A 57,671-nucleotide genomic window follows, 5' to 3' on the forward strand; every position below is an offset into this window, starting at 1 on the left:
TCACCCTGGCGCAACAATGGCAGGCAGGCGACAGCATCTGGTCACGTCCGGCCATCCGTGTGTTCGCAACCTATGCGAACTGGGATGAAAAATGGGGCTACGACACCGACAGCGGCACAAGCAATGGCTTAGCGATGAATGACACCAGCACAAGAACATTCAGCCGTGGTAATGACGACGAAGTGACCTTCGGCGCACAAATGGAAATCTGGTGGTAATTTTTTCCTTCCTCCTTCGCGCTGCCGATGCGTTGGCTGCGCGTCCTCGCCCCGGTCACGTAGTTGTCTGCGCTCCCGGGGACTTGGACGCTTGCCGCCTTCCGGCAACCCGAAAGAGTTTGGAAAAATGGCAATGTAAGCTTTAAAAAAACGCAGTAAAGAAGATGTGCTGGCTGGCGGATTATCGCTGATGACCGCCAGCCTTCATGGTGATTTCAAAGGAACCAATAATGAAAAAGAATCTGCTGTCACTGTGTCTGTCGCTGAGCCTGCTGGCTGCTGTCCCTGCGGGAGTGAATGCTGCGCAAAATGATGCGAATACGGCACCGGCTATTTCCAGCCAGACCTTACGCAACCTTTCATGGACGCCGCTGGTTCCGCCAGTGACGCAGGATGTGACGCTGGGGACTTCCGGCTCTCAAATTAATCAGGGTGAGATCCAGGGGGCTGTTGGCGCATTCGCGTTGCCCGCCGATCGTGGCTCGCTTGAAATTACACTGACCAGTATCGCGACCGGTAAAACCGTGTATGCGCCAAATGTTCTGGTGCTGGATGAGCAGATGCGTCCGGCAGCGTTTTATCCTTCCAGCTATTTCCCGTATCAGAAACCGGGCATCGTCTCGAGTGACCGTCTGGAAGGCACACTGAAACTGACGCCAGCGCTGGGTCAGAAACAAATTTATCTGCTGGTGTACACCACCCGTCAGGATCTGGCCGCTACCACACAAATGGTCAACCCGGCGAAAGCCTTCGCCGCTGGCGTGGGTAATGCGGTGCCGGATATCCCGGATCCGATTGCCCGTCATACCCCGACCGGTACGCTGAGCCTGAAAGTCACCGCCGAGCAGAAAACCGGTAACGTGATGATTGGTCAGATCTTCCCGTCTTCCGCCCCAGCCGCCGCTACACCGGTCGTCGTCGGCAGCACACAAGCGCCTGCGCCTGCCGCAGCACCGGCAAAACCGAGCGAGCCAATGCTCAGCGATTCAGAAACCTACTTCAATGACGCGATTAAGAAAGCAGTGAAAGCCGGGGACGTCGATAAAGCCCTGAAACTGCTGGACGAAGCCGAACGTCTGGGTTCCAAAACCGCCCGTAAAACCTTTATCGAAAGCGTGAAGCACTAAGTTTTCTTAGCGCCTCCCCCTGCAAGTGCAGGAGAGAAAGCAGACGGTTTTTAGCTCCTCCCCCTGCAAGTGCAGGAGAGAAAGCAGACGGTTCTTAGCTCCTCCCCCTGCGAAGGGGGAGGTTGGGAGGGGGTTTTAAGGGCTAACACCTTGTTTAAAAAAACTTTAACTTTTTGATTTTGACCTTAATACCCCACCCCAGCCCTCCCCTTCGCAGGGGAGGGAGCCGCCCGAGTTTTATTTTCCCCGTATCCTGATTTTTCGCTCAATAAACGTCATCGTTTCCTGATCAAAATACCGGCTCGGCCAGATAAGCGAAGGTTGTACACCAATGGCCTGAGCAATCAGCATTTCGCCTTTTGGCCATGGGCGGGAAAGGGCATTCGAAAGCGTCGATGAACTCAGACCAGCCGCACGTGAGACGGCTGCCAGCGTGGTGCCCTTCTTGCGCAATGCAGCAATAATGTCGGCCGGATGCCAGTCGTGACTAGTCATAATTGAATGCTCGTGATAAAGACTGAACAGGAACGAGATAGGGCAGGAAAGTAGGGTTGTGTGGCAGTTTCATTGATACATCTCCTTGTAGTCGTGACGACTATCACCGGAGGTGCAAATCTCATGGTGATAGCTCAGACAGGGTTTGCACTACCGGCCTACAAGGACACCGGCCTGACCGAAGTCAGCCCTGCCTGAGCCACCATTGATATTGTGAGTACAGTATTTATACTGCGCAAACAATAGGTGTGCACAAGCATTGACACTCAATGCATATCATCAAGTGCGCCCTTATAGTTTCCGGGGTGCAAATCCCGGCCACGGATTTTTCCACAGCGGCGCGACTATAGCGTAAATAGGCGTCTTAAACCAACCGGTTAAGTGGCGTATTGGGGGTTGCTTTCCAGAGAAATTTTAGTTGTTGCAGGGAGTTGCAGTGTATCTCTCTCCCTTTCGCAGGGGAGGGAGCCGCCCGAGCCTGGTCATCCCGAAACCCGTTTGTCTTCATTTCTTTTTCCTCCGCCTATTTGTTACCCTGTTGTTAATTCATTCAGCGGGGGATGTATGGCGTCTGCAAACTGGGTCGACTTATCGAAAGATAAAGACAGCGGGATCGAAACGATCCACGCCCATTTCGAAGGCCATGCGTACGATCCTCACTGGCATGACAGCTATCTGGTCGGCGTTACCCAGTACGGTTTGCAGCAGTTCAGCTGTCGCCGCCAGAAACATCAGAGCCTGCCGGGTAAAGTTTTTATGCTCGAACCGGGCGAAATTCATGACGGCGATGCCGTGCAGCCCGGCGGTTTCACCTATCACATGTTATATCTCGATCCGCAATGGCTGAGCCGTGAACTGGCGGCGCGGCGTGATTCGCTCTCTTCTGCTGGTGATCCGAGTTTTGAAAATACCTTAGCGCAGGATCCGCAACTGGCGCAGGCGACCTCGCGGGCGTTTCAGGCGCTGCATGGCAGGGATCTGCGCATTGTGCGCCAGACTGCGCTTGATAGCCTGCTCGGTGCGCTGGGCGGCCATCTCACCTGGCAACCGCCGCGAATTCAGGGCGAAGCGCCGTGGTCACGGTTGGCGCATCAGGCGCGGGAATATCTGCATGCCCATCTGCATGAAGATGTCGGCCTCGAACAACTGGCGGCGGCAACCGGTGAAAGCCGTTTTGTGGTCAGCCGTGCGTTTAAAGCTGAATTCGGATTGCCGCCGCATGCCTATCTTATTCAGCTGAAACTGACCCGCGCCCGTGAAGGACTGGCGCTCGGGCGTACACCGGCAGCGGTGGCCGCCGATTTAGGGTTTGCCGATCAGAGCCATCTCGGGCGCTGGTTCCGCCGTGCATATCAGCTCACGCCAGCGCATTACCGGCGTCTGTGCACAAATCTTCCAGATTGAGAAAAAGTGACAGGTTAAGCTCTGATTTCAACTGAACCGGAGCCTGTCATCATGAATACCACCGCAACAACTCTGCCCTCGTCCCCTGAACGCTGCGTGATTGTCATCAATCAGCAACTTGCCGCAGGACATGCCGCCAATGCCGCCGCGGTCCTGGCGCTGACGCTCGGACAACGCCATCCGGCGCTGGTGGGCGCACCGCTGATTGATGCCGATAACCGCGAACATCCGGGGCTGATCCCGATTGGTATCAGCGTGTTAGTCGCTGATGCTCAACAACTCACACAACTTCATCAGCATCTGCTAAATGACGATGAAATGGACGGCATTATTTTCCCGGTCGAAGGACAGCAAACCACCGATTACGCCGCCTTTCGCGAAGCGGTATCGGTTGTGCCGACCAACAACCTGCAACTGCTCGGCATCGCGCTGGCGGGGAATAAAAAAGTGGTGCGTAAGCTGACCGGCAAACTGGGATTACTGGGCTGATGCCTGTCATTTAAGCGTCACATTTCTTCTCTATTCTCCTGATATTCAAACTAATATCAGGAGTTTCACCGTGCGTAAGTCCCTCGTCGCTCTGCTGCTTTTCACTCTGGGTTCCACCTTTGCTGTTCAGGCTACTGAAGAAGCCAAACCCTTTATCACCAGTCAGGAACTGGATCTGACCCAATATCTGCCAGCGCCACCGGCGGATGATTCGGCGCAGACCCAAGCGGAGCTGAAAGAATTGCTCCAAATTCAGGCCACCCGCACGCCGGAGCAGGAAAAAGCGGCGATTGCTGATGCGCAAGAAAACGTCTGGCGTTTTGCCGATGTGATGGGGCCGGGCTTTGATGCCGAGAAACTGCCGAAAACCGCCGCGCTGTTTGAGCGTATTGTGGCGACAGAAGACGTGGTGGACGATCACGCCAAGAAAGCGTTTAACCGTCCGCGTCCTTATATGCTGGATGAACAAATTCATCCGCTGCTGAAAAAGTCTAAATCCGGTTCATGGCCTTCCGGTCATTCCACCATCGGTTATCTGATGGCGACGGTGCTGGGCGAAATGGTGCCGGAAAAACGCAATGCGCTGTTTGCCCGTGCATCCGGTTATGCCGAAAACCGTCTGGTGGCTGGTTTCCATTACCGTTCTGATACCGTCATGAGCCGCACCGGTGCCGCGCTGATTGCTCAGAAAATGGAAGAACAGCCAGATTTCAAAACCGAATTCGACGCGGCGAAAGCGGAACTTCGCGCCCAATCTGGCCTGAAATAATTTTCGTCAGTTTCTGCCTTTCCGGTAAAGTATGGAACGTAAAACTTGCAGAGGAAGGGACTGATGGAATACAGATTCAAGCGGATGGCATCACCGGTCGGGTTACTCACACTGGCGGCGAAAGGCGACAAGCTGACCGCCATTTTGTGGGAATGTGAAATCGACGGGCGCGTGCCTTTGGGTGAAATGCTGGAAGACCCGGCGTTTCCGATTTTGCTGAAAACCGAACAACAGCTGAACGAGTATTTCGCGGGTAAACGCACGTGCTTTGAGCTGGACCTTGATTTCACCGGCACCGCATTCCAGAAGGAAGTCTGGGCGGCGTTGCTGGAAATTCCGTTTGGTGAGACGCGCAGCTACGGCGACATCGCCCGCCGCATCGGCCGCCCGAAAGCGGTTCGCGCCGTGGGCGCTGCCAATGGTCGTAATCCGATTTCTATCGTAGCACCCTGTCACCGGGTGATCGGTTCTTCCGGCAAATTAACCGGCTTTGCCGGCGGACTGGAGAACAAGTTGTTATTACTGAGGCTGGAAGGCCGTAAATCGTAAGGTTTTTTATGGGGGAATAAATTGCTTGATGTCCGGTTGTCAGTCGATGCATAGTCAAAAAATAAGCAGTAAATAAAAAAGACAACATCACTTACAGACGGAGTTTTACCTTAATGGATCAGATTCAATCCCTCGAACAGTTCTTATCCTCAGTTCAGCAACGCGACCCGCATCAGGTCGAATTCTCCCAGGCCGTACGTGAAGTCATGACCACGCTATGGCCTTTCCTCGAACAACATCCGCAATACCGCCGTTCCGCATTGCTGGAGCGTCTGGTTGAGCCGGAACGTGTCATTCAGTTTCGTATCGCGTGGGTGGATGACACAAATCAGGTGCAGGTTAACCGTGGCTGGCGAGTACAGTTCAGTTCAGCCATCGGCCCCTATAAAGGCGGGATGCGCTTCCACCCGTCGGTCAATTTATCGATTCTCAAATTCCTTGGCTTCGAACAAACTTTCAAAAATGCGCTGACCACATTGCCGATGGGCGGCGGCAAGGGCGGCAGCGATTTCAACCCGAAAGGCAAAAGCGAAGGCGAGATCATGCGTTTCTGTCAGGCACTGATGCTGGAACTTTACCGTCATCTCGGGCCGGATACTGATGTGCCTGCGGGTGATATCGGCGTTGGCGGGCGTGAAGTCGGGTATATGGCGGGGATGATGAAAAAGCTCTCCAACAATACCGCCAGTGTGTTCACCGGCAAAGGGTTGTCGTTCGGCGGCAGTCTGATCCGCCCGGAAGCCACCGGTTATGGCCTGATCTATTTCACTGAATCGATGCTTAAACGTCATGGCCTGGATTTTGAAGGCATGCGTGTGGCGGTGTCCGGTTCCGGCAACGTCGCGCAATATGCCATTGAAAAAGCCATGTCACTGGGTGCGCGCGTGATCACCGCATCCGATTCCAGCGGCACCGTGGTTGACGAAGCCGGTTTTACGACAGAAAAACTGGCGCTGCTGACGGAAATCAAAGCCAGCCGCGACGGCCGCGTGGCCGATTACGCGCAAAAACTCGGGCTGACGTATCTTGAAGGCCAGCAACCGTGGAATGTGCCAGTGGATATCGCGCTGCCTTGCGCCACGCAAAATGAGCTGGATGCGTCAGCGGCGCGTGTGCTGATCGCCAACGGCGTGAAAGCGGTAGCCGAAGGCGCGAATATGCCGACAACGATTGAAGCGACTGATCTGTTCACCGATGCAGGCGTGTTGTTCGCGCCGGGCAAAGCGGCGAATGCGGGTGGCGTGGCGACATCAGGGCTGGAGATGGCGCAGAACGCCGCGCGTCTGAGCTGGAAAGCCGACGAAGTCGATGCGCGTTTGCGTCACATCATGCTGGATATTCACCAGTCGTGCGTCGAGTACGGCGGCGAAAGCCAGCAGACGCAGTATGTGCGCGGGGCGAATATTGCGGGTTTTGTGAAAGTGGCCGATGCCATGCTGGCGCAGGGCGTGCTGTAAGCCCGAATTGAGGTTTCAGAAACAACAAAGCCACCTGATAAACCGTCCAACTTTAAGGGGGCAGTTCGTACAGGTGGCTTTTTTATGCGAGCTATAATGCAGACAGAGACGTTAAGCAGACTCATGTTGTTCTGCGAAGGTACTTGCCGCCCAGACAAGGTCACAGATTTCATCTTTAGGAATAAACAGCAAAGGAAGTTCCATCAGCAATTCTCGAATTTTTTCATGCTGAAAGAGATGACAGGCCTCATCAAGCTCACGTAATTTGCCTTCAAGCAATGGCCATGGCATATCCAGTTCCATGGCTTTAAGAATGCGCGGATGCGGAGTGTCACTGACATTTCCTCCGATCAACAATTCTTCATAGAGCTTTTCACCAGGACGCAGACCTGTCACTTTTATTTCAATATCCCCATCAGGGTGCTCGCTGTCTTTCACTGTGAGACCGCTCAAACGAATCATTCGTTTGGCAAGATCCATGATTTTCACCGGGTTCCCCATATCCAGTACAAAGACATCTCCGCCTTCTCCCATAGCCCCTGCCTGAATTACTAACTGTGCTGCTTCGGGAATGGTCATGAAATAGCGAATAATATCCTCATGGGTAACGGTTACCGGTCCCCCACGGCTAATTTGTTCCCTGAATAACGGGACGACAGAACCGGAGGATCCTAATACGTTTCCGAAGCGGACCATACAAAATTTGGTGTGATGGTTTTCCTTTGCTAGCGCCTGTAATACTAATTCTGCCAGTCGCTTGGAGGCACCCATGGTGTTTGTCGGACGCACAGATTTATCTGTAGAAATCAATACAAAATTATTTACGCCAGCCTCAAGTGCCGCTTGTGCGCAATACCATGTGCCAAATACATTGTTTCTTATACCTTCGACAACATTGTATTCAACAAGAGGGACATGCTTATAAGCTGCAGCATGGTAAACAGTGTCAACGGCAAACCGTTTCATGACAGTGACCAGCCTGCGTTTACGTTGTACAGAACCCAGAAGGGGAATGACCTCTACTTCACTATCAAGTTCAGTCAATGCTGCATGGATGGTATATAGGCCATACTCAGAAAGTTCAAAAAGCACCAGTCGGGAAGGGCGACAGGCAATGATCTGGCGACATAATTCGGAGCCAATGGAACCCCCGGCCCCTGTAACCATAACGCATTTTCCATGAATATTGGCATTCATCAGTTCATCAAAAGGCTCTACGGGAACACGTCCAAGGAGATCCTCAATGGAGACGTACCTCAATTCACTGATGGTGGCTACGCCATTGACGAGATCAGACATTCCAGGTATTGAGAGAATTTCACAGGGATATGTCTCCAGAGACTGTAAAACATTCTGGCGTCTCGAACGGGAAATACTGGGCATTGCTAGTAAAATTTTCTCAGCATGATGGCGAGTCAGCAAAGCAGGAATTTGTGAAGGGGGGTGGACTGAAGCCCCCTGAAGTTGGTAGCCATGCGTTGCCGTGTCATCATCAACAAAGGCGACAGGATAAAATTCATTCCCCTGAAGTAACGCCATTTGTAACTGGCGGCCTGCTGCACCTGCGCCGTAGATAATCACAGGTGTCCGTACCACTCTGGTAATGTTCAGCAGGGCACGGAAAAAAAGACGAACGCCACCCACAAACAACACCATAAAGGCGAAATAGATAATAGTTACCGTTCGGGGAAGAAAGACACTGAAATAGAAGGAACTCATTACGAGAAATAGCGTTGATGCCCCAGTGCCCAACGCAATGGTCCAGAGTACGCGAAAACTGACGAAGCGTAACACCGCCCGATAGAGCCCAAGCCGCGCAAAAACAAACACGCTAAACACGCTTAAAGCCAACAGTAACACCCAGTGCTTAATACTGGTAATGGGGAATGCATCATCTAACCTGACCCAGTAGCCGCCCCAGAAGGCCAGTGAGATCATCAGAATGTCAGCGATTACCGAAATAAAGCGCTTACCGAAACGGGACATCGAGCCGAGGAGTTCTAACAGATGAAAACACATAAGCGCGGGCACTGATTTTTTGTTCATCACTTTCTTCCTGCGTTCAATCGTTTCGCCAGAACACATAAAGGTGCATATGCTATCACTACAGCTACGAGACCATAGCATCTGCCAGAGAATACTAACCACGCGATAGGCATGAGCCATACTATAGTGATACAAGCACTGCTGGCCGTGACGGCACTATGCCCCCATCGTTGAGCCGCGTGTTGAAAAGCATGGGATCTGTGTGCTTCACTCAGCCGATCACCCTGCCGCCATCTCGTCAGCAAAGTCCAGCTTGCATCGACAACAAAAATACCCAGCAATATCAGCCATGCCCATAACCGCTCCGGATCCTTTAATGCATCTATCAGCATCAGCGCGCCAAGAGCCAGCCCCAGAAAACCACTGCAACCATCGCCCATAAAAATCTTAGCAGGAGGCCGGTTCCAGTAGAAAAATCCTGAGCAAGTTGCTGCTAATAGTAAGGCGATATAGGTGACTGCGTCGGTGTCTCCTTCTGTCCAGTGTAGCGCTGCGATGCCAAGGCAAACTGTGATCGCCTCTCCTGAGGCCAGACCATCGATGCCATCCATAAAGTTGTATAAATTGATAAGCCATACCAGTCCAAATGCAAATATTCCCCAGAGCCACCAGTCAGGAGTGATTATCCATTTCGCCAGTGATAAGGCCGGAATGTGGCCTATACCGAACAGGATCAGAGCGGCTGCGAAGAACTGGACGATAAGACGGAATTTGGGGGACAGCGAATGGTGATCATCGATAAAGCCAATGGCGGCAATCAGCAGAAGCGGCAGCATTATCCACAGCCACAGGGATGAAAAGATAGGGTTGGTTCCGACAAACAACAGTAAAACAAGTGAAAAGGATATCACTATAGCCATACCGCCGCCGCGGGGCGTCGGGACGTTATGTGAACTGCGGGCATTGGGAATATCCATCACCTGATGGCGAATCGCATATCGACGAAACACAGCAGTTAATAACCAGGAGATCAACACACTCATCAACAAAATAGAAAGGAACATACGGCAGCATTATCCATTATTAAATATTTTTTTAAGTGCTTCATCAGTTTTAAAAGGGGGATGCCATCCCAGCAAAACCTGAGTTTTGCCGGTATCCAGTTCCAGTGAACCAACCAAACGAGCCACCGCCTTTCTCTTGCCTGTGATCGTCGCCAATACTTTTAACAAAGTAATTGGAAAGGGGAAAAGCAGGGCAGGCTTTCCCTTCGCTCGGGCAATCATCTTAATTAATGTCGATGTTGATACCGCAGGTTCATCAGCTATCAGAAAAACTTCACCTGCAGCAGCAGGATGATTTATGACGTGGAGGATGAAGTGGCAAAGGTTATCTAATGCCAATAAGCTACGCCGATTATCAATGCTAGCAAATGGCAACGGGATGCCAAGTGAGATAATTTTTATGAGTAGCGCAAAGTTGGCCTTCACATCAGGACCATAGACGAGTGGCAAACGGATGATGACAACTTCCATTCCGGTCGATGCTGAAATATCGAGCAAACCTGTTTCAGCTTCATATTTTGACAGGCCATAAGGATCTTGCGGTGGTCTTGGAACTGCTTCGCGAAAGGGGCTTCCTTTGACCGTCTCTTCACCATTAACTTTGCAAGAACTTAAAAAAATAAACCGGGAAACGCTGGCAGCCGCAGCCTGTTTTGCCAGGGTCAGCGTTCCGCTGGTGTTCACTTTCCTGAACTCAGCCAATGCGTCTGACGTCTGTTCCTGCATTTGGTGTACACGGGCAGAACAGTGGATCACGCAATCAATGCCAGACAATCCTTCGGACCAGTCAGCAAATTCATCAAGATCGGGACTGTGCCAGGCGGTAGGCTCATGATAATTGCGTCGTACTGCGCGTCGGACTGTCATGCCTGCTGTTTCAATACTCTTCGCAATGGCGCGTCCAATAAAACCATTTGCGCCTGTCACTAATACCGACTTAGTTTCCAGATTTTTGCTCATTTCTGCGGATGCTCCGCGATCACTTTTTTGTAAAGCGACATATAGCTTTCGACCATTCGTTCAGCGGTAAACATATGATCGAACCTGGCTTTCGCATTCTGCCCCATCTGCGATGTTGCGCAAGGGTTTTCCCAAAGTTCGACAAGTGCGGCGCGCAAGGAAACAGGGTCTGTAGGTTTAACGACAAGCCCTGTTTCCTTATGCAGATTGATAAAGGTGGTGCCTGTACCAATCTCGCAAGAAATCATAGGCTTCCCGTACATTGCCGCTTCAAGCAGGGTCATCCCGAATGCTTCCGAACGTAAATGAGAGGGAAATACTACGGAGTAACAAAGTTCAAGCAAAGCGCATTTATCTTCGTCAGAGACGGCACCGACGAAATGAATATTTTTTAATTTTAACCGCTCAGCTTGTTCTTTCAGTTCCTGCTCGCACGGGCCTTCTCCGATGATCACCAGCGGATAATCCAGACCGGCAATTGCATCAAGAAGATAAGAAAGGCCTTTGTAGTAACGCAGGAAACCAATAAAAAGAAAAAACCGCCCCCGGAGTAATGCCTGCCATTTTTCTGTCACCGATACCGGAGCCTTTGGATAAGATGAATCATCCAGACCAAAAGGTATGACATCTACAGGGCGCTTCAGCGACTGTAAAACGGGGCTGGTTTGCACATAGTTTGGCGAGGAGGCGACAACAGCATCAACGTCATTTAAAAAACGGCGCATCAAAGGTTGATACAGACGTAACAAATTCTTCTGTTTTACAATGTCCGAATGATAGGTCACCACCGTCGGCTTATCAGGGCGCACCATAAAATGCACCAGATCCATATAGGGCCAGGGAAAGTGGTAGTGGATCACGTCGGCTTGCTCAGCCAGCCGGCGGAAATCTTTGAATGCAGACAAAGAAAATCCTGTCGAGGCGATATACAGGTCCTGTTTAGAAGTATGGACGTTATGGTAGCCTATTTTTCCAACATGAGCTGTTTTCTCTTCTGTGAGAGAAAGTACATCTACCTCGGCTCCATTGCGACAAGCGCCCTCGGCCAACTGGTAAATAACCTGCTGAACACCGCCAAACGCAACAGGGTAGTAGGTTTTAAAAAAATGAAGAATACGCATTCGTAACCTGTGTTCCCTTATGAGGTTGAAACAATTGATCCTCGCTCTGCTGCAAAATCTGACATTCCCGGAGGGAAGCCCGGATTTTCAGGTCAGGGGGTAACCATTTGATTTTTAAGGTGGTTGTCGAGGTTGGCAGTTGACAGAGATGATAAAACCATCTCTGTCTTGTCACTCATATCGAATACATCCACCGGAGTGTTTCTTCCAGTGTGATAGGTTTCCAGTCAGGAATGACTGAATTCAGGCGTTCAGCACTTCCAGTCAATACTTTGACTTCATTGGCTCTGACGAATGCAGGATTAACGTTTAATTCAATCTGATACCCAGCCAAAGTTTCCAAAGCCGAAACAACTTCTCTCAGTGACGTCCCCACCCCAGAGCAAACATTGAAAGTTTGTCCAACCGGGCGCATTTTTATAAGGTTTGCATAAGCATTACAGACGGAGCGAACATTACTAAAATCACGCCATACATCAAGGTTTCCTAACTCAATGCGTTGTTCCTTTCGACGAAAATGCGAGACTATTTTCGGGATCAGGAAGTTTTCACTTTGGCCTACACCCGTATAGTTGAATGGCCGCGCAATTACGATGGGCAGTTTATCCATCCACAACTTCGCCATGTATTCCATCGCCAATTTGCTGACAGCATAATCATTAGCCGGGTCTGGTAAACTTTCCTCAGTGAGGATCCCCCCGGTACGATTGCCATAAACATTGGCGCTGCTGGCGAGCAGTACGCAATCAATCCCCTCTGCCACTTCAGATAGTGCCGCTAAGAGATTGCGGGTCCCCATGAGATTGACGCGATAAAAATCATCTGCATTACCATGCGCCACGAATGCGATCGCTGCCAGGTGTACAACGATATTAGGTTTTATCGCGCGGATAGCCTGACGAACGGCTTCTGGATCGCAGAGATCAACTTGACGATTCCCGGCAGCTGTAGCTGCCAGGTTTTCAAGACCATGTACTTCATAACCGGCGTCTGCCAGTTCCCTGGCCATATATTGGCCGGTAAAACCGTTTAAGCCAGTGATCAGCGCACGTTGAGTCATATTAGAATGAGAATCCTGCTTCGTTGCGACGCATGTCTTCTTCAACCATCATTTGGCACAGTTGTTCCAATGTGGTTTTTGGTTCCCAGCCTAACTTTTCCTTCGCTTTTGCAGGATCGCCGATCAGAAGTTCAACCTCAGCAGGACGATAGAATTTAGGACTTATGGAAACGACGGTTTTACCCGTGGCGACATCAACGGCAATCTCTTTTTCTGCATGGCCACTGAATTGAACATTAATCCCTGCGGCTTTAAAGGACATGAGCACAAAATCACGTACAGTTTCAGTACGATTCGTGGCCAGTACATAGGAATCTGGTTCATCAGCTTGCAGCATACGCCACATGCCTTCTACGTATTCTTTAGCAAAGCCCCAGTCGCGTTTGGCGTCGAGATTACCCAACTCTAGTACATCGAGTTTGCCGAGTTTAATTTTGGCAACAGAGTCAGTGATCTTACGTGTGACGAACTCACGACCGCGGAGAGGGGACTCATGGTTGAACAGTATCCCGCTACAGGCAAAAATGTCGTAGCTTTCACGGTAGTTAATGGTCATCCAATGTGCGTACAGTTTTGCTACGCCATACGGGCTGCGTGGGTAAAAAGGTGTTGATTCAGACTGTGGAATCGCTTGCACTTTACCGAACATTTCAGAGGTAGAGGCTTGATAAAAGCGAATTTTAGGATTCACTATGCGAATAGCTTCGAGCAGATTCAGAGCGCCGATGCCTGTAATCTCAGCGGTTGTAACGGGTTGTTCGAATGACACACCGACAAAGCTCTGAGCTGCCAGATTGTAGACTTCCATTGCTCCGCTATTTTGCAGCAGACGGATACTGGAAGAAAGATCAGTCAGATCATATTCTACCAAATGCAGATTGGAATGATTCTGGATGCCTAATTCTTCGATACGCCAGAAGTTAACAGAACTGGTACGGCGGTATGTACCATAAACTGTATATCCTTTGCTCAGTAAAAGCTCTGCCAAATAGGCACCATCTTGACCAGTAATTCCTGTAATTACAGCGATATTGTTCACTTTGTATACTCTTCAAAAATCACATCTTTAATTGTAGCGGCCGTATTGCACCATTCTGTAGGCACATACTCGCGTAAAACCTTCTCAGTCTGCTTATCAAGCATTCCGGGTTTAAAGAGAAGGCATTCTATCTGATCAACCCAACTCTCTACAGAGTAAGGTGATGCAAAAATAGTGAGCTCTGGGGCAATTTCAACCATGCTGGAAGTATTTGAACTTATACAGGGCTTCCCATGCCATAAGCTCTCAGATACTGGTAGTCCCCATCCTTCATAAAGTGCTGGAAATAGTGTAAACAAGCAGTTTGAGTACAGCCAGCTCAATTCGTTGTCACTGGCATCTGTAATCACATCGACTAAGCCATTCAAAGCTCTGTCATTTTCAACCTGGAAATCGATCTCACTGTCGATCCATCCCTTACGCCCGACAAGAACGAGTTTCGGTAGAAGTCCAGGATAACGCTTATCTAGTATGCGATAAGCATGCAGAAGTGCTACCTGATTCTTCCTAATTTCCAGCGTACCAACGCAAAGTATGAACTTTTCTCCGTCAGTATAACGACTACTGTACTGGGTATCATCTGAAGGGCTTGCTACAAAATCATCCCCAAGTCTGATCACTTTCATATCAGACATATCAATACCTAGTTTATTGCTTCGAAGAACGATATCTTTCTTCGTACATTCTGAAATTGAAAAAGATTGGTCACAGAGAGCAACGGTTTCATCGACCCAGCGACCTATATAATCTCCAAAGCCAATTCCATCTTTATAAAAATACGGGAATAAATCGGGGATTATGTCATAAAAAAGTTGTATATATTTTACACCCAACTCTTTCATTCGCCGAATTTCTTCGTTGTAACAGGCAAAAGCCCAGTTAGCTCCAGCTGAGAAAAAAATGTCCCCCTCGCAAAAATCTACTTTCTTGCTGACTGTCGCAACTTGTCCGTTAACGTCAACAGTATGGAATGATTTAAGATCATCATCAATGGCAACTAGCTTAAAATCACTAATCTGAGATGAGAGTTCTTGTGCAAGATAATAGACTGTTCGTGGAATCCCAGTAGGAGTCCCCTGCCAACCCACCATCGTCGAATAATCGAAATAAAAACTCATTCGGCAATCTCCATTATTTCTGGGTAATTGGCAAATAATCCTTCACACATTTGAAGAGCAGTGTCTTTCCAGCTAGACAATTTGTAACCTGTTCTCACACGCTCGCATTCATTTTGTAACTCTTCCGGATTATCAACGAGCAGGCGGATTTGTTCGACCCATTCATTAAGAAGTAGCGGATGCGCATGTCGCACAAGACCAGGTGCAATTTCCACCATAGAAGAGGAGCGCGAAGCAATACAAGGTTTACCAAAGCACAAACTTTCCGCGATAGGCAATCCCCAACCTTCATAAAAAGAAGGATAAAGGGTAAACATGCTATTCTCATAAAGAACTCGTAGGTCTATGTCCTGTAGCCCTTTAAGAACTTCGATGCGCCCTTTTAAACGTAAGTCATTAGCAATTTGATATTCTATATCATTATCCAACCACCCCTGTTTACCAACAATATAAAGTTTGGGTGGTATATAGTTTTGCTCCTCTATCATGTATCTCCATGCATTGAGAAGCATTATATGGTTTTTACGGTATTCGATGGATCCTACTGTGAGCAAATAAGGTTCACTTATTTTTTGAACAATATCCGCACTAGGATCTCCTTCAGTAGTGGGTACTTCATCGCCGAGGCGTACCACCGTGACAGGAGGAAGTTCAAGACCATGCTCAGTAGAAAAATGCTTCAAATCGCGTTTAGTATTTTCTGAAATAGCAAAAGCTAAGTCACAGGCATTTATTGTTTCAATTAGCCATTCTTTATAGATTTCAGGGAAGCCTGGTCCGTAAGTAAATGGTAATATGCATGGAATAGCATCATAAAAGAGAATGCCTAATTTTATTCCCTGTTGCCGTAATTTCATTAGAACTTTATGATGTTCTATATAATCCCAATTAGAACCTGCTGTGATAATAATGTCACCGGCATTTAGCTCAATATTTTCCGTTGTTTTTCGAAGCTGAATGTCATACTCCAAACAAGTGCTATCAGCTTGAAATAACCCCAAGCGAATATTTGGCAGGCAGCCCAATAATTCGTTGCCAATTTCGGAAACTACCCGCTGAATACCCGTAGGGTGTCCGATCCAATTAGTTAAAGATGTGCAATCAAAAATTACTTTCATGAAAGATGTTCTTCCTTACCAGAATCAATTATTTTAAGTACGAAGTCAGGCAAACTCTGAAGAACCCGTTCCCATTCTAAAGCATAGACTTCTTCGCTTCGTGCGTAATGTCTTTCTGGTCGGGTTTCAGTGACCAAATTAGCAAGGCTATCGGCATCTTTAACTAAAAATACTCCTGGTTCGGAGGTGACATGTTCGAAAGCTCTAAATGAAAATTCCGCACCGAGAATGCATTTTGTCGACAATAATGCCTGCGCTGTTTTGAGATTTGAACCCCCTCCTTCCCAAATCGGCAATACAATGCCACTTGAGCATAAAATAGCCGAATCGATATCTTCCGCACTTACCAGGCCCGTAATATGCAACCATGGATAATCTTTGGCATCAAAACCAGGGGTGGTAGCAACTAAACCGTTTCCAACACTACCTAACGCCCATAGTGCAAAATTCTTCTCGCCTTTTTTCTGAGCCAGCGCCATTACAAGATCGCGTAATCCATTTATATTCGGTGGATGCCAGCTACCGACGAATACCCAGTTGGCATCTCTGTTTTCAAAACGAGATTGCCATTTTTTATCCTCTGGACCATTTTTCGGTTTGGAATGTCCATTGAAGTAAATTTTCACTGGTGCATCGGGGTTGAGTCGAGTGATGTAAGCGGCATCAATCTCAGAAACTGCAATTGCACCTGAGCATGCTTTAATTACGCCTTTCTCGATATTATCTACATAGTCAGTATATTTTTTTGCTATTTCAGGTGAAAAAAGATCTTGATAGATCTGGCGTTTCATTATCACTTCGATATTATGCGAGCTATAAATAACCCTAACATTACGTGCAAGAGTACCATCATCAAAAAAACGTTCTACTAATGGCCATAGAAATGGTTGTTCAAGAAGAATGATATCGGGATCAAAATTATGAACATTTCTGCAGACCTGTTCATAACACTTTTCATCTTTCTCCAGGAAATTGCAAATTCCCCAATCAGAAAGCATTCCACTAATACCAAATTCGGTCCAGCGATTTTGATCCAATCTTACTGATAGAGAAGAGGCATCTACTTTCTCATCCCATTCAAACGACAACGTTTCAACATTGAATTGAGTACGTAAACTTCGCCGAATATGATGACTGCGTAGTTTTCCCCCGTGATCTGGTCGCTCAACGTCATAAGTTGCCATCTGTAATATTTTCACGTAAATCCCTCCGGGATACTGATTCTTGAATATTAACAAAAAATTTCTACTGAATGTTTGACTTTGTAAGTTTCAACTTTGTTAAAAACTCACCGTTTGTTCCTGCACTTTCAAACCATGCGTTTAACTCATCTGGTTTTGGATCCAGTTCACCCAAATATGCAACAAACGCCCAACGTACAAAAAGCTTAGATAGTGGAGCTTCTGGTCTGAAATGTTCTTCCAGAATTTTATGGCGTAAACCAGAAATTGATTTGGATTGGCTACGCCAGTACGAAATCTCTTCATCATCAACGGAATCTCTTTCGTTAATAATTAATTGAATCCATCGAATTGCATCTTTACTTAATGTTGACGTGAGATTCATGTTTTCGTATTTCACTGCTTCAATCATGTCCTGAATTTTTCCAAATTCAAGCCAATATTCCATTTCTTGATTATCAACTGAGTCTCTTCCGTTAATAATTAATTGAATCCAACGAATAGCTTCTTTGCTTACCGGCGATGTAAGGTTTCTGCTTTCAAATCGTAATGCTTCAAACATGTCTTGGATATTTTCAAATTTGAGCCAGTTTGAGGTCTCCTCTGGGGAACACTTGCGATCAAAAAGCAACCAATATGCCCAACGGATGGCCTCTTCTGAATTCTTTCTCAATTCTATGGCTTTATGACGGCCATGAGATTTTGAAATGCTAACTAATTCTGAGGCCAGTACTGTAGCGGTATTTTTCCAGGTCCCCATATCAGACAATTTGTCTTGCCGTTTTAAATGAGGAGTATCTGTTAAGAGGCGAGCGAGATCACCTGACCTTTCAATTTCAAAATAGTATGGGCTTGAGCCCGCAAATTCTCCAAAAACAGGCAAACGGTTAGCTAATACCAAACCGTTATAAGCAAGACCTTCAGATACGGACATGCCATAACCCTCACTTTTGGAAGGGCATATTACTGCCACGGCATGCTGATAAGCTGCCATAAGTTCCGCGTCACTGGCGTCGGTAAGCCATATAACTTTATTACCGGCATGACTAATAAACTCAGTGACCTCTTCAGATGCACCGCCTTCCTTGCCGATAATTAATAGGGAAGAGTTACCACCTGAAGCTAAATATGTTTGATATTCAGAAATAGCCTCAATATAACCTCTCCGAGGTTCGACAGTGCCCACCATCAAGAAAAATAGTCCATCAGGTAAACGTTCTGAATCAATGTCGCTTCTGGCAGCTTGAAGCGCCGGCGCAAGCGGGATGACTTGACAGCGTTCACTGTCGAAAATTTCGCCTTTTGAACTACAGTATTCGATGAGATCTTTACGGGTTGATTGAGATATAGTGAATAAGAGATCTGATTTTCTCACAACATCTACAAGCGCCGATTCAAATTCATGTCTTGCAGTTGGGTCACTAAATTCAGGGTTAACAATAGGAATAAGATCATAAACTACTGTTGCTATGCTAACGCCATGATCCCTGAAATAATCATACCAAGATGTCATTCCATAACTCCAGAATGCATCCGGGCATAGATAAATGTCTCTAAAATTAAATTCCAGTGCCACAAAATCAGAAACAGTATCAAGGGTTATTTTTTGAGCATCTTCTAGTGTATAAAAACCATTGAATTGATAGCAAATAGGAATACAGTCGAGCTGAGTAATTTCAGAAAAAGTCTTCGCCTCACCAATTAAAGCTCTTACTACTCGTTGGACACCAGTATTAAGCCCACTACGAAATGTTGAGGTACAATCGATATAAAGCTTAGGATCTCTCTCTTTCATACTATTTCCCATTTTAAGATAATAATTCTCTATATATTTTTTCAAGATCTAGAATAACATTTTCCCAGGTGAAGTTGTCGTGTGTTCTTTGTCTTAAGCATTGCTTAGGCATCGTTAATACTTGGCCAATACCATGACTCATTGAAGCATTTGAGTTCGGGTCGATATATATAGCATTATCACCGAAATATTCTTTCGTCGAACCTACTTCTGTCACGAGAATCCTGCATCCTGATGCGGCCGCTTCCAGAGCAGCAATACTCGGTGTTTCAAGCGTGCTTGGCATCACAAATGCTTCTGCACCAGCCATGGAAGAACGTAATAATTCTGAGCCATATTCAAGCGGGCCGAGATAAACAAATTGTTCTTTGCCCACTTGCTTACATTCTTCGAGATACGCACTATCTCGGGCATGGCCAACCACGACTAACGTGAGTTCAGGATGATCTTTGAGAGCCTGCAGAAAACGTAACTGGTTTTTGCGGGGCTCAACATTAGCTACGTTGAGCAAATAGCGCTTGTCCATTAATTTGCTATAAGAATGGAACAAATCTGGAGTCGCTATATTAAAGAAACTTTTTTCTACACCATTATAAACTACTCGAAAACGCTCTATCTCAATGTCATATACTTCACTTAAAGCTTTCGCCTCTAGAGAGGAGTTTACGACTATTCTATCCGCTATAGAAATCAAGCGTTGTATATCATCATGAGGGTAATCCCATTTTGTCTCAGGAGTAACCCATAAATTTGGTGTTATAACGAGAGCGTAGCCTTTCTTCTTTATATACTCACATAATTGGAATGAACCTGGCATAACAGAAAAAAAATGAAATATTTTAAACTCTTCAGGAACAGGTTTCCAGGGATCATAAAGCGTGACATTATGCCCACGCAATTCTAAATGATATTTCCACGCCATTAACTGACGCTCTCCTCCCCCAGGACAATCAAAAGCCCAAGGGTAAACCCCAAAAACTACATTAACTTTTTTGGTTTCGCTGTTTTTCATTTAAAAGAGTACCCCCAGCAATTACTTTAATTTATAAGTATGTGACTAAATTTCATTAATGAATCACGCAACAAAGATGCCGTATCATCCCAACTGGTCTTGTGATATTGAGCATTAACTTGTTTTCTTACTTTTGCTAGTTCATCCGGTTTTTCTATCCACAATCGCATAATATCCACCCATTCATTGGTCATAAGGGGATTTGCAAAAGGAGTAAGCTCAGGTGCTATTTCCAGCATGCTTGAACTTTTAGAAGTGATACAAGGAACGCCATAACAAAGACTTTCTGCTACTGGTAGACCCCATCCCTCGTAGATAGAAGGATACACTGTAAACATAGCGGAACCGTACAAAGCTCCTAAATCTGAATCATCTAACCCAGAGAGAATTTCTACTTTGCCTTTTAATAAAGGGTCACCTTCAACCTGAATATGAACGTTAGCATCATACAATCCTTGGCGACCTGCAATATATAATTTTGGAACGTCCATTCCAAGAACATCAATCATATAACGATAAGCATTAAGTAAAATTATATGATTTTTTCGATATTCAATTGTTCCTACTGATAAAATATAACTTCCTTTTATATTTTCTGAAATTTGCTCTGAAACTTGATTTTTTACTACCGGAAGATTATCACCGATGCGTAAGATATCAATATTGGGAATTCGAAGGTTTGATTTTTTAGCATACTCCAGTAAGTCAGAACGGGTACTGGCAGAAATGGTGAAGCATAGACTTGCCAGACTAAGCGCCCGGTTAAGCCAAAACTCAAAACGAGCAACGAATTCTGAGGAATAGGTAAAGGGAAATTTCAATGGAATAATGTCATAAAAAAGTACAGCAAGCTTCACATCATTTTCAGCATAATGGCAAAGATGTTTGAAATGCTCTGGGTAGTCCCAATCATGGCCAGATGCAAAAATCATATCTCCTTTGTCTATTTTAATTTCGTTACCTATTTCTTTCGACTCCGGAGAATAAGAATAACACTTTCCATCACTATCAAAAATGACAGTAAAAGTCTCTGGCATGGCCCGTGCCAGAGAAATCCCTAACTCACTTATAACTCTTTGAATTCCAGTCGGTTTTCCTATCCATTTTGTAAGAGCAGTACAGTCAAAAATGACCTTCATTTAATAAGACACCTAAATTATATTGACTGGAGATAATTCACTAAAGGGGCTATGGCATCGACCATATCCGGGAATATATTAGCAGATGAAGAGAGAGGATTATGAGGTTCTTTTAATAGTTGTAGAACAGCCTGGCGGATCTCATTTTCATTTCTGGGATCAACCTGAGTGCAATACGGACCAAGCATTTCCTCCGTCCATTCTGAACGAGAAAGTAATAGTCTGGAGCCCATTGCTGCTGCCTCTATGGCTGATGTACCGGGAAAATCGAAAGGAAGTTCTACTACCATTTGGCTATGGCTTAATGCAGATAAATGTTGTTCAGAACCGAAAGGTATTGTAGATATAAATTTTATATTAGGACCTGCCAGTCGCTTACATTCATCTGCGTACTTTTTATCGCGAATGCCTCCTGAAATGACCAAATCCAAATCGAGATCATTAAAAGCCCGGACAGCCGCCAGTTGGTTTTTTTGCGGTTCAATGATACCTGTCCATATAGCATATGATTTCAGTCCATAAGACTCTCTAAAAACATCAGTGATATTCTTGCGAAGGAATTTTGGCGAAATAAGCGGGGAGATGTGTATTACATCTTTATTTTCAATATTAAGATAGTGACTAAAATGTCTTTCTTCTGCCTGAGAGCGGAAGACGACAGCATCAAAGGACTTAAGAAAAGCTGCCAGATGTACCGAATTATCTTCTGATGGCGGTTCAACAAACCAAAGATTAGGCCAAAGAATTACTGGAATATCAACATTAGAAATAGCCCCAATGATATGTTCGCTCCCACCATTCATCGATAAATGAATTACAGCATCGTAATTCGACAAAGGTCTGGAAGTAGGGCCATAAATTTCAGAAATAATACCTGAGGAATTTAAAGCTTCGTTCAAGAGAAGGATCTCTCTTTCACCGCCTCCCTGATAGAGGAAGGCTTCTGGATATGTTGTTAACAATACTCTTTTCATTAAAAGATCTCCACCGGATGGAGTGGAAAGAATTGATAGCGAATTTGTCGATCTTCATTAATCGTGATTCTTATGTATTCACAGTTACCGATGGTGAATGTTGGATAATGATCGATCTGCAGTTTGAGCAATCGATGCAATATCCCACATACCGTCCCTTCGTGGCCCGCAATAAGTATGGTGTCGGAAGAATTCCACTCAATGAATCTTTTTTCGAACCAGTTTCCTACCCTTAACAACATATCATTAAGGCATTCACCTTCAGGGTATTTAAAATCTGGATCAAGCCCTTGATAACGATAACGTGGTTCCGTTTCCCACAGTTCATCTACCGTAATGTGACTCACCAAACCAGTATTCAGTTCGACCAGTTCTTCTTCAATAATAGCATTTGATGAACACGTTAGGTTTGCAATTGTTTCCCGCGCACGCGAAAGGGGGGAAGTATAAACATGTGTAAAAGGTATATTATTAAGAGTCTGACATACCTGATATGCCTGCGCTTTTCCCTTTTCAGAAAGAGGATAATCAGCAGCACCACATACAATGCGTTTTTCATTGGATGTACTTGCGCCGTGTCGCAGAAGATATATTTCCATTTTAGAATCCATAGGTATCGAAAATGCCGACTTCGCGCGTGAGTTCGCGATCATTCATATCACTCGAGAAAGAAAAATTACGACCAATCAGGTCGACACGTTCTTTCATCATGCTTGCAATACTTTGTTTTGAAAAATGTTCAGCCAATCTGTCTCTTGCCCGGTTTGCGCGTATTATCCATTTCGGATGTTCACTGACGAGCTCCCGAAATGCACTTATCGTATCATTCATATCTGGCTCAGCCCAGACGTCGGTACTTCTATATCTTAATCTTTCATGGCCTACTGTCCGCAGCTGGTAGCCTACCAGACGTGTATCATAGGCATCACAAAATTCCATATTCCCGGAGTATCCTGTCGTAATAACGGGTATTCCTCTCGCCATAGCATCAGAAATAGTTAGCCCAAATCCTTCTGCACGGTGAAGTGATACATAAGCATCAGCACGGCCATATAGCTCATGAACTACGCTATCTTCAACATAACCTTCGATCACCTCGATGTTCGAGAATGATTTTCGGATAGAAGCCAGTTTTTCGGAAAGAATTTTGTCATGTTCCAGATTACTGACTTTAACGATAATACGCACTGCTGGATTGTTTCCATGTGCCTCAATAAATGCTCTGAGAGTAAACAGAGCATTTTTTCTTTCAGCATCACTATAAGTATTAAAAATAGTCAAAAAAGTGAAAGGGTCATTGCAAAGTCCCGCCTGACGAGATTGTATGCGAAGGCTTTTGGGTTGAGGATCAATCATCAAAGGGATTTTAATCACTGGTATATCGGCAGATCTGGCAATTGTGGATTGGCAGAATGATGATGCGGTCCATATTTCGTCGAAAAACTCTAACTGACGTGCCCATTCGTCAGGAATTTTTTGCATTTCGCAAAACCAATAACCGATGTTATAAAATCCATCCAGCGCGCCTTCACTCAGATATGAGAAATAATGTGGGACCCACCTGGCGCTGAATTGAAAAATATTGACTTTATATTGTAACTTTGACACAAGTGCGTCATCAATAACCGTATTACGGCCACTTTGTAAAGCTACAGGACGAGATAATACGAACGTTTCCAGAGGAAGTCTGGAAGCTTCAAGGCACTGAATATTTAAAGCTGCAGCCCGGCCAATCCCATCAGAAGTTTCTGAGGAGCCAAAAAAATTTACACCATTTCGATTCATAGTCGGATACCGTGCAGTGCTGAGACCATTTTGAGAGTACGTCCTTGCCAGGTATTGCTATTCACCAGAGCTCCAGCTTGTTCTTTGGAGAACTTTCCTCTATTTATCTGTATCGAAATAGCATTGATAAATTCCACCGTTCCTTCGGCAATTTCTATTGCCTCTAACTGAGATTCAGTAAACGCAATTCGTGTGCTAGTCACCGGAATACCTGCCGCCAAATATTCATAATACTTCATCGGAAACATTGAACGTGTATAGTCATTAATCAGGGAAGGTAATAAGCCAACCTGTATTCCCCTGAGATAGTCAGGGAGAACCTGATATGCACGATAGCCTAAAAAATGTACATTAGGAAGTTCCGCTAATTCTGTAATCAAAGGACTTTTTTGTCCTTCCCGCTCAGCACCAATGAAAACCCACTGCCAGTCAGGTCTCATTCGTGCAGATTCCAGCAATAACCGGAAGTCGATTTTAAAATCTGATAAAACGCCGTGATAACCTAATCTTGGTTCTGGAATACACGCTAGATCATCCGGTAAATCCTTTTTATCTAATGCTTTCCCAAAGTGTTCAGCGTCAACTACATTGGGAAGAAAATGGGTGTTGTTATTAAACTGGCTGCATCGCTCAGCAAGCGCAGGTGCGGTAGCAAACACAACATCGGCCTGCTTAAGTAATCTTTCCTCCGCTTCACGAAAGGCGTTTGCATCCACGCCAGGCACCGCAGCAAGATCATCAACACAGTGGTACAACAATTGGCTGCCTTTGAGTGCCGCAAATATTTCCAGCATAAAGGGGTGATAAGTCCAGACAAGCGGTGGGCTTTTCACTTTATGGGGCATATTGCGCCAGATAGTTACTTTTAATAACCAGCGGTTTAGCCAGCGAGTGAACGGATTTCGATAACCAGCCGGTATCAGAAGTGGCGAAAGTACGCGAATATTCGAAGCTCGTTTAGGTGCGCCGAAAATAAGTGAGCGTAACCCTTTTGTAAAACGCTCCCTCAGACGTTGCCAGTCGCGGCTACTTGAGGCACTTGGTGCACGCAGACCGACGCTCTCGACGTAGAGAACGTTTACACCAAGGTCTGCGAGTGCTTTGGCGCTGTGTTGTTTATTTGTCCAATAGGGTTCATCCCAATCCGCTGTAGCAAAAAGTATGCAGGATTCAGGAATAGATGAATGATTGACATTCTCAGCCACAAAATGTCTCCACAGGCAATCCAAGCAATGCATCTGCGATACGTGTGGCTGCGTGCCCGTCACCATAAGGATTAGGTAACTGTTTCAATTTATCTACTGCTTCAGGGTGAGTCAGCCAATAGTCAACGGCCTCCTCAATGCGTTCCGGCGATTGCCCTGCCAATGTAGCAAACCCCGCTTTGACACCTTCCATACGTTCAGTGTGCTCGCGCATCACCACGACGGGTGTTCCAAAGGTAGGTGCTTCTTCCTGGATACCGCCAGAGTCAGAAATAACAAGACGCGCATTTTTAATCAGATAAAGGCTGGTGTGGTAATCAACAGGATCCGTGAGTAACAAATTAGGTATCTGGCCGAGAATACGCCGTACCGGGACACTTACCGCAGGATTAAGATGCACAGGGAATATCCAATGAAGATCGGGGTGACGCTGGCATAAGCGCGCGATCATATGGCAGATATTCTCCATAATATCGCCGAAATTTTCACGCCTATGGCAGGTCAGCAGCACATAAGGTGCAGCAGAGGTCCAGTCGTCGAGTTCAGACGAAAGCGTTTCTGGTTTTCCTTCTGCCCATGATTCGCTTGCCTGATAAATGGCATCTACGACAGTATTCCCCGTCACAACAATGGCATCGGCCGGAACGTTTTCGATACGCAAAGCAGCTTGAGCTGCATTCGTCGGCGCACAATGAAGTGTGGTAATTCTTCCCAGCAAGCTGCGGTTTGCCTCTTCAGGGAAAGGACTTGCCAGATCGCCGGTTCGCAGGCCTGCTTCGACATGGGCCACCCTAATGCCCTGATGAAATGCAGCGAGCCCGGCGCAGAAAGCCGTTGTAGTATCTCCCTGGACAACAACCCAATCAGGTTTCTCTTGTTCAAACACTTCATCAAAGGCACTGAGTTGACGTGAAGCCAGGATGTTCAGAGAGCGACCAGGGCTCATGGTATCAAGTTGAATATCCGGTACCAGTGAAAACGCGCCCAGAGCCTGAGCGAGCATTTCACGATGCTGACCACTGGCACAAATGCGCACTTCAGCACGTCCACGTAGGGCTAAAATAATCGGGGCGAGTTTGATGACTTCAGGTCGGGTTCCTAAGGCAATGAGAATTTTCATGACAACACGGCTCCATCAGTAATTTCGTAAAGTAAACCACGGAACTCTGCAGCAAATCTGAGACCGTTGCATGTGACTGGAACGCTTGCGATTTGATGCCGGCTACTGAAGGTGAACTGAATGGCAGCGCGAGCACGCAGAAAATCGAGCGTCTGGCATTCATCTAAAAATAGAGGCTGTGCAGACTGCTCACGCATGTACTTAATAAAATTCAGGTGTGCCGTGACACGAGTTTTCTCATCGGACCAACCATACTGATATCGTTCAGAGAATGGATGATCAAGGTAGCCAAACAGAGTCCTTGTTTCCACTGCACGATCAAAAGCCTGTTTAAAGATCGTCAGTGGGTCTCCGTCGGTTAGCATGCAGTCACCATGCAACATGCTTTGCTGGGAATGGCCCACAAAGCCTGCTGGTAAATGTGCTAACTCCCCACCACGTGCGATTAAAAACTCAGGATCATTACGGATAATACCGCCAATACAACCGAGATAACCGGCGTCACAAAGTGCAGCAAGTGCATATTCAGGTGACTGATGGAAAGGGGATACTGCATACTTAACGTTGATCCCGGTCGCATTCTCAATCTTCGCTCGTGATTCGACGCCTTCCCAATGCGCGGCTTCATAACTCCCACCCCAATTAGGAGCATGGGTTGCGGTGTGGGACAGAACCGCGCCTCCTGTTTCGATAAATGTCTTTAGAAACTTTTCATGTTTCTCGTTTGGCAGGATGTTTGTATGCAGCGCTAAAGATAACGGAACGTCAGCCTGCTGATAGGCTTCCCAAAGTTGCTGCACAGAAGCAATATCTTCATCGCAATCTAGCCGCATTGTAATTGCAGCATCGTAACCAAAGGGAATTTCACTCAGCACGGGTAGACATGGCAGCACGTCATGACGCCAGTTGCTGATAAATGCTTCAATAAGTCGCCATTCATAGGAATCTATAAGCCCGACTTCGCGATTCACCCAGAGCACACTTGTTTTCGGTTCTTCAAACAGTGCTGAATAGCTGGTAATGACGTGTTCCCTGGTCTGTATACGCGCGAGTTCCGCGCTTTCCGGCGCATGACAAGCGCTGGCTATACTCCAGATACTCCCCTCAGCGCGTACGGCACCGAATCCGAGGTTATTCCATTCATCGGTAAAATCGAATCTCTCTAAAGCCCGGTCCCAGTCGCTTGTTTTAAGGGCGAGGGCAGAATGTGAATAATGGATCGATGCCTTACTTTCTGCGAATTGCCCACTCAATGCAGCGGGACTTCTGGCCCAGTCATCGGTAGGTTCTGGCCAAGCGGCTGGGACGATTTTAAAATGATTTAGAAGATTATCAGGGAGTCTTCCAAAAAGGATCAGTTTGCGCGCTCCTTCCGATAACCATACAAGCAGTTTTTCGCCTAAATATTCATCGGGGTTGATCGCTAAAATAAAATCATTCTTGGCTATATCCCCGGATGCGATTCTTGATGCCCCTGACGTAGTGACTGAGCGACGCATTGCTGTCAGCACCAGTTCGCCTGTTTTTCGATCTTCCCAGCTATATAGAATGCCTATCATGCAGTCACCACATGTCGAAATTTGGCCCGATGGCCGACACGGATTAAGTCATCATGCCCAACGAATTCAACTTTCATTGCGTTAGGCCAGTAACTTTCAATTTTTGAAACGATTTCTGCTTTGTCTGCATAGGATTCCGGGACGATACGCATAACAGGTATTTCACCACGCATGTCGATTTGGAATTCCTGAATACAACCAACCCGATAATCGAGCATGTCCTGAATCGTATGGGTTGGGTACGCAACGCCATCTAAATGGACAATGTCATGAATACGGCCAGTGATTTCCGTAAGATAGAAACCATCGTCGCGTTGTTCGACATGTGCCAGATCACCGGTAGTATAACGAATGAGCGGCATCAGGCGATTATGAAAGCCCGTGAAGACCAGTTGATGTTCGCCTGAATCGGTGATGTGTCCTTCTGGCCAGCCTTCTGAGTCAAGGACTTGTAATCCTTTATCATGTCCCTGAAGTTCATAAGCCATCACGCCCAACTCGGCTAATCCGTAGCGGTCAACAATTCTGGCTCCGAGTACACGCGAAATGGTTTCACGCATATAGGGTTCTAATAATTCCCCACTGGATTCAAAGACTTCAAAGCTTTTAGCGCTACCATATTGGCGTTCTATGTAACAGGCTAATGCATAGATAGTGGAGGGATGAGCATGAACCATGTAAGGTTTGCGTCGTTTGAGAATTTCCCAAATTTCGGCCAGACCGGCATCATCTAAGCGGTCAAAGAAAATATTGCTTCGGTTCATCGCAAAGCATTTAAAATCCTCAAGCGTAGGCCAGCCAGGATCGACCATGTCCGGAAAACGACATGCAAAATGCAGTTCTGAACGCCATTTACGGTTCCCCGCTGATTCACGGGCAAAAAGAGTAACAGCAGCGGACCAGTCTGCTGCAGGTTGATCGTAGGCAATATGGCAAGATAAGCCCGTTGATCCCCCTGTTTTACACATATGATGGCGAATATCATTCAGGGGACGCGCGTAAAGGCGCTCCCCTTGCTCGCGAATGATGTCTTTCGTCAGCAAGGGAAGATCCTGCAAGTAACGTATGTCTTGTTTTACCGAATCAGGGTTAAAACCGAGAGAGGCAAAAAGGTCGCGGTAGTAGGGTACTTCGCTTCTTGCGAAATGCAGAGTTTCCACTAACGCTTCCTGAGCCTGAACTAAGCGCTGGGAAAAAGGTTGGCTGTAATGACGGCGCAATGCCTGAACTTTTTCTCTGACTTGCCGTTTTTCATGTCGCTCAGCAAGGGGATAGGCAATGTGTGCACTGACTAAACCTTTGATTAAGCTGAACGGCTGTACGGAAAATAGCCGCTCAGAGGCGAGAAGCAACGGATGCTGAGAAGAAATTTTTATCTCAGATAGTTTCAATTTTCCCCCCGGTAACGTCGGTATTGATCCTTTCGTCACTGACGATGAGTCCGTGTTCAAGGTGCATTTTTCGATTACAGACGCGTGAGATAAGCTCTGGGGAATGGGAAGCTAACACTAAAATAGAGGCGTTACTGACCAGAGAGTCCAGACGGACTGCTGCTTTAGCACTGAACTCGGCATCGCCTACGCTAAGCCACTCATCCATAATGAGAATTTCTGCATTGACGCTTGTGGATATAGCGAAGGCCAGACGTAATTGCATCCCGCTTGAATAAGTACGCACAGGAAGATTGAGATAATCGCCTAAGCCTGTGAAATCAGCGATTTCGTCAATTTTACTGCGGATATGAGCAGGTTTAAGTCCATCAGTGATCCCGCGCAAATAGATATTTTCAAAACCCGAAGCATCCGGATCAATACCGGTGGAAACATCGAGTAATGAGGCAATACGCCCGTGCATCGACAGTTTCCCATATACAGGGGCGTAGACACCTGATAATACGCGAAGCAGTGTTGTTTTGCCTGAGCCATTATGACCCGTTAAGCCGACCCGATCGCCTTCGCGTATGTCAAAATCGATCTCATTAAGTGCACGTACTACAGGGTGCTGACCGACATTCACACCAATGCGCCCACCGGTCGTGAGATGCATAACGGTATTTTTAAGTGAACGGTGTGAATTATCAAAAATCGGAAACTCAACACAGAGTTTTTCGGCACGAATATATGTTTGCATAATATTACAACCAGTAGGCTACGCGGTCACGGTAGCGATTCATCAGATATTGAGCAAAAGCAAAACCAACGACCAGTAAAGCTATACTAGATGCCCATGAAATAAACGGTACGGGTGTGCCTAAAATAGGGGCTCGAACTATCTCAATAAGGTGATAAAAAGGATTGAAATCAGCTATCCAGCCGCGTTCTTTAAGCGCAGATGTTTGCCACATAACCGGAGTGACAAAGAAACAAACCTGGAAAAGGCTACCAATTATTGGCGCAACATCGCGGAATCGCGAACACAGAATACCAAAGACAATTCCCGACCAAACTGCATTGAGTAATACGATTAGCAGACCAGGAATAACCCAAATTATTTCCCAGGTCAGCATATGCCCGAAGAAGAACATAAATATAATAACAACAGGCAAGCTGTGTAACAGAATGATGAAATTACGCCAGGCCATTCGGCATACATGCGTCGTAAGTGGCATGCGTATTTGCTTGATAATATGGACAGAACCTATGAGACATGTGCAGCCTTCATTAGCTGCAGTACTAATAAATTGCCATACAACTAACCCGACGCCCAGATAAGGGAGGTAAGTAGAGATTTCCTGTCCTAAAAGTTCGGAGTACAGAAAACCCAAGGCCCCTACCATAATCAATGTGGTAAGTGTAAACCAGAATGGGCCCAGAACAGAACGGCGGTAACGCTGACGGATGTCATGCCAGCCCCAAATCAACCAGACATGATAAGCCTTGATACCCTCAAGCATATCGGTTTTGCCGTTATGCTCTTTCCAGCCAGGGGGCGCATTATTCGCTTCGGCCTTCTCACGCGTTAAATCAGAAACGTTGGGATTCATTTCGTTATTGCCTTCAGATAAGTAAAACAAGTTGTTACACGATCAATATTCCAGGCTTACAGGTTCGTAAGTCGTAAGCAGAGGAACTATAACTATACAGCCCCTCATTTCCTTTATCATTGATGACCTTGAGTGTCTTTATGGAACTTTAGATAATGACCTCTACCGATGATAAAATATCTTAATGTTATTCTAATGACCTTAGACGTGAGCACTACATTTTAATCAAGTGTTCTACTTCTGCCACTTTTTGCCAAACCAATTCAGGATTACCCCTGCTTTCTATATTGAGGCGTAACAGAGGTTCGGTGTTAGAAGTTCGCACATTTAGACGCCATTCAGGCATATCAATGCTCAATCCATCGGTGAAATCAATCGATACCGCATCGCTTTCAAATGCCTTTTCAATTCTGATAAGTATGTCTTTAGCATTGGAAACTTTAAAGTTTATCTCACCACTGCACGGGTAAGCTTGCATCGCCTCGTGCACAAGCTTTGACAATGAAGTCCCTTTGGAGGAAATAAGCTCGATAACTAATAGCCAAGGGATCATACCGCTATCACAGTAGGCAAAATCGCGAAAATAGTGGTGGGCACTCATCTCACCGCCGTAAATAGCATTTTCAGCACGCATTCTTTCTTTAATATAAGCATGACCTGTTTTGCTTTTTACCGGAATGCCACCTGCCTGTTGAACAACCTCTACGGTATTCCAGGTCAAACGTGGATCATGAATTATTTTGGCACCTTTATTTTTAGTCAGGAATGCTTCCGCCAGCAGGCCGACAATATAGTAACCTTCAATAAAATCTGCATTTTCATCAAAAAGGAAGCAGCGGTCGAAATCACCATCCCAGGCAATACCCATATCGGCTTTATATTCCTTAACAGCGTCAGCGGTAGCTGCACGGTTTTCAGGTAATAATGGATTAGGGATACCATTTGGGAAGTTCCCATCAGGGGCATGATTGATTTTAATAAACTCAACGGGGACATTGAGTTGGCTAAACTTTTCTTCGATAGCATCGATGACATGTCCGGCAGCACCATTGCCAGCATTTACCACCAATTTCAACGGTTTGATGTTGTTGACATCAATATAGGACATCAGATGATGGATATAGCTATCGAGTAAAGACCTTTTTGAATAATTTCCTTTAGTTGCAAAAGTTTTAAATTCACCTTTTTCAATAAGATCGCGAATATCATTCAGGCCTGAATCTCCACTTATTGGTTTTGCACCGCGACCGACTAGCTTCATGCCATTATAATCCATCGGATTATGGCTGGCCGTGACCTCAATTGCGCCATCAATATCGAGATGAAATGCAGAGAAATAAATTTCTTCAGTGCCTGTGACACCAAGATCAATAACATTCACGCCAGAATCTTGTAAACCTTCAGCCAGAGAGGCTTTAAGTGTTTCGCTGCTAAGACGAATATCACCACCAATGGCGACAGTTTTTGCATTCATATATTGGCCGAATGCCCGGCCAATAGAATAGGCTATATCACTGTTAAGTTCGTCGCCAAGACGGCCACGAATGTCGTAAGCTTTGAAACATGTTAATGCAGACATTTAAAACTCCAGTTTAATTGCGACCGTATTGATCCTGAATGCGGATGATATCATCTTCACCTAAATATGAACCTGATTGTATTTCAAGGAGTTCCAGGGGAATTTTCCCTGGATTTTCGAGGCTATGGAAGGACCCAACAGGGATGAAAGTCGACTGATTTTCAGTCAACAGGAATTCTTTACCTTCAATTATAACTTTGCCCGTCCCTGATAATACCACCCAGTGTTCAGCCCTGTGATGATGCATCTGCTTGGAGAATGCGCCACCCGGTTTGACCGTCACTCTATTAACGTTAAATCTTTTTTCTTGCACGATTGCATCACTCCGTCCCCATGGACGGTAAGATTCACGATGCTTTCTGTATTCACTACGTTGTTCAGCTTTCAGGAATTCGACGATTTTTTTAACGTCCTGAACCTTATTTTTATCAACAACGAGTACGGCATCTTTAGTGCTGACAATGACTAAGTTTTCTACACCAATAGCAGCAACTAATCTTTCATCAGTGTTTATATAGCAGTTTTTGGTATTGTGAAGAAAAGCATCACCTGTAATGGCATTATTCAGCTTATCTTTTTCACTCACATCCCAAAGTGCAGACCATGAACCCACATCACTCCAGCCCGCATTCAGAGAAACTACAACAGCTTCATCCGTTTTTTCCATTACTGCATAATCCACAGATTCGTCGGGACATGCCATGAAAGAATCTTTATCAATATTAGTAAACGAATCAGTCTTATTGGATTTCTCTATTGCTAGCTCACAAGCTTCTAATATATCTGGGCGATATTTTTTTAACTCTTCGAGATATTTTTTTGCCCGGAACATAAACATGCCACTGTTCCAGTAATACTCACCAGCGTTTATATATTCTTCTGCTGTTTTTTCATTAGGTTTTTCAACAAAACGCTTAACTTTAAATAATTCCGAATTATTGCCAAATACCTCCCCCCGTTGAATATAACCATATCCGGTTTCTGGGCCAGTAGGGACAATTCCGAAAGTTACAAGGCTGTTCTTCTCAGCATAAGGCGTGGCAAAAGCAATGGCCTGATGGAATGCCTCGGAGTCATTAATAATATGGTCTGCAGCAAGGACAAGCATTAATGGATCACTACCGTCAGCAATGGCATTGAGTGCAGCCAGAGCTATTGCGGGAGCGGTGTTCCTTCCCACAGGTTCTAATATTATATTTTGAGATAATTTATCAATCTGGCGCAATTGTTCAGCAACTAAAAAACGATGTTCTTCATTGCAAATAACCACGGGTTCCCGAACGTCTAGCCCATTTAGTCTTTCTACTGTTTCTTGTAACATAGAAAGATGACCATGCAAACGCAGGAACTGTTTAGGATAAAGTTCCCGTGACATCGGCCATAAACGACTGCCTGTACCACCAGCCATAATTACAGGGAGTAACATCGATAATTCCTTATATTTCAATCACTTATTAATATTAGCGGCCTGTTTTTGAGTTCAACAGACAGGTTTTTCATAAAAAACGACCACGCTACCGCCCTCAGCTCAACAGCTGCCGATATGCTGGGTAGTACTCTGGGTTGGTGGCATACAGCCTAAAGATTTTCACAATAATTGAGATAAGATTCATCTTATAGGTGCTCCAGCACTGACGGAAGTCAAAATGGGGCGCTGATGCTAATTTTCAGGCTAGTGAGGGATGATTACAAGTGCTAATCATTATATTCCTAAATTTGGGTTAAATTGAAAGAGTTAAATAATGAACAGTAGTTAGTTGGCAAGGTATTGTCCATTTGTTAATTCAGAACCGTTTAATCATGAGTTTGCACTGTTTGGATGAAGTACTGCGTATAATCCGTGTGCGCATTGATGTAAACAAGTGCTTATTTATTAAACAAGTTAGGCTTAAATATCTCTTGCCGTAATTTTCCTGTTTATAAACAAGTAAATATCTGAAAGGGAAGGGACATTAACGGTCTGAGTTTTATAAAGAGTCAAATCCATACTCGATTATTAGTAAGCTATGTAATTTAAATTGATCGTTTATTGATGCCATCACCGATATCCCATGTTGATATTTTAAACTTTTAAAAAGTATGTATGAAGCCATATAGAACATGCGATCTGGCTCGTTTTTAGTGTTCGAACCAGAGCCATACACAGATGTAAGCAAGGGGCCGGGCCTGCGTTTGCCGGGCTCTTCACTATGATGCTGACATTTTTTGTCACGATGTCGTTACCGCTCAGACCCGCCAAGCAGTTCGGGCTGACTTCGTTCTCTCGTTGCCGGTGTCTTTCGCTGTTTCTGCGTTGGGCTTGCTCGCGCTGTAATAATCGAGTCTGCACGTGTTGTCACACATCGCATCCACACGCCCGGTCTGGCGGGGAGCGGTGAGCGCTGTTTTGTCAGGTGCCAGCCACAGATACGCTCACGCCGCCGCAGAAAGCGGTGGTAGTCAGCGTCGTGGTAGTCTGAACTGACATAAGCTCGCTCTGAACCTGATTATTTATCCTGAAGATTAAAAAAACCAGCACACATCTGGATAGAAAACAGTGTTTTATTTTCGGCTAACTACCGCCCGGATATTTCCGGACGGTAACTAAGATAATACTTTATCACCTGTCGTTTCTAAAAAAGATAATGCGTTTACTGACAGCTTGGTGCGGCGGCGGTATTCGTGTTGGCAACCGCGTTGATGTTGGCGAACGCAGCAGCATTATTGGAAGCCTGGAAACAGTAGTTATCATTGCCTTGTACGGCATAGAAACACGAAACAACATTTGCCGGAATAGTAATATTATGCAGTCCGTGAATACTGAAGACTGTCGCGGTTGCAGCGCGGGTTGCCGTGCTGTTAGGGTTTTTACGGAATGTAATCCCGGTATTGGGTGCCGCTACCGCAATGGCCGAATGATTTTGGCAATTGGCACTGAAAGGCAGGTCTACGGCAAAAGCAGGTGCAGACAAGGCAGTCAGCGAACTCAGAATAACGCCAGCGGTCAGGGAGCGGAAAAAATGTTTTATTTTCATAAAATATGTCCTTGTTTACCATGTACAGTAATCTGCAATAAATGCAGAGGTTTGTTGTAACAACTCAATTTTCCGTTGTTCTCTGGCGAAAGAAGTCAGTGAAGAATTTTTTGTATGAATAATTAATTAAATTATCTTCAGCATTAATTAATAATAAATATAACGGGGAATCTCCGTAGACCATCACCCAAAAAATAGAAAATTAATGCCTGGCACAATTTAAAAAACACCTTAATTAGCGATGAAATTCAGAGAGCCATCCAGCGTATAAGCTAAGTTTGTTGCTCCTGCACCGAAGGCGATTTTAACCGGCTTGCCCACGCTACGCCCCGATGTATTACAGTCATACATCGGATCCATGGCAGGCAGTACGACCCCCTGTTTAAAATCGGTGACAACCAAATAATACGACAATTTAGGTATCATAAAGTAATAAGTCATATTAGGGCTTCCCTGCATGATTATTGTAGGCAACTTGTTGATAAACAGAGCAATGGCCATGGTCAGGGAATCGGAAACCGTAAAGCTTGAATCGGTTGAGATTTCTAATTTGTTAGTAATTTTATTGTCTGAATAAGGCACACCTGAGAAAAAACCGGCATTGTTAAAGGAAACGGGCAGTACATTGTCACCCCCCGCAACATTCGGAAATGCGGGTGTGGGATCTTGCCCTTGAGAAAATTTCACGCCAATATCAATGTGTTCACTGGTATTTCCCCAGCCTAACCCATAGTCGTTTTCATCCCATGAAAAGGTAGCGTTCCCACTGTTATTGATCGGCTTCAACCACCAGACAAGTGAAAAGTCATTATTATCTGCAGAGTCACCTAAATATACGGCCACATTTTGTTGCAGGCCACTCTTATTAGCCACGGATACTGAATAAGTCACAATAGGGTTCCTTCTTAAGACAAGCTTAGACGACAGTGCTTTCAATGTGATCGGATGTTCATGACAGGGAATAAATTATAATAAACTGGTTTCTATCAATGTATGAAACTCAGGCCACCCTGTTATTTTCAAAAAACCAACCTGTCGTTTCCTTCAGATTGGTTTCTAAGACTATAGCTGTGAATAAAAGCGCTACAAATATCCTTTCGGAAAAATGACGCTATCAGAGCGGAACAAATTGCAACGTATCATTAAGTTCAAAACTTAATGAGGTTATTCCGTCAGCGAAGGCGAACTGCAGCGGGCTGCTGACAAATGTTCCTGAAACAGCAACACCTATTTTTGAATCTGTAGTGCAAATCCAATATGTCGGATGTGTATCAAACATGAAGTTACCATTGGGTTTCCCCTGCATCGCGAATGCAGGCAGGGAATTCATGTAAACAGCAAGACTCATCGCTTTGGATTGCCCGACAGTGAATGTTGAATCGGTTTTTACCAGCATGCTGCCGGAAGCAACCTCCGGATTATTATATGCCGTCGGCTGTGTCTGGAACTGGCCATTGGTGTAAGTAACCCCCATCGCGTTTTTTCCGCCACTGGCCGTAGGATTCATATTTTGGATCGGGCCACCCGAACTCCAGAGAACACCAGGGGCTAATGGCTGTTCAGTTGTACCCCAGTTCAGCGCCCAGTCGATTGACCAGTTATAGCTGTTAGTATTGCCATCGTTGACCGTCTGCAGTAGCCATACCAATGGCAAACCGGTAACCAGATTAGGGTAAGTTTGATAGATGGCGACATTAGCAGCACCGCCGCTAGAGTTTTTAACAGAAATAGAATAGGAAGACATGGTTTTATATTTCCTTTCAGTATGTTTGAATGACGGAAACCATATTTCAAGCCAATTGACTGTGTTGTTTTGTTCAAGAACGAGATAAGTATTATCCGTTTTGAGTATTGTGCAAATGCTATCTTCCCCTCCAAAAATGTTTATAAAAGCTCATCCTTACATAAAAAGGACGGATTATTTTTGTTATTTTAAAGGCCACAAAAATACTGTTTTGTCATGCAATCAATGAGATAAGTCTCGTTTTTATTAAAAATATTTATCAGTAAAGTCGTAAATATATAAGATTTTAATGATTTATCAAATTGTGCTGTTTTATATAATTGCTTGATTTATAGCAATAAATAAAAACACTCATAATCAATTTGATTTTAGTTTTGGATTGCTTATTATTAATTCTTAACATTTAATGTGATTTTTTATCAGTTTCTTTTATTGTTTGTTATTGTTTAGTTAAATCTGTTAAAGCTCGATGAAATAGGGCAGAGTGTTTGAGATTAATTGCATGTGCAATCATTCGCAGAGGGGGGTTAATATGAATGAGTTAATGTTTTTAGGTGGAAGGCCAGAAATGCCTCATTTACCTGGATTGCAACTCCATCCCATAGCCAATTTAATGATATTGGCTAATTCATCATTGAGATTGTCACTTCTCCCTAATTTTCGTCAGCTCAAACGCTGAATTGAAATCAGGGGGATGATAAAAAACTAAACCGATAATTACTTGAAATCCATGAGCTAAAAAAATTTGGCTTCAGTTGACTCGGTTAGGGGGGCTTGCGTTATCGACGTGGTTCGAAGGTACCCGGGCATTAGCATTAACGGGGGGATTTGGCCTCCTGCAGCAAGTGCGGCGGGACATTTTATCGTTCTAAAATATTCCCCCGCATATCCCATAAAAAAATAAAGGACTCACGTTTTAGCGTAAGTCCTTGTTTTATTTGGTGGCCCTTGCTGGACTTGAACCAGCGACCAAGCGATTATGAGTCGCGTGCTCTAACCAACTGAGCTAAAGGGCCGAGGTGCGGGATTATACGGTAAACTCTGCTTACAGGTCTATATGTGTTCGGTCTGTATGCGCGTTTTGTGCACAGTTTTAGTCTGTTGTGTTCACAGCGTTTTTTTACCTATAACTCAGGCAAATACATCTTAAGAGAGAATAATGATTACAGATATTATTGCCGACGATCTTTTAGTTGTGTTCTGCGGCATCAATCCCGGTCTTTCGTCAGCCCACAAGGGCTATCCTTTTGCTAATGGCAGCAACCGTTTCTGGAAGGTCATCCATCAGGCAGGATTTACCGGGCGTCAGTTAATGCCGGAACAGTGGCAGCAGTTAAAGGATTTTGGTTGCGGTATCACGGCGCTGGTGGCGCGTCCGACGGTGGCAGCCAGTGAGCTGATGCGCGATGAATTGCGCGAAGGCGGCGAAGTGTTAAAAGGGAAGATCCTGCGCCATCAGCCACGCGCGTTAGCCATTTTAGGCAAACAGGCATTCAGTAAAGCGTTTGGCGTCAGCAAGGTGAACTGGGGACGTCAGGCGTTGAAAATCGGTGACACAGAGATCTGGGTGCTGCCTAATCCCAGCGGCCTGAACCGTGCGACGTTAGAGGAACTGACCGCATCTTACCGCGAACTTTACGATGCGCTGAATTCTTGAGCCTTAACTTCAGACAATAAAAAAGCCCCGCCATTTCCAGAGAAAGGCGGGGCTTTTTAACGGCTGACAGCCTGAGAACGATTAATCGTCCAGGAAGCTGCGCAGCACTTCGGAGCGGCTTGGGTGGCGCAGTTTACGCAACGCTTTCGCTTCGATCTGACGGATACGTTCACGGGTAACGTCGAACTGTTTGCCCACTTCTTCCAGCGTGTGGTCAGTGTTCATGTCGATGCCGAAACGCATACGCAGAACTTTCGCTTCACGTGCGGTCAGGCCAGCCAGAACGTCATGCGTTGCAGAACGCAGGCTTTCAGAAGTTGCAGAATCCAGCGGCAGCTCGAGGGTGGTATCCTCGATGAAATCACCCAGATGCGAATCTTCATCGTCGCCGATTGGCGTTTCCATGGAGATTGGCTCTTTCGCAATTTTCAGCACTTTGCGGATTTTGTCTTCCGGCATCAACATACGTTCAGCCAGCTCTTCCGGCGTCGGCTCGCGGCCCATCTCTTGCAGCATCTGACGGGAAATACGGTTGAGTTTGTTAATGGTCTCAATCATATGCACCGGGATACGGATGGTACGCGCCTGGTCGGCGATAGAGCGGGTGATAGCCTGACGGATCCACCAGGTTGCATAAGTCGAGAACTTATAACCACGGCGATATTCAAACTTATCAACGGCTTTCATCAGGCCGATGTTACCTTCCTGGATCAGGTCAAGGAACTGCAGACCACGGTTGGTGTATTTCTTCGCGATAGAAATAACCAGACGTAAGTTTGCTTCAACCATCTCTTTTTTCGCGCGACGGGCTTTCGCTTCGCCGATCGACATGCGACGGTTGATGTCTTTAACCTGTTCGATAGTCAGGCCAGTCTCTTCTTCGATCTGACGTAGTTTCATCAGGCCGCGCTGTACGTCTTCGGTGACTTCTTTCAGCTTCTCAGACCAGGGTTTACCCATTGCCAGAGCCGCATCAAACCAGGTATCGCTGGTTTCGTTACCGGCGAACAGATTGACGAAGTTTTTCTTCGGCATTTTGCACTGTTCAACGCACACTTTCATGATCAGACGTTCCTGAGCACGAACGCGATCCATCATGGAACGCATGCTGTTAACCAGGAAGTCGAACTGTTTTGGCACTAAACGGAACTGTTTGAACACATCGGACAGCTTCAGGATTTCTTCTGCTGCGCTCTTGTGGCTACGACCGTTTTTCTTGATGACCAGACGTGTCGCTTCATGCTGTTCACGCAGTTCGGTGAACTTCTGGCGAGCCAGTTCCGGATCGATGCTGTTGTCGTCTTCAGCGTCGTCATCTTCATCTTCGTCTTCGTCGTCATCATCCTGCTCTTCAGTGGTCAGTTCAGAACCCACGTGAGTCGCAGTTGGCGCGATTTCTTCTTCAGCGTTAGGATCAACAAAACCGGTAATCAGATCAGACAGACGAACTTCGCCTGCTTCTACACGGTCATATTGCTCTAACAAATAGGTGATAGCTTCAGGATATTCAGCAACGGAGCACTGGACCTGATTGATACCGTCTTCGATACGTTTGGCGATGTCGATTTCGCCTTCACGGGTCAGCAACTCAACGGTACCCATTTCGCGCATATACATACGCACAGGGTCGGTGGTACGGCCAATTTCGGATTCAACGCTGGACAATACCTGCGCGGCCGCTTCTGCAGCGTCTTCGTCGGTATCAGGGCGGTTTTCGGCCAGCATCAAATCATCAGCGTCCGGTGCTTCTTCAAGTACCTGGATGCCCATGTCGTTAATCATCTGGATGATGTCTTCGATCTGGTCGGAATCGACGATATCTTCCGGCAGATGGTCATTGACCTCAGCATAGGTCAGATAGCCTTGCTCCTTACCACGGGTGACAAGTAGCTTAAGCTGTGACTGCGGGTTTTGCTCCATAAGACGGTATCCACACTTCAGAGTATTTGGGTTGGTGTCGGTCGGGTAACATCGCCAACAATAACGTTAGGGGCGTTTATTGTGCCGCGGCCCACCAGGGCGGCTCTGCGCAGGGCCGTGCCCCGCTTTTTATCGGCACTTAAGCCGTGTTTTCTGTTTTACCCGTCATACTTCGAGACGCAGATGCGTTGGCTGCTCTTATTACCCGAATCGCTTACCTGTGTAAGCTCATCGGGACTCTTCGTTTGCCGCCTTCCTGCAACTCGAATTATTCAGGGTAAATATATGTTCTTGTTATAAATATTAACTCTTTCTCGCTAACACCTGATTCAGGGAACTGACTTCGGTCCGTTCCTCAGGACTCAGGCCGTGCGTCCTGGCTTTTGCAATCAAAGTTTCAAGCCGCTGCTCTAAAATCGAGTCATACAGGCTGGCTAACGTGGCGCGAAATTCCTCCTCGACCATGTCCTCTACGATCATGTGGTTCCATGTCGCCAGAGTTTCAAGCTGTTGGTAGAACTTATTGTCGCGATAAAGTTCCAGTAACTGGCCCGTTGTCAGCCCCGGCTGGGCTAAGCAAGTGGTCACTAACTCCCTGAAAAGATCCAGCCCTGGTTGCTTCGCTTGCTCCAAACCTTGCAGTGAGGGTATAAGTGTAGCCAGTTGTGGATTTTGTACCAGTAACCCTATAAGTATACGCATGGTTGTGCGTTTTAGCTGGGGCGCCTGATAGACATTGCTACTTTCTGCCTGTTTAGGCATCAGCTTTTCCAACTGGCTGTCATCCAAAATACCGAGCTTATTCCCTAACTGCTGACGCAAATACATCCGTAACGTTTCACCGGGAACCTGACGGATCAGCGGCAATGCCAGCATACTCAATTTGGTGCGCCCGTCAGGGCTGCTCAAATCTACCTGTGGCAACAGCGAATCAAACAGGAAAGTGGACAGCGGCATGGCCTGTTCCATTCGTTGTTCGAACACTTCTTTGCCTTCTTTACGCACCAGCGTGTCCGGATCTTCGCCGTCGGGTAAAAACATAAAACGCAACTGACGGCCATCATTGAGATACGGTAATGCCGTTTCCAGGGCACGCCATGCGGCTTCACGTCCCGCGCGGTCACCGTCGTAACAGCAAACGATGTTATCTGTGCTGCGGAACATCAGCTGAATATGATCAGCGGTTGTGGATGTGCCCAATGAGGCAACGGCGTAATCAATGCCGAACTGCGCCAGTGCGACGACATCCATATACCCTTCAACCACCAGCAAACGCGCCGGCGTCGGATGCTTTAACTGTGCTTCATACAGGCCATACAACTGGCGGCCTTTATGGAAAATTTCGGTTTCCGGTGAGTTCAGGTATTTCGGCGTATCATTGCCGAGAACCCTGCCGCCAAAGGCAATCACGCGGCCACGCTTATCGCGGATAGGAAACATCACCCGTTCGCGGAAACGATCATAGCTGCGGCCATTGTCATTGGTGACCAACATACCGGCATCAATCAGAGACGCTTTATCATCGGCATTTTTACCGAAACGCTTTAATGCGTTGTCCCAACCCGGTGGGGCGAAACCAATGGCGAAATGACTGATGACGTCTTCACTTAAACCGCGCCGGGCAAGATATTCCCGTGCGGGAGCTCCTGCAGGCTGTTTAAGTGATTGCTGATAGAACTCGCTAAGCGGTGCCATCAACTGGTAGAGGCTTTGACGCTGATGACGCTCCATCTGGCTTGGACCGATGCCTGCTTCGTACGGCACTTCCAAACCCTGCATTGTCGCCAGTTCCTCAATGCTTTCGACAAACTCAAGCCTGTCATAGTTCATCAGGAAATCGACGGCGTTGCCGTGGGCACCACAGCCGAAACAGTGATAAAACTGCTTATCGCCATTTACGGTAAATGAGGGTGTTTTCTCATGGTGGAAAGGGCAGCACGCGTGATAATTTTTACCCTGTTTCTTGAGCTTTACCCGAGCGTCGATCAAATCGACGATATCGATGCGAGCCAGCAAGTCATTGATAAATACGCGCGGAATTCTCCCAGCCATAAGCCCCTTACTCACTAGCCTATAAACGAGAACAAGCCGCGCATTCCTTTCGGAAAGCACGGCCTTCGTATGCTACTACGCAGTCTGCGCGTTCTTAATATTGCAAATCACGCGATTTGGGGTTGCCCCCGAAGATTAATACAGACGAGTGCGGCGTGCGTTTTCGCGAGCCAGTTTCTTGGCGTGGCGTTTTACTGCAGATGCTTTAGCGCGTTTACGTTCGGTAGTCGGTTTTTCATAGAATTCACGACGACGAACTTCTGCCAAAACACCTGCTTTTTCGCAGGAACGCTTGAAGCGACGCAGAGCTACGTCGAACGGCTCGTTTTCACGTACTTTAATTACAGGCATGTGCCTCTCACCTCGATAAAATCGGTTTGTTTGCTGATGTTGTACCAGCACATTTCAAAATGGTGCGGAATTTTACTCCAATTCGCCTCGTCTTGTAAAGCATAACGGCAAATTGAAACAGGCGCTTTCTGCAACCCTTCTGCAACATTGTGCGCTCGCTTTTGCGTCGGGCGGCGATTATATACCAATCAATCGAAATTGCTCGACATTAATTGGCCTGTGAAACGAGGAATTCCCACTCCGGTGCAGCACCCGCAGAAGCTTGTGTGCTAAACTGCGCGCCGCGAGTTAGCGCGAAAACATGATGGAAAGAGTGATGCGAGTACTGGGTATTGAAACGTCCTGCGATGAAACCGGAATTGCAGTTTATGACAGCGAAGCCGGTTTGTTAGCCAATCAGCTGTATAGTCAGGTAAAACTGCATGCAGATTACGGCGGTGTGGTGCCTGAGCTGGCATCGCGTGACCATGTACGTAAAACAGTACCCTTGATTCAGGCCGCGCTGAAAGAAGCCGGGCTGACCGCTCAGGATATCGATGGCGTGGCGTATACCGCTGGCCCTGGCCTGGTCGGGGCGTTGCTGGTGGGCGCAACCATCGGGCGTTCTCTGGCATTTGCCTGGGACGTGCCTGCGGTGCCGGTGCATCATATGGAAGGCCATTTGCTGGCACCTATGCTGGAAGATAATCCACCTGATTTCCCGTTTGTGGCGCTGCTGGTTTCCGGCGGACACACGCAGTTAATCAGCGTTACCGGGATCGGCGAATATACCTTGCTCGGCGAATCCATTGATGATGCTGCTGGTGAAGCCTTTGATAAAACAGCTAAATTACTCGGCCTTGATTATCCGGGCGGGCCATTACTGTCAAAAATGGCCGCTCAGGGCGTTGCCGGACGCTTTACCTTCCCGCGTCCGATGACCGACCGTCCGGGGCTGGATTTCAGTTTCTCCGGCCTTAAAACTTTTGCTGCCAATACCATTCGTGGCAATGACAGCGACCCTCAGACGCACGCCGATATTGCCCGCGCTTTTGAAGATGCGGTGGTGGATACGCTGGCCATCAAATGCAAACGCGCACTGGATCAGACCGGTTTTAAACAGCTGGTGATGGCCGGGGGCGTCAGCGCTAACCGCACATTACGCGCCAAACTGGCGGAAGTGATGGCGAAACGCGGCGGTCAGGTATTTTACGCACGTCCTGAATTTTGTACCGATAACGGCGCGATGATCGCCTATGCGGGCATGGTGCGGCTGAAAAGCGGTGCAACGCCTGAACTAGGCGTCACCGTTCGCCCTCGCTGGCCTCTCGCTGAGCTTCCACCAGTCTGAGTCAGGCCCCTGCCAGTCTGAGCGGGGCTGCGACTGCGTTGCTGCATCGACCCGAAATGCTCACATACTTGAGTATGCTGCGCTTTCAGGTCTCCTGACGCCTTGTCTCGCTCCCGCTCAGTCAGGCTGGATGAGTTAAAAAACCAATAAAAAAACGACCCACATGAGGTCGTTTTTTTGTCTGGAATGTACCGGTTATTCGGTCTTATCTTCTTTCGCCGCTTTACGTTTCTTCTTCAGTTTGTCCCAGATTTTTCCTTCCTGCCCACGCCACAGACGCTGAATATTGTCGTGATGGCGTAACAGGATCAGGCAGGAAAGCATGGCGACCGGGAAGGTGAACTCCGGTTTGAACCACCAGACGTAAAAAGGCGCTATCAGTGCGCTGACAATCGCGCCCAGCGAAGAATAACCGCTCAGCAGCACGGTCAGCAGCCATGTGCCGGTCATCAGGCCGGTTAAGTCCCAGCCGATAGGGGCGATAGCGCCAAACGCCGTGGCAACACCTTTGCCGCCTTTAAAATGGAAGAAGACCGGATAGATGTGGCCGAGACACGCCGCGATGGCCGTCAGGCCAAGATACATAGGCGGAATGTTCAGGCGATATGCCAGCCAGACCGGCAACATGCCTTTGAGGACATCGAAAATCAGAACAGCCGCTGCGGCCAGACGGCCACCAAGGCGTAAAACGTTGGTGGCGCCGGGATTGCCTGAACCCGCTGTGCGCGGATCGGGTAAGCGGGCTACCCGGCAGACCAGAATCGCACTGGAAATCGAGCCGCAAAGGTAGGCGAAAATAATCATTCCAAGCGCGGTAGCACTCATAAAGCCGTTCCGTCTAATAAGGGTCGTTTTAATCGCAACATCCATGGATAATACGCATTTTCTGCTGGAAGTGGTATCCGGCTGGGCCAAAAACAGAGAATCACGTGATGGATATCGTATTTATTGAGCAACTAAATGTAATCACTACCATTGGCGCTTACGAATGGGAGCAGACCATTAAACAGAAACTGGTATTCGATATCGAAATGGCCTGGGATAACCGAAAGTCCGCTGCCAGTGACGATGTGAATGATTGTTTAAGCTATGCTGACGTCAGTGATGCGGTGATCGGACATGTTTCTTCACAAAATTTTGCGCTGGTTGAACGCGTAGCGGAAGAAGTTGCGACATTACTGCTGAGCCGGTTCAATTCTCCATGGGTTCGGATTAAACTCAGCAAACCGGGCGCCGTCGCTCAGGCGGCGAATGTCGGTGTGATTATTGAGCGTGGAAAGCGTTTTTAAATCCGGTCATGGATACAATTTAGAAAATGCTTGTCTATTTAATGTCATAAAGAAGCGTTAAAAGGAAAGTCCGGATTGCCGGGGTTTCTTTACTGAAGCGGCTCAGCATGATGCCGCTTTTTTATTGTCTGTATTGTAAGCATATTTCCCATCAGCGGATCTTTTAAAGGGTAGGGTGCGATAATGATCGTCGAAAGTCATTCTTTGCTTGTTGCGGCTATTTTGGGGGTGGTTGAAGGACTCACCGAGTTTTTGCCTGTTTCTTCTACCGGTCATTTGATTATTGTCGGCAATCTTCTTGGTTTTACCGGAGATACCTCAAAATCATTTGAAGTCGTTATCCAGTTAGGTTCAATTCTGGCCGTGGTCGTGATGTTCTGGCGTCGTCTGTTCAGCATGATTGGCCTGCACTTTGGTAAGCCACCCGTGCACGAAGGTACGGGTACCCGGCGTTTAAATTTACTGCATATCATTCTGGGTATGATCCCCGCAACCGTCATTGGTTTGGTGTTTCACTCACAGATTAAATCGTTATTCGAGCCGAAATTCGTCATGTATTCGCTGGTGGTAGGCGGCGTGCTGCTGATTGCCGCTGAATTGCTGAAACCCAAAAAACCGCGTGCCGAGGGGTTGGATGATATCAGTTACCTTCAGGCGTTTATGATTGGTGTTTTTCAGTGTCTGGCGCTATGGCCGGGGTTCTCCCGTTCAGGGGCGACCATCAGTGGCGGGATGTTAATGGGGATCAGCCGTTTTGCGGCGTCTGAATTTTCATTCCTGCTGGCGGTACCGATGATGATGGGCGCGACGGCTCTGGACTTGTACAAGAGTTACAGCTTCCTGACACTGGCTGATCTGCCCATGTTCGTAACAGGTTTTGTCTCTGCGTTCATTGTCGCGTTGATTGCGATTAAAACCTTCCTGGCCGTGATTAAACGTATTTCGTTTATCCCGTTTGCGATTTACCGTTTCTTCGTGGCAATTGCGGTGTATTACGTCTTTATTGCCTGATTTTGCTTCCCTGAGGCAATAAAAAGCCCCGACGGTTATTCACCGTGCGGGGCTTTTCTTATGAAAAAAGTAGCGTCTAAATCGCCACGTCCTGAGTGTGTTTCCAGTCGGCCAGCGCCTGAGTGCGGCGTTTCCTGAGTTCATCACGGATAGCCATGCCCTGGAAACCCGCATCCAGAACCTCTTTGTTTGAAACGCTGCTGGCAATTTCAAAGGCTTCGCGCAGGTAATCGCCTTGCGGATACGGGTTATTTTCAAATGTTGTACGCCCACGCGCATCGGCTTCGCTGGTCATAATCATCTGCTCAAGGCGCTGCGGTTTGCGCCACACATCAATGGTATCGAACAATTTTAACAGGGTTTCCGGACGCAGTTTATTCACGGTATGAATCAGATCATGGAACTCCGCGACCAGTTTCGCTAAATCACGAATGTGCGTTGGCACTTTCAGCCGCTGGCAGAGTTTTTCCACCAGTTTCACCCCTGCCGGGCCATGACCGTGATGGGCGGGCCAGAACTGAGGTGGCGTCAGCGCTTTACCCAAATCATGGCAAAGCGCCGAAAAACGCACATCGATGTCAGGCGTCAGAGTGCTGGCGATCTTCAGCGTCATCAGCGTATGTATGCCGGTATCAATTTCCGGATGCCATTTCTCTGGTGCAGGCACGCCAAATAACGCATCGATTTCAGGGAACAACACTTTCAGGGCATCACAATCGCGCAGTACCTGGAAAAAGACCTGAGGATCCTGCGTCTGCAACGCTTTCTCGGTTTCTTTCCACACACGCTCCGGTGTCAGGGCTTCCAGTTCGCCGCTTTCCGCCATCTGTTGCATCAGCGTCTGCGTTTCCGGGGCGACCGTGAAGCCTAAATGCGCGAAGCGTGCAGCAAAGCGGGCAACGCGCAGAACGCGCAGCGGATCCTCGCCGAAAGCATCGGAAACGTGGCGCAACAGGCGCTGTTCGATATCACGCTGGCCGTGGTAAGGATCGAAAAGTTCGCCGTCCTGATTTTTAGCGATGGCATTGATGGTCAGATCCCGACGCATCAGATCCTGTTCCAGCGTGACATCCGGCGCGGCATAACAGGTAAAACCATTATAACCGGAGCCAGATTTCCGCTCAGTACGGGCCAGCGCATATTCATCGTGCGTGACCGGATGCAGGAAGACCGGGAAATCTTTACCCACCTGCTGATAGCCATTTTCGAGCATATATTCAGGCGTTGCGCCCACCACGACCCAATCGTGTTCAGACACAGGCAGGTTTAATAAACTGTCTCGGACTGCGCCGCCGACCAGGTAAATCTCCACGCGATAACTCCTGAAATTAGCCAAAGGACTCTGTCTTCATCATAGCAAAGTTGCGCTGAAGATTTCCTGATTGATGGAAACACGAAAAGGCACCGAAGTGCCTTAGGGAAACGATTCAGGATGCTGAGCCTTCAGCTCATCCAGCGATCTTTTTTCCTGCGACGCGGAACCAGATGTGGCAACACCAGACCCAGCACCAGACCGACACCCGCGACACCGCCTCCATACATAAACCATTGTAAAATAATGGTTCTTTGTTTGTCGTCGAGCTGTACATTCACGGCGTCAACTTTCTTCTTCGCTACGATCAGCTGATTTTTCAGGTCCTGATTTTCTTTCTTCAGGCCATCGATAATACCGTCACTGGAAGCCACTTTGGCCTGCATTTGTGCCGTGCGCTGGTTCCAGCTGGAATCAATATTGGTCAGCTTGTCGGTCAGCGTTTTCACCTGTTGTTCCAGATCCGGAACGCGGGTACGCAGGCTCGGCACATTGCTTAACTGATCAAGCGGGATCCAGGCTGTTTTCCCTTTCGAGTCAACAATCTCACCGTATTTCGTGCTGTCGTTGACACTGCGCAGGGTGACTTCTTCACCGGCATTCAGGGTGCCTACGATGCGATACTGATTACCCGGTCCGCTGTGGATATAGGTGATCAAATCGTCGGAGATATAGCGCTTCTCATCAGCGTGAGCGCCCCATGTCATGCTTAAACCAAGCAAAGCGAAACCAATTAGGCGTAATTTCTGCATTATTTCATCGTTTCTTTGTGAATTTAGGGAACGTGAAGTGTGGATCCGTTTTATCGGGATACGTCTTCTGGCAACCGCCACTGTCCGGCCATTGCACTCATACAGGTACTAAAAGTTGGAGACCGATAGTAAGGGCAACAGTGTGACGACGCAATGTATAAACCGGAATGAGAACTATCTTACAATCCCGCAACATGCGGCTTGCGCGCTGTGCTTATGATAGAATTGCAGCGACGCGTTAATCCCTTTTGGCAGCAAAGAATCGGTGTGAAGACTCATATGACCGTAGAAATAGAATTAAAATTTATCGCCACCCCGGCGGCAATCGCCGAATTACCTTCGCAACTCGCTGGTTTTCACAGTGAGCACACCGCGCCTTCGAAACTGACCAACATCTATTTTGAGACTGCGGAAAACTATTTACGTTCCCACGACATCGGTTTGCGTATCCGTGGTTTTGACGATCAATATGAAATGACCATCAAAACCGGCGGAAAAGTGGTGGGGGGGCTGCATCAGCGTCCTGAATACAACGTTGAGCTGAAAAAGCCGGTGTTGAAACTCAGCGCGTTCCCGAAGGATATCTGGCCGGAAGGGTGCAAACCCGCTGCGTTACAGAAAGAACTCGCACCGTTGTTCCGCACGGATTTCACCCGTGAGAAGTGGGTGATCACTTACGGCGAAAGCGAGATTGAACTTGGGTTAGATCAGGGCGAAGTGGTGGCCGGCGAACTGACCGAACCACTGGCCGAAATCGAGCTTGAACTGAAAAAAGGCAACACCACCGATTTACTGGCGCTGGCGGCTGAAATTGGCGCTCACGGCGGTTTGCGTCAGGGCGGTTTCAGCAAGGCGGCGCGTGGTTATCATCTGGCGAAGGGCAATCCTGCGCGTGACATCAAACCGTTGCCGGTGTTTAAAGCGAAAGCGAAAGCCACGGTTGAACAGGCCATGTCTGCGATGTTCGAACTGGCGCTGGATCACTGGCAATATCACGAAGAATTGTGGGTTCGCGGCGATAAGACCGCGCGTCTGACCGTGTTGCAGGCCGTGGAAACTGTACGTCAGGTTCTGGTGCTTTTCGGCGGACTGGTGCCGCGTAAGGCCTCATCTGAGCTGCGTAACTTGCTGACCGATCTGGTGCCGGCGCTGGAACAGAAATCGGCGGATGCGCAGGAAATCTGTTACGGCGCGGCATATCTGAAATGCAAGTTAGTGCTTACTTCGTGGCTGGTAACATCAGGCTGGACACCGTTTATTGATGATAAATCTGCGAAGAAACTGGAAGGTTCCTTCAAGCGCTTTGCTGACATCATGCTCGGCCGCACTGCCGCCGATCTGAAAGAAGCCTTTGCGCAACCGCTGACGGAAGAAGGCTATCGCGACCAGTTGGCACGCCTGAAACGCCAGATCATTACTTTCCATTTGCTGGCCGGGGCTTACCCTGAAAAAGAGGTCGCCGCGTACATTGCCGGCTGGGTGGAACTGCAACAGGCCATCGTTCAGCAGCAACATGCGTGGGAGGATTCGGCCCGTTCCCACGCGGTAATGATGGATGCTTTCTGGTTAAACGGACAACCTCGTTAATTGACTGATAAGCCTGGGCAAATTGCCCGGGCTTTTTTTTGCAAGGAATCTGACTTCATGTTGCCACTTTCTTCTGTTTTGCAAAGCCACGCGCAGAGTTTGCCTGAACGCTGGCGTGAACATCCTGAAAACCTGCCCCTCCCCGATGATGAACAGCTGGCCGTTCTGAGCAGCAGTGAATTCATGACGGACAGTTTGCTGGCTTTTCCGCAGTGGTGGCATGAAATTGTCCAAAATCCCCCTCAGGCGCAGGAGTGGCAACTTTACCGTCAGTGGCTGGATGAATCGCTGACGCAGGTGACTGACGAAGCCGGGTTAATGAAAGCTTTGCGTCTGTTCCGCCGCCGTATTCTGACCCGCATTGCGTGGTCACAGTCCGCGCAAACCAGCGAAGCAAAAGATACGCTTCACCAGCTGAGTGAACTGGCGGAATTATTGATTGTCAGCGCCCGTGACTGGCTGTATGCCGCTTGCTGTCGCGAGTTCGGTACGCCGGTCAATGCCGCAGGGGAACCGCAGAGAATGCTGATCCTCGGGATGGGCAAACTCGGCGGTGGCGAGCTGAATTTCTCATCGGACATCGACCTGATTTTTGCTTATCCGGAAAATGGCCAGACACGCGGCGGTCGGCGTGAACTGGATAACGCACAATTTTTCACCCGGCTCGGCCAGCGTCTGATCAAAGCGCTGGATCAGCCCACTATCGACGGTTTTGTCTATCGCGTGGACATGCGTTTGCGTCCGTTCGGCGACAGTGGCCCGCTGGTGATGAGCTTCCCGGCACTGGAAGATTATTATCAGGAACAGGGGCGCGACTGGGAACGCTACGCAATGGTGAAAGCGCGTCTGATGGGCGGCGCGGAGGACATCAGCAGTCAGGAATTGCGTAAAATGCTGATGCCTTTTGTCTTCCGCCGTTATATCGATTTCAGTGTGATCCAGTCCCTGCGTAACATGAAAGGCATGATCGCCCGCGAAGTACGCCGCCGTGGTCTGAAAGACAACATCAAACTCGGCGCAGGCGGTATTCGTGAAATTGAATTTATCGTGCAGGTATTTCAGCTGATCCGTGGCGGTCGTGAACCGGCATTGCAGCAGCGTGCGTTGTTGCCAACGCTTCAGGCGCTGGAAAATCTGGGGCTGCTGCCGGTAGAGCAGGTGTTGCAGTTGCGTAACAGCTATCTGTTCCTGCGACGTCTGGAAAACCTGTTGCAGGCCATTGCTGACGAGCAAACGCAAACCTTACCGTCCGATGAGCTGAATCAGGCGCGTCTGGCGTGGGGGATGAATTACGCTGGCTGGCCGCAGCTTCTGGATGCAGTGAATGCTCACATGCAGGCCGTACGCTCGGTATTTAACGATCTGATTGGCGATGACACGCCAGATGCCGAAGATGACGTGCAACTCTCCCGGTTCAGCAGTTTATGGATTGATACGCTTGAGCCTGACGAGCTGGCTCCGCTGGTGCCGCAACTTGACGAAAATGCGCAACGGCATGTTTTACATCAGATTGCTGATTTTCGCCGTGACGTGGATAAACGCACGATAGGGCCACGTGGGCGTGATCAGTTGGATTTGCTGATGCCGCGTTTACTGGCCCAGGTCTGCACCTATAAAAATGCGGATGTGACGTTACAGCGCCTGATGCAGTTGCTGCTCAATATCGTCACGCGCACGACGTATATCGAGCTGCTGGTGGAATATCCCGGTGCGCTCAAACAGTTAATACGTCTGTGCGCTGCCTCGCCGATGGTGGCGACGCAACTTGCGCGTCATCCTTTATTGCTCGACGAACTGCTCGACCCGCGCACGCTTTACCAGCCGATTGAGCCGGGCGCGTACCGTGATGAACTGCGGCAATATCTGATGCGGGTGCCAACCGAAGACGAAGAACAACAGCTTGAAGCCGTGCGCCAGTTCAAACAGGCACAGCATTTGCGTATCGCGGCCGGGGATATTTCCGGTGCGTTGCCGGTGATGAAAGTCAGTGACCATTTAACCTACCTTGCGGAGGCCATTCTCGACGTTGTGGTGCAACAGGCGTGGGAACAAATGGTCGTAAAATACGGTCAGCCAACCCATCTTCAGCACCGTGAAGGGCGCGGTTTTGCCGTGGTGGGTTACGGAAAACTCGGTGGCTGGGAGCTGGGTTACAGCTCGGATCTGGATCTGGTCTTCCTGCTCGATTGCGCGCCGGAAGTCATGACCGACGGCGAACGCAGCATTGACGGGCGTCAGTTTTATCTGCGGCTGGCGCAGCGCATCATGCATTTATTCAGCACCCGTACGTCGTCAGGCATTCTTTATGAGGTTGACCCGCGTCTGCGGCCTTCCGGTGCCTCCGGCATGCTGGTCAGCACCATCGAAGCTTTTGCGGATTATCAGGCCAACGAAGCCTGGACATGGGAGCATCAGGCGCTGGTTCGCGCGCGTGTGGTTTATGGTGATCCGCAACTGACGCAGCAATTTAATGCCACGCGTCGCGACATTCTTTGCCGCCAGCGCGATGCCGACGGCTTGCGTAAGGAAGTCCGTGAAATGCGCGAGAAAATGTATGCCCATCTGGGCAGCAAAAGAGCCGACGAGTTTGATCTGAAAGCCGATCCGGGTGGCATAACGGATATTGAATTCATCGCACAATATCTGGTTCTGCGTTTCGCGCATGATGAGCCGAAACTGACCCGCTGGTCTGATAACGTGCGGATTTTCGAACTGATGGCGCGACATGACATCATGCCGGAAGAGGAAGCACGCCATCTGACGCAGGCTTACGTGACATTGCGCGATGAAATTCATCATCTGGCGTTGCAGGAACACAGCGGGAAAGTGGCCGCAGACAGCTTTGCCACTGAGCGCGCACAAATCCGCGCCAGCTGGGCAAACTGGCTTGGCTGAGGGTTTTTATTCGGGTAACAGGCGCTTGTGATATTATCCGGCGCATTGTGTTTACCCGATTTGATTTATCTGTTTTGGAGTCTTGGGATGAAAGTGACTTTGCCTGATTTTCACCGCGCAGGTGTGCTGGTCGTCGGTGATGTAATGTTAGACCGCTACTGGTATGGCCCGACCAATCGTATTTCTCCGGAAGCTCCGGTGCCGGTGGTGAAGGTCAGTACCATCGAAGAGCGACCTGGCGGTGCAGCTAACGTGGCGATGAACATTTCGTCTCTCGGTGCTTCCTCACGTCTGATCGGTCTGACCGGCGTAGACGATGCTGCGCGTGCCCTGAGTGAGCGTCTGGCAGAAGTGAAAGTAAACTGCGATTTCGTGGCGTTATCCACGCATCCGACCATCACTAAACTGCGTATTTTGTCCCGTAACCAGCAACTGATCCGCCTCGACTTTGAAGAAGGTTTTGAAGGTGTTGATCTCCAGCCAATGCTGACCAAGATCGAACAGGCTTTACCACAAAGTGGCGCACTGGTGCTGTCAGACTACGCCAAAGGTGCACTGACTGAAGTGCAGAAAATGATCCAACTGGCGAGAAAAGCCGGCGTACCGGTGCTGGTTGATCCTAAAGGATCTGATTTCGAACGTTACCGTGGTGCGACTTTACTGACGCCCAATCTGTCCGAATTCGAAGCCGTTGTGGGTCGTTGTAAAAACGAAGATGAAATTGTCACCCGCGGTATGCAGCTGATTGCCGATTTCGAACTGTCTGCGCTTCTGGTAACCCGTTCTGAACACGGTATGACCTTGTTGCAGCCGGGCAAAGCGCCATTCCATATGCCGACGCAGGCGCAGGAAGTGTATGACGTGACCGGTGCCGGTGACACGGTGATCGGCACACTTGCTGCTGCCCTGGCCGCTGGTAATACGCTGGAGGAATCCTGCTTCCTGGCGAACGCTGCCGCCGGTGTGGTGGTGGGGAAACTCGGCACCTCTACCGTTTCTCCGGTTGAACTGGAAAATGCTATCGGCGGACGTTCAGACGTCGGCTTTGGCGTGATGAATGAAGAACAGTTGAAAGCGGCCGTGGCGATGGCGCGTCAGCGCGGTGAGAAAGTCGTGATGACCAACGGCATCTTCGACATTCTGCATGCCGGACACGTTTCTTATCTGGCGAACGCCCGTAAACTGGGCGACCGTCTGATTGTCGCGGTTAACAGTGATGCCTCGACCAAACGCCTGAAAGGCGAAACCCGGCCGGTGAATACGTTGCAAAACAGGATGATCGTGCTGGGCGCGCTGGGCGCTGTCGACTGGGTGGTGTCTTTCGAAGAAGATACCCCGCAGCGTTTGATCGCCGGCATCTTGCCGGATCTGCTGGTGAAAGGCGGCGACTATAAGCCTGAGCAAATTGCCGGTTGTCAGGAAGTTTGGGCGAATGGCGGCGAAGTGCGCGTACTGAATTTTGAAGATGGTCTTTCTACCACCAAAATCATCAATCAAATCAAATCGCAGGACTGATTTCCTCCGCCTTAATCAGGTTATCTGCAACGAAGGGCTTATCTGATAAGCCCTTTTCTTTTTGATTTTTCTATCCATGACGAAAACGGAAGTGACGCTGTTGTGAGCGGATTAAAACAGGAACTGAGTCTGGCGCAGGGCGTCGGGCTGCTTTCGACCTCCTTACTCGGGACCGGTGTCTTCGCGGTGCCTGCACTGGCGGCTCAGCTGGCGCAAAACGACAGCCTGTGGGCGTGGCCGGTGCTGATCCTGCTGGTGTTTCCAATAGCCATCGGATTTGCCGCGCTTGGCCGGCATTTCCCCAGCGCGGGGGGCGCAGCGCATTTTGTCGGCAAAGCGTTCGGGCCACATATGGCGCGGGTCACCGGTTGGTTATTCCTGTCAGTTATTCCGGTCGGGTTGCCCGCTGCGCTGCATATTGCTGCCGGTTTCTGGCAGGCGGCCTTTGGCTGGAGCAGCACAAACCTGCTGCTGGTGCAGCTTGGTACGCTTTTTTTCATCTGGTTCCTCGGCACACGCAGTGCCGGGTCAAGTGCCAATATTCAGACGATTATCGCGTTTCTGGTGATCGCGCTGGTAGTAGCAATCTGGTGGAAAGGGGATATTTCTTTGCCTGAAATCCCGCTGCCTCCGGTGCGTGACGTCTCGCCATCGAACCTGTTTGATGCGCTGGCGGTGATGTTCTGGTGTTTCGTCGGGCTGGAGGCTTTCGCGCATCTGGCGACCGAATTCCGCCATCCGGAACGGGATTTCCCGCGCGCATTATTGATCGGCATGCTGGTGGCTGGCGCAGTGTACTGGGGATGTACGGTGGCGGTGTTGAAATTTCATGCCTGGGGAGAAGGGCGGGAGGCCGGGGCGTCATTGCCGGGGATCGTCGTGCAGCTCTTCGGACAAAAAGCGCTGTGGATCGCCTGCATCATTGGCTATCTGGCGTGTTTTGCCAGCGTAAATATCTATACTCAGAGTTTTTCCCGGCTGGTGTGGTCACAGGCGCAGCTTAAGCCGCAAAGTAAACTGGCACAGCTTTCTGCTCAGCAGGTGCCGGTACCCGCGCTAAATCTGGTGGTGGGTTGCTGCGCGTTCTTTACGTTGCTGATTTACTGGCTGCATCTGCCGCTCGGCGCGCTGATCACTTATGCTAACGGGATTTTCATTCTGATTTATCTATTATGTATGCTTGCGGGGATCCGGATCCTGGCAGGTCGCTCGAAATGGATGGCGATGCTGGGCGCTGTATTATGCTGCGGATTGCTGGCGATGGTCGGCTGGAAAGCGCTGTATGCGGTTGTAGTGTTTGCGGGATTGTGGCTGTTACTGCCACGGGCCAAAACGGTACTTCATGTACGGTAACGCCGATTTCGCACAGCAAAAAGGCCTGCTCAGCAGGCCTTTTCTGATGAGACTCTTCGCAATAATCAGGCCGGATCTTGTGGCTTTTCCGCTTCAGTCAGCTTGCCTTCCAGCGCAGCAAGACGCTGTTCCAGTACAGCCAGTTTTTCACGGGTACGCAGTAAAACCTGGGTCTGAACGTCAAACTCTTCGCGATTGACTAAATCCATGCGGCTGAACTGCGCCTGCAATACCTGACGGATTTTCTTCTCCGCATCCTCACCAAACTCACGGATGCCTTTAGGCATAGATTCGTGAACCTGGCGGGCAATTTGTTCAATTTTTTTCGGGTCAATCATGTTATTTCCTTTTCTCGAAGGAGGTGCTTTTCCTTAGTGTAATCGCTGACGCGGTTTCTATAAACCTTCAGGGGCACTAATTGGCCAAACCACAGGATTGCTCTGCTCATTTATTGGCGCTATAGTTGTTTTGCTTATTCTCAGGGCGGGGTGAAAGTCCCCACCGGCGGTAAACCACGGAATATAGGAAGGATCATCATCCCTTCCATGTGGAAGCCCGCGAGCGCTCAATCCTTCGGGGTTAGAGGTCAGCAGATCCGGTGTAATTCCGGGGCCGACGGTTAAAGTCCGGATGGGAGAGAGTAACGATTCAAGCCGGGCAAATATTGCCCGCTGCGTTATTTTTCATAACTGTAGCACGCCATCTGGCTGCCTCAGCTAGCCTCCTCAAGACGCCCTGATTCTGGTAATCCACATACAGAACATGAGGTTATTTTTACCATGAATCAGACCCTACTTTCCGAATTCGGTACATCTGCTGAACGTGTTGAGCGTGCCCTTGACGCCATGCGTAATGGCGTAGGTGTGTTGGTACTGGATGACGAAGACCGTGAAAACGAAGGCGATTTAATCTTTGCTGCTGAAAACATGACCGTTGAGCAAATGGCGCTGACCATTCGCCACGGCAGCGGTATTGTGTGCCTGACCATGAACGAAGACAGCCGCAAAAAGCTCGATTTGCCCATGATGGTTGAGAACAACTCCAGCCCGTTCCAGACGCCATTTACCGTGACTATTGAAGCGGCTGAAGGTGTAACCACCGGCGTTTCTGCTGCCGACCGTATCACGACGATTCGTGCGGCAATCAAAGATGGCGCGAAACCTTCTGACCTGAACCGTCCGGGGCATATCTTCCCGCTGCGCGCCCAGGCCGGTGGTGTACTGACCCGTGGTGGTCACACTGAGGCGTCGGTTGATCTGGCGGTTCTCGCAGGCCTGAAGCCTTTCGGCGTACTGTGTGAGCTGACTAATGACGACGGCAGCATGGCGCATGCGCCTGAAGTGATTGTCTTTGCCCGTCAGCATAATATGCCGGTAGTGACCATCGCCGATCTGGTGGCCTATCGTCAGGCGCAGACCCGTCAGGCAAGCTGAATGACCGGTTGTGCGTAACAGAAAAGGCCGCTGATGCGGCCTTTTTGCTTTTTATTGCCTGTTATTGCCAAAATGAGTCTTTGCATATCATTCTGTCCCGCCTGCTTTGATTCTTTTCATCAAATTTATTGAATATCTCCTTCACAGTTA

Annotated in this window: 50 protein-coding genes, 1 tRNA gene and 1 riboswitch (1 of these 52 running past the window's edge); of the genes, 16 read left to right on the forward strand and 35 right to left on the reverse strand. The window is 47.9% G+C overall.

The features are described from left to right. A protein-coding gene (locus RAHAQ2_RS02855) for a maltoporin (protein WP_169314500.1) crosses the window boundary here: on the forward strand, positions 1-218 show its end. 1,081 nt of this gene lie to the left of the window's left edge; 218 of the gene's 1,299 nt are visible here — the last part of the coding sequence; its start codon lies off the left edge, out of view; the stop codon is at positions 216-218. Positions 219-448: 230 nt separating this feature from the next. Further along, entirely contained in the window at positions 449-1,345 is an 897-nt protein-coding gene (gene malM, locus RAHAQ2_RS02860) for a maltose operon protein MalM (protein WP_014333779.1), read from the forward strand. A gap of 237 nt (positions 1,346-1,582) precedes the next feature. Here malM and RAHAQ2_RS02865 read toward each other — a convergent pair whose 3' ends face one another. Next, the gene (locus tag RAHAQ2_RS02865) at positions 1,583-1,840 is read right to left on the reverse strand and encodes a helix-turn-helix domain-containing protein (protein ID WP_014333780.1); all 258 of its coding nucleotides are present in this window, start codon (positions 1,838-1,840) and stop codon (positions 1,583-1,585) included. Positions 1,841-2,404: 564 nt separating this feature from the next. Here RAHAQ2_RS02865 and RAHAQ2_RS02870 point away from each other — a divergent pair. From RAHAQ2_RS02870 to gdhA, 5 genes are all read left to right on the forward strand, one after another. After that, a complete protein-coding gene (locus tag RAHAQ2_RS02870) occupies positions 2,405-3,244 on the forward strand; it encodes an AraC family transcriptional regulator (RefSeq protein ID WP_014333782.1) in 840 nt (279 codons plus the stop codon). A 51-nt stretch (positions 3,245-3,295) separates the two neighbouring features. Continuing rightward, positions 3,296-3,733, forward strand: a complete 438-nt coding sequence (locus tag RAHAQ2_RS02875; RefSeq protein WP_014333783.1) for a DUF2000 domain-containing protein — start codon at positions 3,296-3,298, stop codon at positions 3,731-3,733. A 70-nt stretch (positions 3,734-3,803) separates the two neighbouring features. Further along, positions 3,804-4,502: an acid phosphatase gene (locus RAHAQ2_RS02880; RefSeq protein WP_014333784.1), complete on the forward strand. Its 699-nt coding sequence runs from the start codon at positions 3,804-3,806 to the stop codon at positions 4,500-4,502. 63 nt (positions 4,503-4,565) lie between these two features. Beyond that, positions 4,566-5,051, forward strand: coding sequence for a methylated-DNA--[protein]-cysteine S-methyltransferase (locus RAHAQ2_RS02885; protein WP_014333785.1), 486 nt, complete (start codon positions 4,566-4,568; stop codon positions 5,049-5,051). 113 nt (positions 5,052-5,164) lie between these two features. Continuing rightward, positions 5,165-6,508, forward strand: coding sequence for an NADP-specific glutamate dehydrogenase (gene gdhA, locus RAHAQ2_RS02890; RefSeq protein WP_014333786.1), 1,344 nt, complete (start codon positions 5,165-5,167; stop codon positions 6,506-6,508). Positions 6,509-6,619: 111 nt separating this feature from the next. On the opposite strand, the gene RAHAQ2_RS02895 is transcribed toward gdhA, so the two are convergent. The 27 genes from RAHAQ2_RS02895 to RAHAQ2_RS03025 all read right to left on the reverse strand — a co-directional run bounded on the left by RAHAQ2_RS02895 (position 6,620) and on the right by RAHAQ2_RS03025 (position 38,080). After that, positions 6,620-8,554, reverse strand: a complete 1,935-nt coding sequence (locus RAHAQ2_RS02895; protein ID WP_014333787.1) for a polysaccharide biosynthesis protein — start codon at positions 8,552-8,554, stop codon at positions 6,620-6,622. After that, complete coding sequence (locus RAHAQ2_RS02900) at positions 8,554-9,558, reverse strand: MraY family glycosyltransferase (RefSeq protein ID WP_014333788.1); 1,005 nt, start codon at positions 9,556-9,558, stop codon at positions 8,554-8,556. Before RAHAQ2_RS02900 ends, RAHAQ2_RS02895 begins: the two co-directional genes overlap by 1 nt. Positions 9,559-9,567: 9 nt before the next feature. Beyond that, the gene (locus RAHAQ2_RS02905) at positions 9,568-10,518 is read right to left on the reverse strand and encodes a UDP-glucose 4-epimerase family protein (protein ID WP_014333789.1); all 951 of its coding nucleotides are present in this window, start codon (positions 10,516-10,518) and stop codon (positions 9,568-9,570) included. Then, positions 10,515-11,639: a glycosyltransferase family 4 protein gene (locus tag RAHAQ2_RS02910; RefSeq protein ID WP_014333790.1), complete on the reverse strand. Its 1,125-nt coding sequence runs from the start codon at positions 11,637-11,639 to the stop codon at positions 10,515-10,517. The genes RAHAQ2_RS02905 and RAHAQ2_RS02910 overlap by 4 nt, the downstream gene beginning before the upstream one ends. 175 nt (positions 11,640-11,814) lie before the next feature. Beyond that, positions 11,815-12,699, reverse strand: a complete 885-nt coding sequence (locus RAHAQ2_RS02915) for an NAD-dependent epimerase/dehydratase family protein (RefSeq protein WP_014333791.1) — start codon at positions 12,697-12,699, stop codon at positions 11,815-11,817. 1 nt (position 12,700) lies between these two features. Beyond that, complete coding sequence (gene gmd, locus RAHAQ2_RS02920; RefSeq protein WP_014333792.1) at positions 12,701-13,738, reverse strand: GDP-mannose 4,6-dehydratase; 1,038 nt, start codon at positions 13,736-13,738, stop codon at positions 12,701-12,703. Then, positions 13,735-14,856, reverse strand: a complete 1,122-nt coding sequence (locus RAHAQ2_RS02925; protein WP_014333793.1) for a glycosyltransferase family 4 protein — start codon at positions 14,854-14,856, stop codon at positions 13,735-13,737. Before RAHAQ2_RS02925 ends, gmd begins: the two co-directional genes overlap by 4 nt. Next, on the reverse strand, positions 14,853-15,974 hold the full coding sequence (locus tag RAHAQ2_RS02930; protein WP_014333794.1) for a glycosyltransferase family 4 protein: 1,122 nt from the start codon (positions 15,972-15,974) through the stop codon (positions 14,853-14,855). The genes RAHAQ2_RS02925 and RAHAQ2_RS02930 overlap by 4 nt, the downstream gene beginning before the upstream one ends. Then, a complete protein-coding gene (locus RAHAQ2_RS02935) occupies positions 15,971-17,173 on the reverse strand; it encodes a glycosyltransferase (protein ID WP_014333795.1) in 1,203 nt (400 codons plus the stop codon). Before RAHAQ2_RS02935 ends, RAHAQ2_RS02930 begins: the two co-directional genes overlap by 4 nt. Positions 17,174-17,219: 46 nt before the next feature. Next, positions 17,220-18,950, reverse strand: coding sequence for a glycosyltransferase family 4 protein (locus tag RAHAQ2_RS02940; protein ID WP_014333796.1), 1,731 nt, complete (start codon positions 18,948-18,950; stop codon positions 17,220-17,222). A 13-nt stretch (positions 18,951-18,963) separates the two neighbouring features. After that, positions 18,964-19,962, reverse strand: coding sequence for a glycosyltransferase family 4 protein (locus tag RAHAQ2_RS02945; RefSeq protein WP_014333797.1), 999 nt, complete (start codon positions 19,960-19,962; stop codon positions 18,964-18,966). A 26-nt stretch (positions 19,963-19,988) separates the two neighbouring features. Next, the gene (locus RAHAQ2_RS02950; RefSeq protein WP_014333798.1) at positions 19,989-21,101 is read right to left on the reverse strand and encodes a glycosyltransferase family 4 protein; all 1,113 of its coding nucleotides are present in this window, start codon (positions 21,099-21,101) and stop codon (positions 19,989-19,991) included. Between the two features lie 17 nt (positions 21,102-21,118). After that, positions 21,119-22,075, reverse strand: a complete 957-nt coding sequence (locus tag RAHAQ2_RS02955; protein WP_014333799.1) for a glycosyltransferase family protein — start codon at positions 22,073-22,075, stop codon at positions 21,119-21,121. Continuing rightward, on the reverse strand, positions 22,075-22,674 hold the full coding sequence (locus RAHAQ2_RS02960) for a histidine phosphatase family protein (RefSeq protein WP_037040588.1): 600 nt from the start codon (positions 22,672-22,674) through the stop codon (positions 22,075-22,077). The genes RAHAQ2_RS02955 and RAHAQ2_RS02960 overlap by 1 nt, the downstream gene beginning before the upstream one ends. Before the next feature lies 1 nt (position 22,675). Continuing rightward, on the reverse strand, positions 22,676-23,860 hold the full coding sequence (locus RAHAQ2_RS24620) for a glycosyltransferase family 4 protein (RefSeq protein ID WP_014333801.1): 1,185 nt from the start codon (positions 23,858-23,860) through the stop codon (positions 22,676-22,678). Further along, positions 23,857-25,065: a glycosyltransferase gene (locus RAHAQ2_RS02970; RefSeq protein ID WP_014333802.1), complete on the reverse strand. Its 1,209-nt coding sequence runs from the start codon at positions 25,063-25,065 to the stop codon at positions 23,857-23,859. Before RAHAQ2_RS02970 ends, RAHAQ2_RS24620 begins: the two co-directional genes overlap by 4 nt. Further along, positions 25,058-26,185 carry a non-hydrolyzing UDP-N-acetylglucosamine 2-epimerase gene (wecB, locus tag RAHAQ2_RS02975; RefSeq protein WP_014333803.1) on the reverse strand — a complete coding sequence of 376 codons (1,128 nt, stop codon included), beginning with the start codon at positions 26,183-26,185 and terminating at the stop codon, positions 25,058-25,060. The genes RAHAQ2_RS02970 and wecB overlap by 8 nt, the downstream gene beginning before the upstream one ends. Continuing rightward, positions 26,182-27,744, reverse strand: coding sequence for a polysaccharide deacetylase family protein (locus tag RAHAQ2_RS02980; protein WP_014333804.1), 1,563 nt, complete (start codon positions 27,742-27,744; stop codon positions 26,182-26,184). Before RAHAQ2_RS02980 ends, wecB begins: the two co-directional genes overlap by 4 nt. Beyond that, entirely contained in the window at positions 27,741-29,135 is a 1,395-nt protein-coding gene (locus tag RAHAQ2_RS02985; RefSeq protein WP_202946911.1) for a phenylacetate--CoA ligase family protein, read from the reverse strand. The genes RAHAQ2_RS02980 and RAHAQ2_RS02985 overlap by 4 nt, the downstream gene beginning before the upstream one ends. Continuing rightward, positions 29,122-29,874: an ABC transporter ATP-binding protein gene (locus RAHAQ2_RS02990; RefSeq protein ID WP_014333806.1), complete on the reverse strand. Its 753-nt coding sequence runs from the start codon at positions 29,872-29,874 to the stop codon at positions 29,122-29,124. The genes RAHAQ2_RS02985 and RAHAQ2_RS02990 overlap by 14 nt, the downstream gene beginning before the upstream one ends. 4 nt (positions 29,875-29,878) lie before the next feature. After that, positions 29,879-30,727 carry an ABC transporter permease gene (locus tag RAHAQ2_RS02995; protein ID WP_014333807.1) on the reverse strand — a complete coding sequence of 283 codons (849 nt, stop codon included), beginning with the start codon at positions 30,725-30,727 and terminating at the stop codon, positions 29,879-29,881. Between the two features lie 214 nt (positions 30,728-30,941). Beyond that, on the reverse strand, positions 30,942-32,306 hold the full coding sequence (locus RAHAQ2_RS03000; protein ID WP_014333808.1) for a phosphohexomutase domain-containing protein: 1,365 nt from the start codon (positions 32,304-32,306) through the stop codon (positions 30,942-30,944). Positions 32,307-32,319: 13 nt separating this feature from the next. Beyond that, positions 32,320-33,732 (reverse strand): mannose-1-phosphate guanylyltransferase/mannose-6-phosphate isomerase, encoded by a 1,413-nt coding sequence (locus RAHAQ2_RS03005; RefSeq protein ID WP_014333809.1) that lies wholly within the window; start codon positions 33,730-33,732, stop codon positions 32,320-32,322. Positions 33,733-34,936: 1,204 nt separating this feature from the next. Beyond that, positions 34,937-35,320: a hypothetical protein gene (locus RAHAQ2_RS03010; RefSeq protein ID WP_014333810.1), complete on the reverse strand. Its 384-nt coding sequence runs from the start codon at positions 35,318-35,320 to the stop codon at positions 34,937-34,939. 231 nt (positions 35,321-35,551) lie between these two features. After that, a complete protein-coding gene (locus tag RAHAQ2_RS03015; protein WP_014333811.1) occupies positions 35,552-36,211 on the reverse strand; it encodes a hypothetical protein in 660 nt (219 codons plus the stop codon). 223 nt (positions 36,212-36,434) lie between these two features. Further along, entirely contained in the window at positions 36,435-37,064 is a 630-nt protein-coding gene (locus RAHAQ2_RS03020; RefSeq protein WP_014333812.1) for a hypothetical protein, read from the reverse strand. 939 nt (positions 37,065-38,003) lie between these two features. Continuing rightward, a tRNA-Ile gene (locus RAHAQ2_RS03025) sits at positions 38,004-38,080 on the reverse strand. A 143-nt stretch (positions 38,081-38,223) separates the two neighbouring features. Here RAHAQ2_RS03025 and mug point away from each other — a divergent pair. Beyond that, the gene (mug, locus tag RAHAQ2_RS03030) at positions 38,224-38,721 is read left to right on the forward strand and encodes a G/U mismatch-specific DNA glycosylase (RefSeq protein WP_014333814.1); all 498 of its coding nucleotides are present in this window, start codon (positions 38,224-38,226) and stop codon (positions 38,719-38,721) included. An 81-nt stretch (positions 38,722-38,802) separates the two neighbouring features. Here the strand turns inward: mug and rpoD are convergent, their stop codons facing one another. The 3 genes from rpoD to rpsU form a co-directional block, all read right to left on the reverse strand. After that, on the reverse strand, positions 38,803-40,641 hold the full coding sequence (gene rpoD / locus RAHAQ2_RS03035; protein ID WP_013573945.1) for an RNA polymerase sigma factor RpoD: 1,839 nt from the start codon (positions 40,639-40,641) through the stop codon (positions 38,803-38,805). Positions 40,642-40,944: 303 nt separating this feature from the next. Next, positions 40,945-42,693, reverse strand: a complete 1,749-nt coding sequence (gene dnaG / locus RAHAQ2_RS03040; RefSeq protein ID WP_014333815.1) for a DNA primase — start codon at positions 42,691-42,693, stop codon at positions 40,945-40,947. 135 nt (positions 42,694-42,828) lie between these two features. Next, the gene (gene rpsU, locus RAHAQ2_RS03045) at positions 42,829-43,044 is read right to left on the reverse strand and encodes a 30S ribosomal protein S21 (protein WP_001144069.1); all 216 of its coding nucleotides are present in this window, start codon (positions 43,042-43,044) and stop codon (positions 42,829-42,831) included. A 316-nt stretch (positions 43,045-43,360) separates the two neighbouring features. Between rpsU and tsaD the strand changes: the two genes are divergently transcribed. Further along, positions 43,361-44,374, forward strand: coding sequence for a tRNA (adenosine(37)-N6)-threonylcarbamoyltransferase complex transferase subunit TsaD (gene tsaD / locus RAHAQ2_RS03050; RefSeq protein WP_015695844.1), 1,014 nt, complete (start codon positions 43,361-43,363; stop codon positions 44,372-44,374). Positions 44,375-44,569: 195 nt separating this feature from the next. Here the strand turns inward: tsaD and plsY are convergent, their stop codons facing one another. Continuing rightward, positions 44,570-45,199: a glycerol-3-phosphate 1-O-acyltransferase PlsY gene (gene plsY, locus RAHAQ2_RS03055; RefSeq protein WP_015695845.1), complete on the reverse strand. Its 630-nt coding sequence runs from the start codon at positions 45,197-45,199 to the stop codon at positions 44,570-44,572. Between the two features lie 107 nt (positions 45,200-45,306). Between plsY and folB the strand changes: the two genes are divergently transcribed. Together folB and bacA are read left to right on the forward strand one after the other, a co-directional pair. Next, on the forward strand, positions 45,307-45,663 hold the full coding sequence (gene folB, locus RAHAQ2_RS03060; protein ID WP_015695846.1) for a bifunctional dihydroneopterin aldolase/7,8-dihydroneopterin epimerase: 357 nt from the start codon (positions 45,307-45,309) through the stop codon (positions 45,661-45,663). Positions 45,664-45,849: 186 nt separating this feature from the next. After that, a complete protein-coding gene (gene bacA / locus RAHAQ2_RS03065) occupies positions 45,850-46,674 on the forward strand; it encodes an undecaprenyl-diphosphate phosphatase (protein ID WP_037040598.1) in 825 nt (274 codons plus the stop codon). 76 nt (positions 46,675-46,750) lie between these two features. On the opposite strand, the gene RAHAQ2_RS03070 is transcribed toward bacA, so the two are convergent. Together RAHAQ2_RS03070 and RAHAQ2_RS03075 are read right to left on the reverse strand one after the other, a co-directional pair. Then, a complete protein-coding gene (locus RAHAQ2_RS03070; protein ID WP_015695848.1) occupies positions 46,751-47,986 on the reverse strand; it encodes a multifunctional CCA addition/repair protein in 1,236 nt (411 codons plus the stop codon). Between the two features lie 131 nt (positions 47,987-48,117). After that, positions 48,118-48,738: a TIGR04211 family SH3 domain-containing protein gene (locus tag RAHAQ2_RS03075; RefSeq protein WP_015695849.1), complete on the reverse strand. Its 621-nt coding sequence runs from the start codon at positions 48,736-48,738 to the stop codon at positions 48,118-48,120. 279 nt (positions 48,739-49,017) lie between these two features. Between RAHAQ2_RS03075 and RAHAQ2_RS03080 the strand changes: the two genes are divergently transcribed. The 4 genes from RAHAQ2_RS03080 to yjeH all read left to right on the forward strand — a co-directional run bounded on the left by RAHAQ2_RS03080 (position 49,018) and on the right by yjeH (position 56,088). Continuing rightward, positions 49,018-50,325: a CYTH domain-containing protein gene (locus RAHAQ2_RS03080; protein ID WP_037040584.1), complete on the forward strand. Its 1,308-nt coding sequence runs from the start codon at positions 49,018-49,020 to the stop codon at positions 50,323-50,325. Between the two features lie 57 nt (positions 50,326-50,382). Then, a complete protein-coding gene (gene glnE / locus RAHAQ2_RS03085) occupies positions 50,383-53,220 on the forward strand; it encodes a bifunctional [glutamate--ammonia ligase]-adenylyl-L-tyrosine phosphorylase/[glutamate--ammonia-ligase] adenylyltransferase (RefSeq protein ID WP_015695851.1) in 2,838 nt (945 codons plus the stop codon). Between the two features lie 87 nt (positions 53,221-53,307). Further along, on the forward strand, positions 53,308-54,735 hold the full coding sequence (hldE, locus tag RAHAQ2_RS03090; RefSeq protein ID WP_015695852.1) for a bifunctional D-glycero-beta-D-manno-heptose-7-phosphate kinase/D-glycero-beta-D-manno-heptose 1-phosphate adenylyltransferase HldE: 1,428 nt from the start codon (positions 53,308-53,310) through the stop codon (positions 54,733-54,735). Positions 54,736-54,837: 102 nt separating this feature from the next. Beyond that, positions 54,838-56,088, forward strand: coding sequence for an L-methionine/branched-chain amino acid transporter (gene yjeH / locus RAHAQ2_RS03095; protein ID WP_015695853.1), 1,251 nt, complete (start codon positions 54,838-54,840; stop codon positions 56,086-56,088). A 65-nt stretch (positions 56,089-56,153) separates the two neighbouring features. Here yjeH and ubiK read toward each other — a convergent pair whose 3' ends face one another. Further along, positions 56,154-56,426 carry a ubiquinone biosynthesis accessory factor UbiK gene (gene ubiK, locus RAHAQ2_RS03100; protein ID WP_015695854.1) on the reverse strand — a complete coding sequence of 91 codons (273 nt, stop codon included), beginning with the start codon at positions 56,424-56,426 and terminating at the stop codon, positions 56,154-56,156. 132 nt (positions 56,427-56,558) lie between these two features. Next, positions 56,559-56,734: riboswitch (FMN riboswitch) on the forward strand. A gap of 133 nt (positions 56,735-56,867) precedes the next feature. Here ubiK and ribB point away from each other — a divergent pair. Further along, entirely contained in the window at positions 56,868-57,521 is a 654-nt protein-coding gene (ribB, locus tag RAHAQ2_RS03105; protein ID WP_015695855.1) for a 3,4-dihydroxy-2-butanone-4-phosphate synthase, read from the forward strand. Positions 57,522-57,671: the final 150 nt, after the last annotated feature.

This window comes from Rahnella aquatilis CIP 78.65 = ATCC 33071, from assembly GCF_000241955.1.
GTDB lineage: Bacteria > Pseudomonadota > Gammaproteobacteria > Enterobacterales > Enterobacteriaceae > Rahnella > Rahnella aquatilis.

What these genes read in the sequence shown, in the direction of transcription:
- malM (WP_014333779.1), top strand. Translation starts at nt 449, where the DNA reads ATGAAAAAGAATCTGCTGTCACTGTGTCTGTCGCTGAGCCTGCTGGCT.
- RAHAQ2_RS02865 (WP_014333780.1), bottom strand. Translation starts at nt 1,840, where the DNA reads ATGACTAGTCACGACTGGCATCCGGCCGACATTATTGCTGCATTGCGC.
- RAHAQ2_RS02870 (WP_014333782.1), top strand. Translation starts at nt 2,405, where the DNA reads ATGGCGTCTGCAAACTGGGTCGACTTATCGAAAGATAAAGACAGCGGG.
- RAHAQ2_RS02875 (WP_014333783.1), top strand. Translation starts at nt 3,296, where the DNA reads ATGAATACCACCGCAACAACTCTGCCCTCGTCCCCTGAACGCTGCGTG.
- RAHAQ2_RS02885 (WP_014333785.1), top strand. Translation starts at nt 4,566, where the DNA reads ATGGAATACAGATTCAAGCGGATGGCATCACCGGTCGGGTTACTCACA.
- gdhA (WP_014333786.1), top strand. Translation starts at nt 5,165, where the DNA reads ATGGATCAGATTCAATCCCTCGAACAGTTCTTATCCTCAGTTCAGCAA.
- RAHAQ2_RS02895 (WP_014333787.1), bottom strand. Translation starts at nt 8,554, where the DNA reads ATGAACAAAAAATCAGTGCCCGCGCTTATGTGTTTTCATCTGTTAGAA.
- RAHAQ2_RS02900 (WP_014333788.1), bottom strand. Translation starts at nt 9,558, where the DNA reads ATGTTCCTTTCTATTTTGTTGATGAGTGTGTTGATCTCCTGGTTATTA.
- RAHAQ2_RS02905 (WP_014333789.1), bottom strand. Translation starts at nt 10,518, where the DNA reads ATGAGCAAAAATCTGGAAACTAAGTCGGTATTAGTGACAGGCGCAAAT.
- RAHAQ2_RS02910 (WP_014333790.1), bottom strand. Translation starts at nt 11,639, where the DNA reads ATGCGTATTCTTCATTTTTTTAAAACCTACTACCCTGTTGCGTTTGGC.
- RAHAQ2_RS02915 (WP_014333791.1), bottom strand. Translation starts at nt 12,699, where the DNA reads ATGACTCAACGTGCGCTGATCACTGGCTTAAACGGTTTTACCGGCCAA.
- RAHAQ2_RS02925 (WP_014333793.1), bottom strand. Translation starts at nt 14,856, where the DNA reads ATGAGTTTTTATTTCGATTATTCGACGATGGTGGGTTGGCAGGGGACT.
- RAHAQ2_RS02930 (WP_014333794.1), bottom strand. Translation starts at nt 15,974, where the DNA reads ATGAAAGTAATTTTTGATTGCACATCTTTAACTAATTGGATCGGACAC.
- RAHAQ2_RS02940 (WP_014333796.1), bottom strand. Translation starts at nt 18,950, where the DNA reads ATGAAAGAGAGAGATCCTAAGCTTTATATCGATTGTACCTCAACATTT.
- RAHAQ2_RS02945 (WP_014333797.1), bottom strand. Translation starts at nt 19,962, where the DNA reads ATGAAAAACAGCGAAACCAAAAAAGTTAATGTAGTTTTTGGGGTTTAC.
- RAHAQ2_RS02950 (WP_014333798.1), bottom strand. Translation starts at nt 21,101, where the DNA reads ATGAAGGTCATTTTTGACTGTACTGCTCTTACAAAATGGATAGGAAAA.
- RAHAQ2_RS02955 (WP_014333799.1), bottom strand. Translation starts at nt 22,075, where the DNA reads ATGAAAAGAGTATTGTTAACAACATATCCAGAAGCCTTCCTCTATCAG.
- RAHAQ2_RS02960 (WP_037040588.1), bottom strand. Translation starts at nt 22,674, where the DNA reads ATGGAAATATATCTTCTGCGACACGGCGCAAGTACATCCAATGAAAAA.
- RAHAQ2_RS24620 (WP_014333801.1), bottom strand. Translation starts at nt 23,860, where the DNA reads ATGAATCGAAATGGTGTAAATTTTTTTGGCTCCTCAGAAACTTCTGAT.
- wecB (WP_014333803.1), bottom strand. Translation starts at nt 26,185, where the DNA reads ATGAAAATTCTCATTGCCTTAGGAACCCGACCTGAAGTCATCAAACTC.
- RAHAQ2_RS02980 (WP_014333804.1), bottom strand. Translation starts at nt 27,744, where the DNA reads ATGATAGGCATTCTATATAGCTGGGAAGATCGAAAAACAGGCGAACTG.
- RAHAQ2_RS02990 (WP_014333806.1), bottom strand. Translation starts at nt 29,874, where the DNA reads ATGCAAACATATATTCGTGCCGAAAAACTCTGTGTTGAGTTTCCGATT.
- RAHAQ2_RS02995 (WP_014333807.1), bottom strand. Translation starts at nt 30,727, where the DNA reads ATGAATCCCAACGTTTCTGATTTAACGCGTGAGAAGGCCGAAGCGAAT.
- RAHAQ2_RS03000 (WP_014333808.1), bottom strand. Translation starts at nt 32,306, where the DNA reads ATGTCTGCATTAACATGTTTCAAAGCTTACGACATTCGTGGCCGTCTT.
- RAHAQ2_RS03005 (WP_014333809.1), bottom strand. Translation starts at nt 33,732, where the DNA reads ATGTTACTCCCTGTAATTATGGCTGGTGGTACAGGCAGTCGTTTATGG.
- RAHAQ2_RS03010 (WP_014333810.1), bottom strand. Translation starts at nt 35,320, where the DNA reads ATGAAAATAAAACATTTTTTCCGCTCCCTGACCGCTGGCGTTATTCTG.
- RAHAQ2_RS03020 (WP_014333812.1), bottom strand. Translation starts at nt 37,064, where the DNA reads ATGTCTTCCTATTCTATTTCTGTTAAAAACTCTAGCGGCGGTGCTGCT.
- mug (WP_014333814.1), top strand. Translation starts at nt 38,224, where the DNA reads ATGATTACAGATATTATTGCCGACGATCTTTTAGTTGTGTTCTGCGGC.
- rpoD (WP_013573945.1), bottom strand. Translation starts at nt 40,641, where the DNA reads ATGGAGCAAAACCCGCAGTCACAGCTTAAGCTACTTGTCACCCGTGGT.
- dnaG (WP_014333815.1), bottom strand. Translation starts at nt 42,693, where the DNA reads ATGGCTGGGAGAATTCCGCGCGTATTTATCAATGACTTGCTGGCTCGC.
- rpsU (WP_001144069.1), bottom strand. Translation starts at nt 43,044, where the DNA reads ATGCCTGTAATTAAAGTACGTGAAAACGAGCCGTTCGACGTAGCTCTG.
- tsaD (WP_015695844.1), top strand. Translation starts at nt 43,361, where the DNA reads ATGCGAGTACTGGGTATTGAAACGTCCTGCGATGAAACCGGAATTGCA.
- plsY (WP_015695845.1), bottom strand. Translation starts at nt 45,199, where the DNA reads ATGAGTGCTACCGCGCTTGGAATGATTATTTTCGCCTACCTTTGCGGC.
- folB (WP_015695846.1), top strand. Translation starts at nt 45,307, where the DNA reads ATGGATATCGTATTTATTGAGCAACTAAATGTAATCACTACCATTGGC.
- RAHAQ2_RS03075 (WP_015695849.1), bottom strand. Translation starts at nt 48,738, where the DNA reads ATGCAGAAATTACGCCTAATTGGTTTCGCTTTGCTTGGTTTAAGCATG.
- RAHAQ2_RS03080 (WP_037040584.1), top strand. Translation starts at nt 49,018, where the DNA reads ATGACCGTAGAAATAGAATTAAAATTTATCGCCACCCCGGCGGCAATC.
- glnE (WP_015695851.1), top strand. Translation starts at nt 50,383, where the DNA reads ATGTTGCCACTTTCTTCTGTTTTGCAAAGCCACGCGCAGAGTTTGCCT.
- hldE (WP_015695852.1), top strand. Translation starts at nt 53,308, where the DNA reads ATGAAAGTGACTTTGCCTGATTTTCACCGCGCAGGTGTGCTGGTCGTC.
- ubiK (WP_015695854.1), bottom strand. Translation starts at nt 56,426, where the DNA reads ATGATTGACCCGAAAAAAATTGAACAAATTGCCCGCCAGGTTCACGAA.
- ribB (WP_015695855.1), top strand. Translation starts at nt 56,868, where the DNA reads ATGAATCAGACCCTACTTTCCGAATTCGGTACATCTGCTGAACGTGTT.